This window comes from Streptomyces sp. NPDC017991 (assembly GCF_044328075.1).
GTDB lineage: Bacteria > Actinomycetota > Actinomycetes > Streptomycetales > Streptomycetaceae > Streptomyces.
In genome coordinates, this window is the sequence record NZ_JBIRGP010000026.1 from 1 (window position 1) to 54190 (window position 54190).

The following is a 54190-nucleotide window of genomic DNA, read 5'->3' on the forward strand; positions in this document are numbered from 1 at the left end:
ACTGCCGTCGAGACCATGGCGATGGCGGCCGGGCACTGGTTCCGGACCGCGCAGGGCGACCAGGGTGTCAGCCCCGACGTGTACTTCGTCGCCCCGGATCACCGGACCCAGCGCATCGCGTACCCGGACGCCGACGGCAAGGTCATCATCGACACGACCGGCCTGATGGGCGAAATGCTGTTCGGGCCGGCACCGCATGGCCTCGACCTCAAGGAGTAGGCCCGTCCGGCATGTCGCTACGGACCGAGCTGACGCCGGTAGGCAGGTGTTCCGGCCGGGCGATGACCCTGCGGGGTCGCATCGACGACGACCTGCGGCGCCACCAGTTTCAACCAGTGTGCTTCGGCTCGGCTGCCGGACGCGCAGTGAAGCCGCGTTGTACGAGCAGTGCAGCCGTCGGGTCGAACTACTGTTGGGGCCGTGGCAACAACGTATGACTACCGCGGCGACCTCATCGCAGCGCAGCAGGAACTCACCCAGGTGCGCCGACCTCACTGCCCTGCACAAGCGGCTGCCCTACTCCGCCGAACCGCTGGAACAATTCACCGCGTTCCGTATCGTGAGACGGCCTTTCCACGGTGGCTGGGCCGTGTGAGAATCCCTGCCATGCAGCGCCAGCTCATTATTAGCGGCAGCGTGCCGGCACCGAGTTGACCTGGGGCGACCCCTCCCAGGCGGCCATCGCCCGCACGCAGACCTCTCGCATTTCGCGAGGGGTCTTTTTGTTTGCCATCAGCGACCTGACACAGCGGCCTCACCAGGCCCAGCAGCCCAGGACAGGAAAAACCCGCCATGGCCCATGACGCCTTTCATGTCTTCGACACCACCCTGCGCGACGGAGCACAGTGCGAGGACATCAACCTCACGGTCGCGGACAAACTGGCCATCGCCCGGCACCTCGACGATTTCGGCGTGGGATTCATCGAGGGCGGCTGGCCCGGAGCCAACCCGCGTGACACGGAGTTCTTCTCCCGCGCGCGCCAGGAGCTCACCTTCAAAAACGCACAGCTCGTCGCCTTCGGCGCGACCCGCCGTCCAGGCGGGCAAGCAGCCGATGATCCGCAGGTCAAGGCGCTCCTCGACTCCGGCGCCCCTGTCATCACGCTGGTCGCCAAGTCGCACGACCGACACGTCGAGCTCGCCCTGCGCACGACCCTGGAGGAGAACCTGGAGATGGTCCGCGACACCGTCTCCTTCCTGCGCGAGCAGGGGCGCCGGGTCTTCGTCGACTGCGAGCACTTCTTCGACGGCTACAAGGCCGACCCGAAGTACGCAAACTCGGTGGTCCGGGCCGCATCGGACGCCGGCGCCGAAGTCGTCGTCCTGTGCGACACCAACGGCGGCCACCTCCCGGCCCAGGTGCAGGCCGTCGTCTCCACCGTGCTCGCCGAAACGGGCGCCCGCCTCGGCATCCACGCCCAGGACGACACCGGCTGCGCCATCGCCAACACCCTCGCCGCGGTGGACGCCGGCGCCACCCATGTCCAGTGCACGGCCAACGGCTACGGCGAGCGAGTCGGCAACGCCAACCTCTTCCCGGTCGTCGCGGCACTGGAGCTCAAGTACGGCATGAAGGTACTGCCCGAGGGCAGCCTGCGTCAGATGACCCGCGTCTCGCACGCCGTCGCCGAAATCGTGAACCTTCCACCCTCCACACACCAGCCATACGTCGGCGTCTCCGCCTTCGCCCACAAGGCGGGCCTGCACGCCTCCGCCATCAAGGTCGACCCGGACCTGTACCAGCACATCGTGCCCGATTCGGTCGGCAACACCATGCGAGTGCTCGTTTCCGACATGGCGGGCCGGGCATCGGTGGAGCTGAAGGCCAAGAAACTGGGTTACGACGTGTCCACCGACCACGAGTTGCTGTGGCGGCTCGTGGAGCGGATCAAGGAGCGTGAGCTCCAGGGCTGCACCTACGAAGCGGCTGACGCCTCCTTCGAGCTGTTGCTGCGCGAGGAGATCGAGGGTCGGAAGGACACCTATTTCGAACTCGACTCCTGGCGAGTGATTACCGAAGGCGGAGCCAGCACACCGCGGGGAGCCGAAGCGACAGTGAAACTCCGTGCGCAGGGCAGCAGGAACATCGCCACCGCGGAAGGCAACGGGCCGGTCAACGCCCTCGACCTGGCGTTGCGCCGTGCACTGCAGCCAACGTATCCACAGCTGTCGCAGTTCGAACTGATCGACTACCAGGTCCGCGTTGTCGAAGGGTGCCGGGGCACAGAGGCGAGGATCCGAGTGCTGGTCAGCGTCAGTGACGGGCAGGGCGTGTGGCAGACGGTCGGTGTCGCGCACAACGTCCTCACCGCATCCGCCGAAGCGCTGCAGGACGCGCTCACCTACGGTTTGCTGCGATCTTCGCGCGAGACCGACGGGCAGGGAGCCGCCAACCCTTCACGAGGAGAGCCAGCGCCTGCCCCAGCGGACACAACCTGCACCCTGAATGTAACGCTCAGAGACAGTCGCGGAGCCCTAGGCCGTATCGCTGCCGTGCTTAGCAGCACGCGGGTAACAGCGCTGTCATACACGGTGTCGGACGACACACAGGCCACCGCCATGATCCAGGTGCCACGGGCTGACGCCATGCGCGCCCGCAACAAGCTGAACCGCATGGTGGACGTCCTCACTGTCAACGAGTCGCGTCCCACGCCGCTGTAGCCCCCAGCCCGCAACCGACGCCACGGCCATCCCGCCGTCCGGCGCCGCATCCGTCACCTTCTCCAGCGCCTGCTGCGGCCGGACCGAACCGACTGTCGGCGTACAAGTGAACATGACCCTGGCAAGATTCCCGTGAAACGGGGGTGTGCCTCCGTCTCGCACGCTCCCTCTCCAATTGAAGTGCTCAGTCAGATCCGGGGCTCTGCGTGCGTCGGGCAGCGGCCTCTACAGGTCGAGCTCGTCGAGGTGCTCGATGTCCGTGAACCGGACCTCCTCCAGGGAGCCGGCGTGGCGGCCGCCGTCCTGGAAATACACCTCCTTGAGCGATTCGGCCGCGATCTCCTGGAGGCGGGCGTCGCTGGCACCCCTCTCCTGGGCGTCGAAGAAGCGGACGGCGTAGATCGGGGGCAGGGCGACGGTCAGGTACCGGATGCGGTCCTGGAACGTGGAGCCGATCCGAGCGGTGTACCCCATGCGGGCTCGGGCGTCGATGACGACGCCGCCCGTGGACGCAGCCTTCGCCCCCGCCTTGGCCCGGATCTGCGGCTGCCACCGCTTCTTCACCTCGCGCTCCATACGCGCGGCGAGGTCGGCGCGGGGCTTTTTATTCTGGCCCTCACGTACCGCTCGACGGTGCGCTGGGAGACCCTCAGCATCTGCGCGACTGCTTTGGTGCCGCCCAACTGCTTGACCAGATAACGCATCTGCGGGCCCGCGTTCTTCGGCGCCGGGGGGGTGAACGCCTTCTGCACCGCCTACCGGGCGAGATTGAGCTCCGCCGCGTTGAACCGCTCCCGGACCTCTTCGCCCCACAGGACGTCCTGGGTGCCCTCGTGCTTGACCAGGCCGGGGTTGATGCCGAGCTTGAACCCGCCGGGCAGCGGCTTGCCCTACCGGTAGGGCAGGACGTCCAGCGGGCTCGGTCCGTTCGCGGCGTAGACGACGCAGTCGGACAGGACCGCGATCGGGTACTGCCCAGTGAACGCCGCGTGCTTCACGATCTGGCGGTGCAGATTGATCCGGGTGCGGGAGATGACCGCCACGCGGATGTCCGGCCTCCAGGTGGGGCGGGACAGGGCGCGCCACGGCTCGCCCGGCCGCCAGCCCTCGCCCCGGGGCCGCTCGCGCAGCTTGCCCAAGCCGCCCTTCACCGTCGCCTTGGCCGCCGAGAGGACGATCGCCAGCTCCGGGTCACGGCCCTTGTAGCCGTCCATCGCCGCCAGGAAGTCGGCGGGCGACAGGTCTGCGTCGACGCCGAGGTCGGCCAGGGTGGCGAGGTAGGCGTCGCGCAGCCGGTTGTACCAGCTGTCCCGGTACCGGCCGTTCTCACGCCGCACCCACGCCTCGATCGGCCGCACTTCGTAGCCGAGCTCCTGGGCGTACGCCACGGTGGGCGTCGCGTACCGGGCCGGACCGGTCGGGCGCTCGCCCTTCGGCGTGAACGGGGAGGGCAGCAGGCTGCCGTCCAGCTCCACCCACTCCTTGCCGACCTGCACGCGGGACAGGTCGACGTGGTCGACCAGCCACGAGGCGGGCAGCTTCGCGTCGAACACCGGCGTCTTGACGTGCGTGGGCGCACCGAGGCCGACGACCAGGCCGTTCGCTCCGGCAGCGAAGGCCATGTTCACGTCGATGCCGACCAGGTGCCGCAGGGTGCACTCGGCATCCGTCGTCGGCCGCGCCCAGTCGTACGCCTCCTCGAACAGCTTCTCGCCGGGGCCGCGCACATGGAAGCGCGGCAGCTCCTTGAGAAGCGGGTGCCCGTCCGGGGCCTCGCACGGCACGCAGTCCAGCAGGTCCTTGCCCAGCGAGCCGGGGTTGTGCTCGGAGTGCCGCCTGCCGTCGGCGACCGACTCAGAGGCCCGGGTCGGCGGGTGCAGCGCGGTCATCAACTCCAGGCCGGTCATCGCCGTGGAGCTGGGCGGCGTCATCACCCGCGAGGCGTATACCCCCAGGACGCCGGCGAGTTCCGCCGACGGGAGCTGCCCTGCCTCACCCCGGTGCCGCGTGTCGAGCGCGTTCCACGACGGGATGCACAGCTGCATGCGGGCCCGCTCCGAACCGTTAGCCGGACGGTAGATCCGCGCCCACGGGCCGAAGCCGCGCTTGGTCAGCTTCCAGTCGGCACGGACCAGTTGCTTGATGACCTTGTGGCCCTCCGGCAGGCGCCCGGCGAGCCGCTCCTCATCCGTAAGGGTGGCCGGGAGACCGTAGCGCTCCAGCGCGGCCTCGGTGAGCACGAGCAGCGGATCGGCGTCCTTGCCCGGCCCGGCAAGCTTCCGCTGACCGAGCTTCGCCTCGCGCAGCGCCCAGTCCACCAGCGCCGGGATGCTGTGCGCGGGGCGACGGTCATGATGGCGAACACCGCGCCGCAATTGAGATTCCCGGGGGTACCCTCCAGCGACTCGCCACCTGGGGCAGCTGACACGCTGACGCTGCCGCCAGAACGCATCTGGTGCGGGGGCGTCGCGTGGCGAAAAATTCCGCAAGGCGCGGACGACCGTACAGCCCGCTGTGGCGTTGGTCCCTTTGTGAGGCGTGGGTGAGTCTGGTGACGGGACTTGGTCATTGGCGGGGCTGGGTCCCGGGGCGCAGTTCGACCCGGATGCTTTCGTCGTCGTCGATGACGTAGGTGGGGTCCGTGTCGTGGTTCCAGCCCAGCGGGAGCAGGTAGTAGCGGTGATCGCGCTCGACCAACAGCCTCAGGCCGCTGTAGCGGTACCGGTAGTGAAGGCCTTCGCCCAGGTCTTCCACCTTTAGTCCGAAAGGACCGGTGATACTCAGCTGCTCGGTGCTGTGAATGAGGACGGCGACGCGCTGCTCGATCCGTTCAGCGTCTCGCTCCGCGTCCTGACGGCCAAGCTGACCGGCTGCCAGGGCCACCACCCACATCAGGAACAGCGCCGCGCCGGCCACAGGCAGCACACGCGTCCACGGACGCCCGGGTCTGGTCGTGTCGGCTGCCGCTGCGGCGCTGGTCTGCCCAAGGACCAACCCGCACGCCACCAGCAGGGGAGCGGCCCAGACAAAGGGCTGGATGTAGCGCCACAGCAACATCAGAACGATGCCGGCGGCAACGAAGGCGAGATACGCCCGTGCTACCGCCCGCCCGGCGCGAAGGATGCGATGAATGAGGCCGGCGGGGACACCGAGCATCGGAAGCAGCTCGGGAAGGCGGGGCAGTACAACCGCCAGGGCCAAGGTGATGAGCACGGGGAACGTCACGAGGCGCAGGCTGCGCAGCGCCAGCTCGACGGAGTCGAAGCCAATGGCGGAGCTCTCCAGGTGGAAATACCCGTAGTAGACGCTGCTGTGGACGAAGCCAGCGAAGAGCATCAGCGCCACGATGAACGAGCCCGCGCCGAAAGCGGAATTGGCCAGCTCAACTGGACTGCCGCCCCACACGGCCACCGGCGCCCGGGGGCTCGGCTGGGAGAGTCTGAGGGTCCCACGACGTACTCTGCGGGGTGCTGTAAGGCGCGTGGCCCGTCGCACCGTCCTTTGCCGCACCGCACGGCGTCGGCTGCCGGACGACGGCTCCGGAGGGCCGCCCGCGGGAGCCGGTGTTCCTGTCGAAACCATCAGCTGCGGCCTCAGGACCCATCCGGTTCAGGCAATGGTCCGGAGCCATCCGGTGAGGGGGGACACGACATGGAGGCGGTCAGATCAGGCAGGTCACTGCACGAGGGAGAAGGCGGGGTTGGGGTCTCGGACATAATCGGATACTGGTCGGTTGAGAAGGTGTCAGTTCGCGGAAGAGAAGGTGGAGACACGCTGTCGCCTCCGCCAGAACTGCCGCCGGTTGCTGTCGAATCAGTGAAGGCAGAAGACCCGCCGTTCCCGCCGCTTCCAGGACCAGGGCCGCTATCCCCAGGTTGAGGGCCGGTGTCCCCAGGGGGAGCTGCAGTGCTTCCGCACGCGACAGCGCCCCAGCACAGCGCGGTCGCCGCGACGGCAAGCCCGTACCTGGTCACCACTCGCTGCCGGATCATCATGAATCCCCCAGGTGCCATCGTGGGCACCGTCCTCAGCTTCCCACCAGGAGGCTGGCTTGCCCATGCCCCCAACGAAGACCTATGAGGAAGCTGACCGTCGGTTTAAGGCGGCTCTGCACCCAGAACGTGGCGAGGCCGACCGCCCCGGTGCCCAGGCCGTAGCGGGCGCCGCGCGGCAAGAGGCCGACGGCGGCCCGCCGCCGCGGACGAAGCAGCGGCGGTGCGGCGGCGCCGAGCAGGATACGGATGTGCAGGGGGCGTTCACAGGGGCATTTGGCGGTCCTGTACTGAATGATCGCCATGGCGCGGTCCATATCGGGACTCGGTTCCCCGGTGGTGGTGACGTCCAGGTACTGGCCGTAGATCACGTCGGTGCGCATGGTGTCCATTACCGGGAGCACGGCGGCGAGTTGTCCGAGGTCAAGGCCGGTCGATCGTCGGCGCGATCAACGGCTCACCGACGGCTCACCGACAGTCCCCCGCACGCTGCTGCCCGGCAGGTACGACACCGAAGGCCGCTTTCAGTACGTCGGCCGCACCGCCGCTTTCGCCCGGGCAACGGGTACTGCGGTTGCCGGCCTGCTCGCTCCGGTCCAGCACGGTCATCCGTGGACAGGATGGTCGTTCTCCGCGACGGGCCGGATCGACTGGAGCATGGTGGGCGTCGACTCGACGTCCTGTCGTGCTCACCAGCACGCCGCCGGCGCCCGCAGGAAGGCTCCCCGTACACCGAAAAAAGTTCGACGCCCCGGCAGCACCGCCCCGACGAGGGACTCGGAAGGTCCGGGGGCGGGCTGACAAGCAAGTTCTACCTCGCGAGCGACGGCGACTACAGCCCCTCGCCCTGCTGGTCACTCCCGGCCAGTGGGGCGACGCACTGCAGATGATCCCCGTCCTCGAACGCATCCGCGTGCCCCGCAGCGGGGAGGGACGGCCGCGCACCACGCCGGACCGGCTCAGCGCGGACAAGGCGTATTCGTCCCGCGGCAACCGCCGTTACCTGCGCAGGCGCGGCATCAAACACACCGTTCCCGAGCCGAGAGACCAGAGAGCCAATCGTCGGCGCCGTGGTGGCAGAGGCGGCCTCCCAGTCGGCTTCGACAAGGAGCAGTACAAGCGCCGCAACGAGGACGAGCGGTCGATTAACCGCTTGAAGAGCTTCCGCGCCGTCGCGACCCGCTTCGACAAACGGGCTTACGTCTTCCACGGCACCATCGCGGTAGCCGTAATCCGGCTCTGGCTCCGAGCGTGATGCGTCGCCGACGCCTCAGCCTGGGAAGGGATCTTCCACCGTTGGGATGCACGGGGACAGCAGTGCCTCCGTGTGCTGAGTGACCATCCCTCGGACGAGCCTCAGCACGCGCACCTCGTTCTCGTGACCCGGTTCCTCATCATCGCGAACGTGGAGGAGCCCGTAGGAACCAGGGGCGACCACCGCCACATGCTCGAACAGCTCGTCAACGTTAGGGGAAGAGCGGTGATTGGAAGAGCCGCCGAGGTGGATGAACGGCTCGCCGTTCATCCACCTGAGATCGAGCAAGTACGGGCTGTCCATCCGGGCGATGCGAAGACGAAGCCCATCGACGATCTGCTGCAGGCGGGGCTCATCGTCCTCATCCGCTGCCGTCTCCCCGACCGTGATCCACCCGCGGTACTCAAACATCCCACGATCGTAGTGAGGCGACCTGCTTCACCGTTCCGACCCCAGCATGATCCCCCGAACACGCCTTACGAGTTGGTGCGTGATAGCGGGTGAGTCAGGTCTGCCCGGTCGTGGCCTGTATCCAGGCGGTGGCTGTGCGGTCGGAGACGAGGCCGGCGATGGCCCGGTAGGTGTCGGGCAGGCGGTCTCGGCGGTGGGTCCAGCGCATGAGTTGTTTCCAGCGTTTGTGGTCGGCCAGCGCGTGCTCGACGGTGATCCGGTTCGAGGAATGCTCGTGCCGGTCGTGTTCCCACTGCCTGACTCTGCCGGCCAGCGCTCCGGGCCGTGGCTTTCTGGGTGGGGTGACGGCCTGGCCAGGGTGGTCGCGGCTCAGGCCCAAGTAGCCGTCGTCGAGCAGGATCTCGACCAGGTCGAAGTGGCGAAGGCAGCCGGTGATACCCGCCGCGCGGGCAGCGGTCACGTCGTGCATTCTCCCTGGCCGCAGGCCATCAGCCCACAGCGTGCGACCACGGTGGTCGGCGATGACAGTGGCTTTCATCGTGTTCTGCTTCTTCTTGCCCGAGACGAAGGCGCGCCGCCCGCCACGACCTGCCACCGGTCGGCGGACCTGGACCTCGGTGGCGTCCAGCTGCAGCTCGACGCCCTCGGCCTGGGCATAGGCGAACACATCCTCCAGCGTGCGAAGCCGCAGACCAGGACGGTCGGGAACAGCGAAGCCCCGTTGTGCGAGTAGTCGGCGGACCTCGCCGACAGCACGGGTGACGGTGGAGCGATCGACGCCGTACAGCACACCCAGGACCGCGTGCGGCAAGTCGTGCCGCAGGTGGATGAGCGTGGCTACCAGCCGGTCAACGAAGACCAGCTGATGCCGGGCACCGGCACCCGGTGCACGCCTCCTCGCCCCACCCCTCGCCTGGAACCAACGCCCCTCAAGCCCGACCACCCACGGTCTGGCCAACTCGGCCACCAAAGACGACAGATGAGCTGTCGAGATCCCCGTGAACAACGGATGCGTCAGTACCGAACGGTCAGCCATACCCCTCACCAGCAGAGCATGCCCACCCACTATCACGCACCAACTCGTTAGCCGACCGCGTCACCGCGCTCCGAACCCTACGACGCGCCCCCGTCAGCAGGTCGAACGGTTTTCCGGGCGCAGCGAACGAACCGCATGCCAACTCGGTGCGGCGTACGATCTCCCCGACGCCACGCCCCACAGCGCCGGAGACGACGTCGCCCTGCTGTCCCTGTCCGTCCCCCTCGCCCACGCCACAGACGGTCTCACTGCCATCCCCACCCACCACACCATCGCCCCGCCGGCCAGACGCCGGAGACCTCGACATAGCAACCGTCCCTCGCCTGCGCACCCAGGCACTGGCGCTGATCGAACAAGGCCGCCGGCACCTGATCCTGGACCTCGGGGATGTCACCTTCTGCGACTCGTCCGGCTTCAACGTTCTCGTCGGCATCTTCCGCTGTGCCAAGGCTGACGACGGCACCCTGGTCGTTGCTGCCGTCCCGGACCGCCTTGAGCGGCTGCTGGACCACACCGACCTGAGCGCCCTGCACTCGCCCATCCCGCCGCCACCCACGCCCTCGTCGCTCCACACCCGCAGCCAGGACACGGCCACCGCGTAATTCCTGCGGTAGCCGCTGGGCAAAGGCGGCCACCGCAGCGTCAGAGAGAGGGCACAACCGGCACGTGGACAGCCTCACCAGCACCCTCAGCGCAGACGGCGACGACCTCCTGGGCACCTTCCCCCTCCACCCGACCGAGATCCGTATCGGCTACGCCCGAGTCTGCACCGGCGGCCAGAAGCTCGACCGGCAGATCGACGCCCTCCCCCTCGCCGGGTGTCGACGCATCTTCCCCGAGAAGAAGTCCGGGAAGAACGACCTGCACCCCGAGCTGAAGGCGTGCCACGCCTTCATCCAGAGCGGCGACACCCTCGTCGTCCCTCCTGGACCGCTAGGGGCGCAGCCTCCAGGACCTGGCCAACATGGTCGGCAGCCTGCGCAAACGACAGATCGGCTTCACCACCCCGCACGAGAAGCTCGACACCACCACCCCCGGGGCGTCTGATCTTTCACGCCGCGCTCGCGGAGTTCATCCGCGAGCTGATCGTGCAGGGCACCAACGAGGGCCCGGCCACCGCGCGGACCCGCGTCGGCGGCCGACCCTCCGTCGTCAACGACAAGCTGCTGCGCGCCGCCCGCGACATGTTGCCCAACCCTGAGAACAGCATCGAGACCATCGCGGCCCTGCTCGGCGTCTCCGTCGGGACGCCCTACAACCACATCCCCGACCTCAAAGAACTGCGGACCTCCCGCGTCCCCGCCACCCAGCTCGAAAGGAGCGGCCGGTAATCCCAGTCCCCTACCTCATGAAGGGGGCAGCCCCCGCCCTGGGCACCCGCACCGCCGGGAAGGCCGGACCGTTCGGGCCGTACGGCAGCGACACCGAGCACGACGTCAACGAGCAGGACCAGGCGCACGCCGCGGCTGCCGCACCCACCGAACCACGTACAAGGCTCTGACACTTCTCGCGGCACAGCGACTGACGTTCTGTCGGCGGACGACAGTCGGGCCGCGAGGACTGTCTCTGGCCAAGGTCGCCGAACAGCACTGCCTGTTCGTACCGCGCGTCGACCAGCTCGCGCCGCCTGACTGCGGGCTGGCCGCCAACGCCCCGCGAGCACATGACATGGAGGGAAAGAAGTTCACCGTACGTCCCTCCCTTGCCGTTGGCACAGGAGGTCCGGTCGGGCTGCAAATCAGCTCACGCGGTATTTGTCGAGCACGAACAGGATGCCTGTCATCATGAACTTTCCGCGGCCTCCCAATACCCCGTAGATTTCGACAAAAGCGTCCGCCGAATTGGGTATTGCCGCGATCTTCAGGATGAACGTGCGTCGCGGCCCCTCGATCCGGTGGCTGTACCACGCATTATTCTCGATGTCCGTTCTGGGCAGGGCTGCCTCCACGACTTCCCATTCGGTACCCACGAAGTCATGCTCGGCAAAGTGAGCCAACACCTCACACAAGGGCCGTAGGTTCTGGCCGTGAATTCGCCGTTTGTCCATGGCGCGGGTCCAGCCGATAGGCCGGGCGTGGACACCGTCCCAGACTCCCTCTCTCACCAGCCGGCGCTGACGGCGTCTCTCAAGCAACGCAAACATCGCCATCATTGCACCGTACGCGGCGGCAATGCCCAGCGGCAGCAAGACTTTGCCCTCGGCAGCGAGGATGATAGGTCCCCATACGAGGAGTCCTGTCACGAGCCAGATGACGAGTGGCCGTTTTGCTGCGAACATTTGTTGTCTGGTCGGAGGCTGCTGTCCTCCAAGAGCGCGGTTGACCGCCCAGTAGGCGCGCGCCAGTTTCCCACCCCTGATCGGCATGGCAGGATTCTAATCTGTTCCGATCCGTGGCAGGGCTCCTCCAATTTCATCCAAGTCGTGGGCGCTTCCCCCTTGTTCGTACTCCAGTGGTAGATCACGATCTTGCTGGCCCGGTACCAGGTCTCCGGCTGAACTGATCCCCATCTCGATTGGTCCGGTCTGGTGCGCTCGCTGTCTCAGCTGGGCTGGTCAGCGGGGGGGCTGATGGGGCTGTCCGTGCCGTAGAAGCGGCCCTGTTCACACAGGGCGTCGATCTCGGAATTGGCTTCCTCGCTCAGTTGCTCGTCCAGCGCGACACTGATGACGTGTCGGGCCCGGGACAAGCGCCGGGTGACATCCCAGTCGAGGATGAACTTGCCGATGGTGTGCTCGTCGGCGGTTCCGAATGCCATGCGAGATCTGAGCTGGTTGAGGGAAACCACGAACTCGTTCAGGTCCTGCAGGACTGCGACGACCTCGTTGAGGGGTACGCGAATTTCTCGGGAGGACATGTCCATCGGCCGACTCAACTCCAGAGCTGCTGCTTCGGCCCCGACCGTGATCCCGCTCGTCAGGGCCGGTCCGGGAACAGGTACCACCACCGGTGATCATCGGTGTGCGAAGACGTAAGATCAGACGGTGGCAGCAGGTCACAGCATAGATCCTGCCCGGTGGCAGGAGACGTTCGAGGTCCTGATGGGCCGTAGCGTAGGACGGTTCGTCCGGGTGGAACCACGGCGGCGGGCACGGGCGTTCGTGCTCAGCTTGCTGTCGGACCTGCCACGCAAGAACTGCTGAACGCTCGCCGAGCATGCCGGGGACGCGACCCCGTACGTTCTGCGGCATCTGCTTTCGAGGGCCAAGTGGGACACCGACGCGGTACGCGACGACATCCGTGGCTTCGTCGTCGGGCAACTGCACGACGACGCGGCAGCCTTGGTCGTCGACGAGAGCGGTGACCGCAAGAGGGGCTCCGCCACGGTGGGCGTGCAGCGGCAGTACACCGGCACCGCCGGACGCATCGAGAACAGCCAGGTCGCTGTCCGTCTCGCCTACTCCGCCCCCGCGGTGCCATGTGGCGATCGACCGGGAACTGTATGTCCCACGCTCCTGGACCGAGGACCCGGCCCGCTGCCGGGCCGCCGGAATACCTGGCCCATCGGCTTCACGACGAAACCCGCACTCGCCACCCGCATGATCGGCCGCGCGCTGGACGCCGATGTCCCGGCTTCCTGGGTCGCAGGCGATGAGTTTTACGGAGGCAATCCGCACCACGTACCGCGGACAGGTCTGATCCCGGTACGCCTCCCTGGTTCTGTAGCTGCTGACTGCCACGAGACGCCATCGGGGCCGGAGGCTGGCCGTTTAAAGGCTTGCCCCGTAACGATCATGGAGCCGGTTGGGATCAGAGCCCCACACGAGGGTGACTATGTCCTGATGACAGGATGATTGCCTCGACGATCCCGAGGGGCCACGTTCGTGCACACGCCTGCCGACTACCTCGAACCGGCGCGTACGGAGAACGACAGCGCCGTTCTGCATCGACTCGCGCGTAGTCCGTACCCTTTCGTCTGGCAGGCACTGGCAGCCAATCCCTCCACGCCGCCTGGCACTTTGCTGGAACTGAGCACCGCCCAAGACAATGCCTGGAACGACAACAGGCTGCTTCGCCTGCTGGCGCAGCACCCGAGCGCAGACCGCTCAGTGCTGCGAGCCGTCCGTGACGCCGTGGCAGCGAAGCTCGCCGGGGGCGAACGGCCCTATGCCGCCGTGCTCGCGCTGGCAGAACGGACGGAGCTCGCGGCGGCGGAAGTGCGACAACTCGGGGCTCTTCGCGGAGCTTCTGCGCGTCTGCGTAGTCGGCTGGACCGGCAGCTACAGCTCCGCACCTGATCCTGCGTCCACCGCGGTCGGCTCCATTGGAACGATCCTGATGTGACTGCGGTGATCACGGCGTCGGAGCCGTCCTGGATAGTCCCTTTCACCGGGTCGACCACCACGGCGTCCGGGTTGTCGTCGTGACGGAAGCGGAGCTCGCCGGCCGCTCGGAGGATGTCGGCGACCGGAACGGGTGCTTCCTCGACGCTGCCGTAGCCAGGGCGAGGGTGACAATTGCAGGGTGTACTCGAAGTCCGTGCGGGTGATCGCGGTGATGGTGCCGAGGCTGTTTGGGCCGAAGCCCTTCCTGGCGAGTTTCGCGTCGACAAGGTCGGGGGGTTGCCCGATCGCGGCGGCGACAGCGTTCCAGGCGCACGCCTCGACCTGGGGACCGTCGTCGGACATCGGTTCCACGCCGGTCAGGGACAGGATGTAGCCGATGCTGCTGACGCCCTTGAACCGGAGGGCATCGTTGCCGGGCGAGACGTCGTCGAAGGTTCTCCAGGAGGATGACGGTGGGCCACGGTTGCTGGAAGCGGACCACATTGAGGAGGCCGAGCATCCCCGGGTACGGGAGGCGCTCACATGCTTGCGCACGGCCGACGGCCGTGCACAACTCGGTGTAACCAAATTTGGCTAATACACCCGAGGCGGAGTACGTTGCCCGCAGTAGCCAAATTTGGCTACCCAGGCGGAAGGGGTCCGATGAAGCCGCTACGACTTCTGGTCCTGGGAGCGCTGCGCAGGCGCGGTCGCGCACACGGCTATCAGATCCGCGCGGATCTGGAGTCCTGGGGCGCGCACGAGTGGTCCACCGCCACATCGGGTTCGGTGTATCACGCGCTCAAGAGCATGGCCGGACAGGGCCTGCTGGCGGCGACGTCCGATGCGGATCCCTCGGCCGCCGGGGGCCCGCCAAGAATCGAATACGAGCTGACCGACAAGGGCGAGCAGGAGTACCTCAACCTCCTGCGCCGGGCCTTGGGCGACCGCGAGCCGAGGCTGGACGTCCTGTGTGCTGCGGTGGGCCTGATCGAGGACCTGCCCCGTGCGCAGGCCCTGCAGGTACTGCACACCCGAGCCGACGCGATGTGCGACTGGCGCACCAGCATCACCGCACACCTGCCCGCGGACACGGAGCTGGACACCTGGGGTCCGGTGGGCGAGGTCATCTCGCTGTGGCTGGCGACCGCCGATACCGGCGCCCAGTGGACCCGGCGGCTGATCCACCGCCTGGAAGAGGGCGCATTCAGCATGGCCGGTGAGCCCGGTTCCCCCACCCGCCGCCCCGCACAGCCGGCCGAGTAGCAGCCGCGAGCATCGGCGAAACCTTCCCTTCGAGACGGAGCAATGTCATGGCCCACGAGATAACCGTCCCGCTGCTTCCGTGCGAATCCATCGACGAGATCGTCGAGTTCTACACCATGCTCGGCTTCACCCGGACCTACTACCAGCTCCGCCCGAACCCGTGCGTGGGCCTGCAGCGAGAAGACCTCCAGCTGCAGTTCTTCGGCATGCCAGGCTTCAAGCCCGAGGACTCCTACGGCAGTTGTGTGGTCATCGTGCCCGACACCCAACAGCTCTTCGAGGCATTCGCCGCGGGCATGCGCGCGGTCCACGGCAAGCTCCTGGTCTCCGGGATCCCGCGGATGACCCGCCCGCGGAAACGCAAGAACGCCGACCACCAGTCCGGATTCACGGTCATCGACCCCGGCGGGAACTGGATCCGGATCTTCCCGTCCCCGGGTACCGGCGGCACCGGTGCGCCCGCGGTCGGCAAGCTGGCCAAGGCGCTGGAGAACGCCGTCGTGCTCGGCGACTCCAAGGGCGACAATGAGCAGGCGGCGAAGATCCTGGACGCCACGCTGGCCCGGGAGCAGGATTCCGCACCGGCCGCCGAACTGGTCGAGGCGTTGGCCTACCGCGCTGAACTCGCCATCCGCGCCGACGACACCACTGCCGCGGTCGATGCCCTCACCCGCGCCCGCGCCGTCCCCCTCACCGAAGCCGAACGCAGCGAACTCACCGCGCACTTGGCTGGCCTCGAAGACCTGGAGGCCGTCGTCGGACTCGCGCCCTAGTGCCCTGAGTCAGAATTCGGTTCAAATATCCGGCAAGGCGTTCGAAGATCTCGTCTGCGGTCTTCGTCCTGGGCGCATCGGCAACGGCACCAGCCTCAGCGGAGCCACCCGTGGGCGGAAGACTGCTCAGCGCCGCGGTCGACCAGCTCGGCGGCACGTTCGGCAAGGCGTTGGCGGTTCTCGCGCTCGCCGCCGTTGTGGGAGGCGGCGTGCTCGCCTACCTCACGTAGACGAGCTTTCTCTACAGCGCCATTCCAGCTCTCGCTCCAGTCGCGAAAGTCGGATGCTTCCTCTTCCTGACACTGGTATTCGTCAGATGCCTTGCGGTTCGCCGCGCGTCCGGCGTTGTTCTTCGGGTCAAGAAACGGGTAGCTGGCTTTGTTCATGGTCAGCAGCAGCGTTTGTCTGCCGGTTTGGCCACCCATACTGCCGACGGCGGCGCCCACCACTCTGCGCCTGACCGCACTCGTCCTCGCCGCACACGCCTTCACCGCCGCGGGCAACACCCAGGACATGGAGGTCGTGGCACGCCTGTGCGGACACTCCCCCAACGCAACAGACCAAAGAACTGTTCGACCGACTGGTACCCGTCCACACCCTGACCGCCTGGCAGCACCACCACGACACCGCGACACCGCGACACCGACAACGTGCACTGGCGATACCCGCAACAGCCATCAGCGCGTCAGCCGGACCCCACCCCAGCGGCGTCCCGTCACCGCTCACCAGCCGGTTACGCACCAAGGGCCGCGCGGAGGAGACCACGGCAACTGCGATTTCCGCCCCATCGCGTACTTGCCGGGGTGGTCCTGGCCAGATACACGTGTACGTCGACAAGCGCCTCAACAGCCCCCGGCAATGCGTCAACCAGCCAACCCGCCAATCACCTGCAAGGTTGGCGGCCACACTCTGAAAACTCAGCAACATCCCTAACAGTGGCGGATATCGGATCATGTCCCGCCGACAGGCCGAAGAGGCCGAAGGCAATCGGCAGGCTGCAACGCGCGCGCAAGGGCGGCAGCCCCGTAATCCCGCTGGGGTGCTACCGCCCACGCATCAGCGACCGGATCGTCACCAGACAACCGGGCCGTTCCTGTCGACGAAGCCGCCGGTCGGGCCGTCGGCGCCGATCGAGGACATGCGGACGATGATCTCCGTTCCCTCCTCAAGGGTCTGGGTGCCCTGGTGGCCGTTGAGGTCGGTGGGGGTGAAACCGGGGTCGACGGCGTTGAACCGGATGGTGGGGAACGCCTTGGCGTACTGCGAGGTGACCATGACCAGCGCGGTCTTGGAGGCGTTGTAGTCCAGCGCTGTCGTCTTAGACTCCCCTCGGCTCGGGTCGGTGCACGCCGCCACCGAGCCCAGACTGCTACTTACGTTGACGACGACCGGGGCGTCGCTTGCTGCCAGCAGCGGCAGGAAGGCGTGCGTGACACGCACGACGCCGAAGACGTTCGTGTCGAACGTGGTCATCATGTCGGCCCCGGTGACCTCGCCGATCCGGCCGAACTTGCGGGCGCCCCCGATGGCAGCGTTGTTGACGAGGACGTCGAGACGGCCCGCGTCCGCGCGGAGGAATTCGGCTGCGGACTGCACAGAATCCTCGTCGGTGACATCGAGTTGAACGAAGCGGGCGCCGAGCCGCTTGGCAGCTTCCCCGCCGCGGTGGGCATCGCGTGCCCCGACATAGACGGTGTGCCCGGCCTCGATCAGGCGCCGAGCCGCCTCGAACCCGAGGCCCTTGTTCGCTCCGGTGATCAATGTGGTGGTCATGTGTTCGCTCCGGTGATCGGTGAGTCGGTAACGTCTCCACCGTCGTCGCACCGCAGACGAACAGGCAGTGCCCCCCTCAGCCTGTGGACCGTCAGTACCAGGCTGCCCGGGCGCGGGCGCGTGTTGCTGGGACGGTGAGCGAATCCAGGGAACTGGACGAATCTCTGCATGGCCGGCGGGACCGGATCGAACCCGGCACGGTCGAACTGCCCGCTGGCCGGGTACGTAGAGCCGCCGGACCTCGCCACGAGGAACTGGCCCGGCTTGCCGGCTTGCCGGCCTGTCCGGCCTGTCCGGCCTGGAACAGGGTCGAGGGACCTCCCCGTCGGCGCAGGTCCTGTCCGCGTCGACCCGCGCCCTGCTGCTGTCGGCGCGTATTCCACCGGGGGGGGCCGAGGTGTCCGGCCAGGTCGGCCCCACTACCCGAGTCAGACGCGCTCGTGGCATCTCTACGACCACCTTCAGCCTCAACATCTTGACGCTGACGACCAGCCCATGGCTCCACGGCCTTGCGCTGAAGCCGGCCGACACCACGGAGGCGGGCATCGACGGCCATGCCCTTGTGGACACCATGCCCGCATGTGCCGATAAACCGACGCACTTCGTCATCACAGCGGGTCAGACCGGGCCGCTTGACGGACAGGCCCCGGTCGACCGGCAGCGAACACGTACGGCCGCCGCGGCACGGCATGCCCGACCACCGCGGGCAGGCGGCGTCGATACCCGAGGCATCACTCGGCGAACGCGCTGCCGAGCCACTTGTGCGCCTGCAGGGCCAGCCCGATGTTGGTCGGATCGGAGTCGATACCCCTGCCGAGAAGCCGCTCGATCAGGCGAATCCGATAAAGGACAGTGTTCTTGTGGCAGTTGAGTTCTCGCGATGTCGTGGTCGCACTCTGGTGAGAGCGCAGGTACACGCGAAGGGTTTCTCTCAGCACATCCTCCCGACGAGCGCCGCTCGCAAGTTGCCCGAGCGTCTCACCCATCCAGACTTGCGCGCGTTGAGGTTGTGCCACCAGGAAGGCGAGCGCGGACACGTCGCTGTAGGGGAAGACCGTCGCGACGGTGGAAACTCGGCCGACGTCGTACGCCGCAGCCGCTTGCCGGTGTGACTGGGCGAACCCCGCGATGCCGGAGGCCGGGTCACCAAGGGCCAGTCGAACCCCCTCGCCGACAGACGCGATCGTCCGCCGCACGTCCGGGGCCGACAACTCCCTGACCGGCTGAGGAACCCACGCCCAGACCGTCCTCGAATCCCGGGCGACGACGAACGGGCGTCCACGGCCTTCGAGGCGACCGGCCGCCTCCGCGACCGCCCGCTGCGCTCGCATCAGCTCTTCGCCGTCTGAATCATCCGCATCGACCCACGCGATCAGGGCAAGGTGTTGCTGCCGCAATCGGTAGCCCAGGGCACGCTCACAATCGTCAGCCTCAGTCACCCCGCCGGCGAGGAGGGCCAGCACACGGTCGAGCCGGCCCGATTCCTCCTGGCGGAGCCAGCGCTGCCGTTCGTCCTCGTACTCGGCGGACATCCGCTCGCACATGCGGTCGAGATAGCCGCTCGCGATCTTCGACACCGCGATGCTCTCGCAACCGAGTACCTCGATGTCGTCGGTGAGGGTCACGAGCACCTCACTGCAGATCTGGTACCACCGTGCGCTGCTCAGCTGATACGAGCGGATGATCTCGTGCAGCGGGAAACCACGTCTCGCGAGTTCCCGGACCACCGAGACCGCTCCGACAGGAGCCTCGGCGGAGTCGAGGTCGTCCGGGTGTCCGAGCAGATGCATCAGCGCCTCATGGTGGGCGCGGGTCGACACGTCGATCCGTTCGTGATCAACGCCCTCCACGCGAACTTTCTCGATCTTGTCCTGAGTCACCTGAGTGATCTCGGAGGCGATCTCCGCCGCTCGCACCGACAGATTCCGCACCAGGGCCCGCCGTACGGCGTTCGCGCTCTCCATTGTGTGGACAGCCCCGTTCTTGTTCGAAAAGCACAAAGAAGCTAACCAAGTCTGGGCAATTGCATCTGTTCTCTGAGCTAACCGTACGTGAACGTGGTCACCACGACTAGCGGCGCCGGATCACCGAATCATGCGCAAGGAGTCTCAATGGTGAAGACCCGATTGTCGCGCAGGGGTGCCCACGGGACGGTGGCTCCCCGGTGGCAGAGCACGGTGACGGTCCGGCCGCGTGTGCGGTCCTCGCCCCGGCTCTTGAGGCAGCGGTCCCCTGGTCGGTCCCTGGCGGACGATGCCGCTCCGCGCGGACACATGGAACCGGCCGACGGAGTCTTGAGCGACGAACAACTCCGGCAGCCCTTCCACGTTGCCGGCCGTCCACGGCCGGCACGCCGCCTACGGCCCCGGACGGCCCGTCGACCCAATACTCGGCGCCTACCGGGGCGAGGCGAAAAGTGACGCCCTCGACAGCCACGCCATCGCCGAGACGGCCCGGCATCGGCGGGACTTCGCAGCCATCGGCATCAGCGACCCGAGCACACACCTCGATCAGCGGCCAGGGTGCCCCGGCGAGCGAGGCGACCGCTCCTCCAGAGCCACCGACGACAGAGGACCACAAGCCGCCCCCTGACCTTCGGGACCGCACTCCAACGTAAGGAGAACCATGGACAAGAGGGAAACGGTGACTCGTACGACACTCGCACCACACGTCGACGTGATGGTCGTCGGTGCGGGACTCTCCGGTATCGGAATCGCGTGCCACCTGACGACCAAGCAGCCCGGACGGACATTCGCGATCGTGGACGGCCGAGATGCCATCGGCGGCACCTGGGACCTGTTCCGCTACCCAGGGATCCGTTCGGACTCCGACCTCCACACCTTCGGCTACACGTTCAAGCCGTGGAAGAGCAAGAACTCGATCGCCGACGGACACGAAATCCTGGAGTACATCCAAGAGACGGTGGACGAGTACGACCTCGGCTCACACATCCATCTGGGTCATAAAGCCGTCAGCGCGAACTTCTCGACCGGGTCCGGCCTGTGGACCGTCACGCTGGAGCGTGCGGCCGACGGCGCGCTCGTCGAGGTCACCTGTCACTGGCTGGTGTCCGCCGCCGGCTACTTCGACTACGAGGGCGGCTACACGCCGGAGTTCGCAGGCAGGGACGACTTCTCGGGCCAGATCATCCACCCGCAGACATGGCCCGAGGATCTGGACTACACCGGCAAGAAGGTCGTGGTGATCGGCAGCGGCGCGACCGCCGTCACCCTGATTCCCGCCATGGCCGAGCGCGCCGGGCACGTCACCATGCTGCAGCGTTCCCCCACCTACGTCGTCAAGATTCCCAGGCAGGACCCGATCGCCAAGGTGCTGAACCGATTTCTGCCGCCTGGCCCGGCCCACAGAATCGTCCGCTCGATCAGTGTCAACCGCATCCGCATGATCTACGGGGCCAGCAAGCGCTACCCCGACGCGGTGCGTGGCATCCTCCGCAGGGCCACGATCAAAGCCCTGCCGGCGGAATTCGACGTCGATACCCACTTCAAGCCCGAGTACAACCCGTGGGACCAGCGAATGTGCACGGTGCCCGACGGCGATCTGTTCGAGTCGCTCTCCAGCGGAGCGGCCTCGATCGCGACCGACCGCATCGTCCGCCTGACTCCCAAGGGCATCCTGTTGGAATCGGGGCGGGAGCTTGAGGCCGACATCATCGTCACCGCGACCGGCCTGCGTATGGTCCCCTACGGCAAGATCGGACTGGCCGTCGACGGCGAGAAGGTCGACCTGCACAGCAAGCTCGTCTACAAGGCCTTGATGGTCACTGGTCTCCCGAACTTCGCTTTCGCCTTCGGCTACACAAACTCGTCGTGGACGCTGAAGGTCGATCTCGTCGCCGAATACCTGTGCCGCCTGCTCGCCCACATGGACCGACGCGGCCACACCGTCGCGCTCCCTCTGGACGACGATCCGGCCGTCGTCCGCAGTTCGTTCTCCGCGATGGAGTCCGGGTACTTCCGGCGCTCCGCCCACCTGTTCCCCCAGCAGGGGTCGCACGGCCCGTGGACCATGCCCACAAAGTACGCCGCCGACCGCGCCCGCCTACGTGACGGCGAGGTCGAGGACCCCTGGCTCCATTTCTCTTCCCCCCTCGGCTCGGCAGCGGACATCGAAGTTCAGTCGGTGCAGGCATGAGCGGAACACGAATGATCAACGTCCGAGGCAGGTCGACCCGGCTGCGCATCGACGGTGATCCGTCGACGCCACCCGTCGTGCTCCTGCACGGAATCGGCCGCAGCCTGGAGGACTGGGCGGCCGTGACGGTCCGGCTGGCCCCGGACTTCCGGGTGATCGGGCTGGACCTCCCCGGGTTCGGGTTCTCCGCCCGCCGGCCGGAGCGCGCCACGCTGAAATCGTTCGCGCTGGGTGTGAGGGAAACCTTGGACGCCCTCGGCGAACACAGGCCGGTCCATCTGCTCGGCAACTCTCTCGGAGGAGCGGTGGCCCTGCAGTTCCAGGCGATGGTCCCGGAGCGGGTCGCCAGCCTGGCACTGGCCGACGCGGCCGGCTTCGGCTCAGAGGTCGCACCGATGCTGCGGCTCATCGCCACTCCGGTGATCGGGCGTCTCCTGACGATGCGTACGACCGCGCTGAGCGCGAAAATGACGGAACGATCCCTGTACGCGAACGCGGCCTTCGCGACACCCACACGTATCGCGCACGCTCTCGCGATCTCCGAGCAGCCGGATCCGGGCGACGTAGCACGCGAGACCGTACAAGCCCTGGCCACCATCCGGGGAATCCGCCAGCAGTGGCGCGAGGAGCTGTTCGAGTCCGTGGCACAGCACCCTCGTCCCACCCTGGTGATGTGGGGCGGCATGGACCGCGTGCTGCCGGCCAAGCAGCTCGACACCGTGCGCCGGCTCGTCCCCCACGCGCAGACCCATCTGTTCGCCGGCGTGGGACACGCACCCCAGATCGAGTGCCCCGACGCACTCGCCGAGGTGGTACGCGACTTCATCGCCACCGTGCCACCGCCGTCCGGCGCGCGCACCAGCAAGAGTACGAGGAGCTGACCATGTCCACGTACAACATGGCCGCCCTCCTTGAGGACACGACACGCCGGCACCCCGACCGCATCGCGATCGTGTCCGGGGACGTCCGGCATACCTTCGCGGACGTCGACGCGACCGCCAGTCAGGTGGCGAACCTGTTGACATCCCAGGGCCTCGGACCAGGGCACACCGTCGCGCTGATGTGCCCGAACCTGCCGGAGTTCACCGCGATCTATTACGGCATCCTCAAGGCCGGTGCCACCGTGGTGCCGCTGAACGTCCTGCTCAAGTCACGCGAGGTCGCCTACCACCTGGCCGACTCCGGCGCGACGGCGCTGTTCGCCTTCCAGGGATCCCCAGAACTGCCGATCGCCGACGAGGCGCGAGCCGGCTTCGAATCGACGCCCGCGACGCAGCACTTCTTCGTCATCACGGCTGGCACAACCGGCTCCCCGACCCTCAAAGACACCGAGCACTTCGAGCAGGCGCTGTCGGGCCGGCCGACAACGTTCGACGCAGTGCCCACCGACGAGGAGGACACCGCCGTCATTCTGTACACCTCCGGCACGACGGGCCAGGCCAAGGGCGCCGAACTCCGCCACCGGAACATGCGCGACAACGTCATGGCGTGCCGCGAGGTCTTCCGCCTGGCACCGGACAAGCCGGATACCTACCTCAGCGTCCTGCCACTCTTTCACTCGTTCGGCCAGACGGTGATCCAAAACTGTGCCATCGCCTTCGGCGGAACGATCGTCATGATGCGCCGCTTCGAGGCCCGGGCCGCCCTCGGGCTCTTGCTGAGCCACTCGATCTCGGTCTTCGCAGGTGTGCCCACCATGTACTGGGGCCTGCTGAAGGCTCTCGACGACAGCTTCGACGCGGATTTGCTCACCCAGAACCTCCGCGTCGCGCTGGCGGGCGGCTCCGCCCTGCCGGTCGAGATACACCGGGAGTTCGCGTAGCGGTTCGGCGTGACGATCCTTGAGGGGTACGGCCTGTCGGAGACGAGTCCGGTCGCCAGCTTCTCCCGGCTCGGTGAGCAGCCCCGTGCCGGTTCGGTCGGTGTCCCGATTCCGGGAGTGGAGATGGACCTCCTGGACCCGGCGACGCGGCAACCGCTCAAGCGGACTTCCGAGGAGATCGGTGAGATAGCCATCAGGGGCCACAACGTGTTCAAGGGATATCTGAATCGGCCGGACGCCACGCAGGACGTTCTCGACGACGAGGGCTGGTTCCGCTCCGGCGACCTCGGCCGACGCGATGCCGACGGTTGGTACTACATCGTCGACCGCGCCAAGGAACTGATCATCCGAGGCGGTTTCAACGTGTACCCGCGCGAGATCGAGGAGGTTCTCCTCACCCATCCGGCCATCTCGCTGGCAGCCGTCATCGGTGTCCCCCACACCAGTCACGGCGAGGAGGTGAAGGCGGTCGTCGTCCTCAGGCCGGGTGCCACCGCGTCGGCCCAGGAGATCGTCGCGTGGAGCAGGAACGAGATGGCGTCCTACAAGTACCCCCGCCTCGTCGAAATCGTCGATGCGCTCCCCATGACGGCGACCGGAAAGATCCTCAAGCGGAACCTGTCGTGAAGTGCCCCGGCACCGGGACGCGCGCGGTGCCGGAGCTTCACGTACTGAGTAGTCGCTCGACAACAATGATCAGGAGTTGGCATGCTCGAAATCAACAAGGTCAGCGTTCTCGGAGCCGGAGTGCTCGGCACCCAGATCGCCTTCCAGACCGCGTACAGCGGCCTTCCCGTAGTCGTGTACGACGTCTCGGACGAAGCGCTCGCCAAGTCCGAGGCACACATGACCGAGCTGGCCCAGCTGTACAAGCAGGACGGTGTCGTCGGCGCCGATGACGGCCGGACCGATGCCGCCTTCACCCGGCTGAGTTTTACGACCGACCTGGCCGGTGCGGCCTCCGAGGCGGATCTCGTGATCGAGGCCGTGCCGGAGCTGCTCGACGTCAAGCGCCGCCTTTACACCGATCTCGCGAAGGCGGCACCGGGGCACACGATCTTCGCGACCAACTCGTCCACCCTGCTCCCCAGCGACCTCAAGGAATTCACCGGCCGACCCGACCGCTTCCTGGCGATCCACTACGCCAACCTCATCTGGAAGAGGAACCTCGTCGAGATCATGGGGACCGCAGACACCGATCCGGCCGTCGTCGCGGCCGCCGTCTCCTTCGCCGAAACCACCGGGATGATCCCGATCGAGATCAAGAAGGAACAGGCCGGCTACATCCTCAACTCGCTCGGCGTCCCCTTCCTCTTCGCCGCCGGCAAGCTGTGGGCCAGCGGTGTCGCTGATCCGAAGACCATCGACCGCGCCTGGAAGATCGGGTCACTCGCACCGCAGGGGCCGTTCGAAGCACTCGACATCATCGGTCTCACCACCACCTACAACATCGCCTCGAACTCCGAGGACCCGGGCGTTCGTGAGTTCGCCGCGGCACTGAAGGAGCAGTACATAGACGAGGGCAAGCTGGGCACGATGACGGGAGAGGGCTTCTACAAGTACTGAGCCATACACCGTGCCGAGTGTCCCGGCGCCGCACCTCCTTACCAGAGCCCAGGGCGGCCGGGCAGTCCCTGCCCAGAGCAAGGCGAAGGGTGGGGCCACCGCCGCCGAGCAGTACCGCGAGCGCCGTGCCCAGCGCGGCACGTCCGTGGGCGACATCCAGCAGGAAGTTGCCCGGCTCGTGCACGGCCCGCGGCTTGCGGTGCGAGGACAAGCGCTGCGAACGACTCGGGGTCGTCGGCGATCCGCATGTCACCGTGCGCGACGCGGAAGTTCGGGTTCGCGCTGTCGAAAACGATCACTCGGGCGTCGCCGTTACCGGACATCGAGGCAGCGAACTGGTCCAGTCGTCATGAGGGCGGCGTCGAGCAGGTTGAGCAGGGCGGCGATGACGGCGTACGCCACACCGCCGGAGCCGGAGCGGGTGGTGGCCGGGCCGGGTGCGGGCGGAATGCGGCTGGTGCCGGATCGGGCCGAGGGCATGATGGCGGAGGTCCTGCCCCCTGAATACCGCCGGATCATGGAGATCGTGGCCGGTGCGGGTGGGCCGGTGGTGGCCAAGGACGTCGCGATCGCGCCGGCTGGGGCACAACACCGGCGAAGGGGGGACCGGTCCGCCGGCAGCTGCGCAAGCTCGCCGACCGGGGCTGGATCTCTCGGACCGGCGCGGGCCGTCATCTCCCGTGCCGACCGGCCAGGACGGCGGCGGACCGGCCGATCCCGGCCGTAACAGGAGATCCCCCCGCAGGAGTTGGCGCATGGGTGAAGACCCGACGCCCCGCCGACGGCTCTCAGGAAGCTGTCCATCAGGTTCGCCTCCCGCTGTCGAAGCGGACCATCGATCTCGTCGCCGGCCTGATACGCGGACGGCGCAAGGAGCTGGGATTCCGCTGGCACAAGCTCGCGCCGGGCGGCCGGGCGGCCGGGCGGCCAAGTGGTCGTCGTGCTCGCCGTATTCGCCACGACCAACGCCTTGCCGACACGGCCGGCGGCAACCCCGTCGCCGCTTTCACGTGCGTCGCTGCGTGAAGGAACCGATCGAGCTCCTGGCTGGGCGGGCCCCGCGTCCGAACCGGGCACTGAAGGAGATCGCCCGCAGCGGCGGAGTCGTGGTCCTGCTGGACAGCACCCTCGTCCGCACCCACCGCCGCAGCGGGTTGACACCCTGCCTCCCGAGGCACATCATCTGTGCAACTCCGCCCGGCCTCTTCGCCATTGCATTTTTCGCACTACGCACGTGACTTCGAGCGACACGGATTTGAATCGTTTCACACATCGCGATCCGTAAGAACCCACACCTTTTCAGGAGGTCTCTGATGCATCGTCGCCTTTCGATGAGCAGACCCGCGGGCCAGCATCATCTGCTTGGCCTCGCTGTCATCGCGGCCACCCTGTTCGGCGCGGGCCCCACGGCATCCACCGGCGCTGTGCCGACATCAGGCACGGAGACCTCAGGGAGTATCCGCGCGGCAGTCGACCCTCTGAACTACTCGCCGACCTCGCGCACCCTGAAGCCGGTCAGCATCTACCGGACGTCCGGCGGCGTCGCGAACCCTCAGAACGTGCTGAGCGGGCAGCCGACACGGCTCTCCGGCTCACAATCGGCTGTCACTCTCGACTTCGGCAAAGAGGTCGGCGGCGTGACAACGTTATCTTTCGGAAGCGTGAGCGGCAGCAACCAACGAATCGGCCTGGCTTTCAGCGAGTCGTCCCTGTACGCAGGCACCAACAGCGACCGCAGCAGTGGCCGCGACGGCGAGGACGGGGCTCTCTACGCCACGGCCTCCGCCAACGGCACCTACACGGTGCCCACCGCTCAACTCCGGGGCGGGTTCCGCTATCTGACGGTCTTCCTCGACACCTCGGGCTGGGTAGATGTCAAGGGCGTGAGCCTCGGCTTCACGGCGGCGCCCGGAAAGTCGAACCCTGCCGACTACGCCAACTACTTCCACTCCAGCGACGAAGTGCTCAACCGCATCTGGTACGCCGGGGCATATACGGTGCAGCTCAACACGATCGCCTCCAACCAGGGCCGCGCCTGGCCCCCGCCGGCCTCGGCCTGGGACAACGGCGCCACTGTCGGCGTAGGGGAATCCGTCCTGGTCGACGGCGCCAAACGCGACCGTACGGTGTGGCCCGGTGACCTGGGCATCGCCGTACCTACGCAGTACGCGTACTCGGGCGATCTCACCTCGACCCGCAACGCGCTCACTACGATGTACAACGCGCAGTCGGCGGGAGGTGAAATACCGTGGTCGGGGCCACCGTTCAACCTCACCGGCTCGGACACGTACCACACCTGGACGTTGCTGGGCACGTCGACGTACTACACCTACACCGCCGACCGGGCATGGCTCAACTCCGAATGGGCCAACTACAAGCGTGGCATGGCCTTCATCATCAACAAGATCGACGGCAACGATCTGCTCAACGTGACCCGCACCCAGGACTGGGCCCGGGTCGGTCAGGGCGGAGAGAACATCTCCGCCAACGCGCTGCTGTACGCCGCACTCAGGGGCGGCACTGCCCTGGCCACGGCCCAGGGCGAAAGTACGCTCGCCGCGAGCTGGACAGACAAGGCGGACGCGATCAAGGCCGCGGCCAACTCCCGCCTGTGGGACTCCTCAAAAGGCATGTACAAAGACAACCCCGCCAGCGGCCTGTACCCACAGGACGGCAACTCCCTAGCCGTCTGGTACGGGTTGGCTGATTCCGCGACCAAGGTGAGAAGCGTCATCGCGGGCCTCGGGAAGAATTGGGGTGCCTACGGCGCCACGACCCCCGAATGGGGCGGCAATGTCTCGCCCTTCGCGGGCGGGATGGAACTCAACGCCCGCTTCACCGCCAACGACGACCACTCGGCTCTGAACCAGATCCGCCGCACCTGGGGCCACATGCTCGACAGTGACATCGGCACGAGGAGCACGTTCTGGGAAGGCATCAAGGCCGACGGTGGCCCGGCCTACGGCGGTTCGTTCATGAGTCTGGCCCACGGCTGGTCCTCCGCGCCCACCTCCACGCTCACCTTCGACGTGCTCGGCACCGCACCGGAATCCGCCGGCGGCACCTACCGCTTCGTGCCGCACCCCGGCGACCTGACCAGCGCCGAGGGCCGCATCACCATGCCCCAGGGCGCCATCGACGCCTCCTGGTCCCGTGATCCAGCAGCCGGTACCTACTCGGCGCGCCTGACCAGCCCGTCCAGCACCACTGGTCGTATCGGCGTCCCGAAGTTCGGCGGCGGCAACGTCTCGGTGTCCGTGAACGGAACCGTCGTGTGGCGCAACGGATCCTTCACACCCGCCTCCGGCGTCACCGGCGCGAGCCAGGACGACGCTTACGTCTACCTCACCGGCGTCGCCGCGGGCACCTACACCGTGACCGCCACCGGCCTGGGCAATCCGGTCACGCCCGCCGACCCGGCCACCGACCATGTGCTGCGCGCGGGCTACACCCGGTGCGCGGGCGAAGGCGCCACCTGCTCCTTCAGCGGCACCCGCTCGGTGGCCTACGGCGCCGGGACGTACACGTACAAGACCGTGACCGGCGGTACCGCCTGCACCGGCGAATCCTTCGGCGGCGACCCGGCAGCGAATCTCGTCAAATCCTGCTACGTCGCCGACGCCAGCGGCCCGCCGGGATATACCGTCTGTGCGGCCGAGGGCGGCACCTGCGCCGTGCCCGGTTACAACCGTGACGTCGCCTACGGGGCGGGTGGCAACTACGTGCACCAGGTCGCCAACGGTTCCGTCGCGTGTTCCAACGCCCACTTCGGTGATCCCATCGACGGCGCCGCCAAGGCCTGCTACCTGCCGTCCGCCGGGGCTCCGGCCGGAGGTTGGACCAAGTGCGCGGACCAAAACGGCCTGTGCACGGCCGCCGCCGGACAACCGCTGTTGTACGGCGCCTTCGGCGCGTTCGCGAGCATCACCGCGACCGGCGACACTCCTTGTACTGACGCAAAGTTCGGCGACCCCATCTCCGGTGAGTCGAAAGCCTGCTACACGGCCACCGGCGGTCCGTCGGGCTACGCCACCAACTGCTCGGACGAAGCCGGGACATGCGCCTTCAGCGGGCAACGGACGGTCGCTTACGGAGCTCGGGGCGCCTTCGTCTACAGAACGTTCACCGGCGGCACAGGCTGCACGGCTGGGGCGTTCGGTGGCAAGGACCCACTGCCAGGCGTACGAAAGGGCTGCTACCTCACCCCCTGAGCGGTACGACGAGGCTTCCGGCCGTCCGTTCCGGCGGGCGGCCTGCCACGATCCTTTTCGATGCCCCCGCTGTCCGGCGGGCTCGCCTGCGCCGAGGTAGGCGCGGGCCGTGGCCCGGGGTTCAACTCGCCCGATCTGGCCCGCGATCCGGTCCATGACCTGGTCGAACATCGCCCGCCGACGGGCAGGATCCACGTCATGCCGTGCGGCCACCGCATGATCTTCAGGAGTCTACACAACCCCCAATGGTCACGCGGTGGCCGTACCCGTTCCTCACCGGGTCCGCGACAAGATCGCGAACCCGGACTGAAGTATCAGGAGTGGTCGAACAGAGTGGCTACGCTTTGCGGTGCCTCCCGGCCGAAGAAGATTTCCAGGTTCTTCGCCGAGCGGCCGGCGACGTCGCTGCTACGCAGGAACAGCCGCTCTTCGTAGGCGGTGAGTGCGACCTCGATGTCACGTTGCTCGACCAGCTTGCTCGCCAGGTCAGCGCCGTCGTACATGGCGAGGTTCGCCCCCTCGCCGGCGAAGGGCGACATCAGGTGCGCGGCGTCGCCGACGAGCGTCACGCCGGACACCCTGTCCCATGTGAGGCCCACGGGCAGGGCATAGATGGGTCGGAGCCACGGTTCCGCGTCGCTCTGGGTCACGAAGGCGGTAAGCAGCGGCGACCAGCCATCGAACTCGTCGGCAAGTCGACGCAGGCCCGCGGACGGGTCGCCGAAGTCGATCGACCTCATCCACCCCTCGGGCTTGTTCAGCGCCACGTATCCGCGCACATGCCCGTCGGCGTAGCGATGGGCGATGATGCCTTTGCCCGGCGCGACCGCCATCAGCGTGCCGCCGCCGATAGCGGCCACGCTCGCCCGGCAGTCCTGGCCACCCGGGGCGAGGGCGATCTCGATGAAGCAGGTTCCGCTGTAGAGAGGCTTGGCGGGGGTGAGCAGCGGACGCACCTTCGACCAGGCACCGTCCGCGCCGATGACGATGTCCGCGCGCGTGGCGGAACCTTCCGCGAAGGTGAGGTCGTAGCCACCCTCCACGCGGTGCCGGACCGAGGCGAGCTTGTGACCCCACCTGATCGTTCCGGGCGCCAGCGAGTCGATGAGCAGGCGCCTGAGTTCGCCACGATCCACCTCTGGACGGGCCGAACCGGGGTCCGCAGGCATGTCGAACAGGATCGTGCCGTGGCGGTCGACCACGCGCTTGGCGTCCTCGCCCGGGCGGACCAGAGTGCGGAACTCGTCGTAGAGGCCGGCTGCGCGAAGCGCGACCTGTCCGGTCTCTACGTGAATGTCGAGCAGGCCGCCCTGCGCACGGGTCGCCGCCGAGGCCTCACCCTCGTAAATCGTCGCGGCGACACCGTGAGCCTGGAGCACCCGGGCGAGCGTCAGTCCGCCCAGTCCCGCTCCGACAATGGCGATGGTCTTCTGCATGCTGCGCTCCTCTGTCGCGCCGACACGCGTCGGCGATGGTCAGCGCCAAGAGCGGACGGGACGTCCGATCTCGGCAAGGAGACGCTCACCGATCAGAACCATCTGCATCGATGTACGAGCGATGTCCGGCGGGTGGGCCCGCGGAGCATCGTTTTTCGCGACCTTGTGACTATAACTCGGCATCAGGTGAGGCACTGGTCCAACTGGCGTCGGCGCCACCAGGCAGCAGCCCGACGCGGCCACTACCGACGACGAGCCGCCGACGAACCCACTGGATAGATCACGAAACCGCACTGGAGTACTAGGTCCTGGTCAACGGCCGCAAAGCGTCGGACTCCCCCCGTGAAGATCACCGACAGCGTGCTGCAGTAAAAGTTGCGTCTCCTTCGACAGCAAGGCGAGCAGCCGACGATGCCGGGAGGGAGGGAAGAGAAGGTCGCCACGACGAAAGCGACGTAGACGACGCCGGCCAAGGAGGCCATGTGCGTTGAATCGGCGACCCAGGTCCGGTTCAGGGTCGGCAGGGGCTGTGCATTTTCGCGTAGCTGTCAGCTCGTTTTGAGTGTCCCGCCATCGATGACGAGATTGGCGCCGACGATGTTGCTGGCTTTGCCGGAGACAAGGAAGGTCACGAGCGCCGCGACCTCTTCCGGCTCGGTGAGCCGACGCGAGGTGATTTCGAACTGGTTGGGGAGGGCGGCCAGCAGTTCCTCGTGTGACAGGCCCCGCGCGGCTGCGAGCCGTGCGCCCACCAGGTTGGCGCCGCGCCATGTCCCGGTACCGACGACTCCGGGTGACACCGTGTTGACACGGACTCCGCGCGCGCCGAATTCTTCGCTGATTCGCTTACCGAAGGCGTTGAGCGCGGCCTTGGATTCGCTGTAACCGACAGGCCCGGTTGCTGGGAGCTGTGCATTGACCGAGGAGATGTTCACTATTGCACCGCGGCGATCGAGGATGCTTGGCAGGGCCGCGCGGGTCGTCCAGACGGCGCTGAACAGGTTGACGTCGAGGGCGTGACGCCACTGATCGTCGGTAGTGCCGAGGAACCCGCCCAACGCCAGCTGGTCGATGTCCCCGCCGCCTACGTTGTTGATCAGAATGTCAATGCCGCCGAGTTCGTCAAGTGCCGTGTTCACCAGCGCTGTTGCGCCTTCAGGAGAGCTCAGATCCACGGAAACGGTGGCATGAGCAGTCTTTTCGAGTTCGCTTGTGATCGTGCGGGCGGCTCCTACTACGCGTACACCTTCGGCAGACAAGGCTTCCGCGATGGCCAAGCCGATGCCTCGGCTCGCCCCGGTAACGACCGCGGTCTTGCCGGCCAGATCGAGATCCATCCGTATCTCCTTCTTGAACGATAGGTCAAAAATGTGGGCATGCGGAAAGCCTTCGGCGCGGCCGGCCGGTCAGAGGGTTCCCAGCGCGACGTCGATGATTCGATACAGCGTACGAACGTCGTTGGTCTTGGCCCGGATCCGCAGGCCAACGCTGGTGTTGAACAGGAATTCAGCCGCCGCTCGGGCATCGACATCGGGGCCGATGTCCCCGTCACGTCGGCCTTGGTCGATGCGGTCGGCCAGAACAGCGACCATGCGTTCTTCGATAGCGTGAATCGCTCGCGTGATCCGTTGGTCGCGGCCACCGAATTCCGCGGCGGTGTTCACCGCCATGCAACCCCGCCGAACCGGCTGGGCGACATCGGCATCAACAGTTTGACGCAGGTACGCACCGATTCGCTCCCGGGCGGTTCCGGGCCGAAACAGGACCTCTTCCGCGTGTTCGACGCCCACCTGTCCATAACGGGCCAGGGCGCGGTCGAACAATTGCCGCTTACTGCCGAACGTATTGTAGAGACTTCCCTTGCCCACACCTGCGGCTTTTGCCAGCTGTGCCGGAGAAGTGTTGGCGTATCCCTGAGTCCAGAACTCCTGCATCGCCTGCTCCACCACCGTGTCGACTTCGAATTCCAGTGGTCTGCCCATACCGGGAACACTACTTGTTCTTGACTTACAGGTCAATAAATATGCTGCAGCGGCCATGGAAGGTGGTCGTAGCGCGCGTCAGCACGGCCAGGGCGCGTGAGGTGGACTGCCGCCGACTCCAGGTCGCCGTCCGACATCGAGGTATCGCGCGGGCGGCGGCAAGCGCACGTACGCGGCCGTGGCCGTGGCCGCCGAGCTCGGGATCACGGCACGATCGGTGTCCCCGTGCGCAGCGCGGCGGCCGCGACGAGCTGCTGTCCGTCTCCCGGCTCCCCCGCTGGATCGACTCCGGCTCCCCGGTTGGCCCCGCAGCCGAAAGATGGAGAACCGGCCCAGGGCGGTTGAGCTGCCGACAAGGCCGAGCGAGCCGCGCCGGGTTCGAAGTCCGCGGAGCCCCACTTGGCGAGGGCGTTCGGTGAACCATGTCTCGCGGTCGGTCAGAGACAAGATCGGCAACGCGCCCCCGGCCGCTTCTCGTCCAGCGGCTACGCCAGCTCCCGTCGCCGGTACAGGGTCCCGCGCAAGGTCACATGCCAGCTGCTGAGCTGCACCGTCCCTCGCGGCTGCGCCGGATCGGCAGAGCGGACAGTTCTTCCGGACCGGGGCCGGATCTGGAAGGGTTCCTGCTGATCAGGCGACTGGGGAACGGTGTTCTCCCCCGTACGGCCGGTGAACCCGCCGACGGGCCGGCCGGGCCCCGATCGTTCAGATCGGGAAGTGCGCGTGGCCCACGGCCTGCGCGGTGACCCAGCGCGTGTCGGTGAAGGCTTCGGCGCCCGCCTGCCCGCCGAAACGGCCGTAGCCGGAATTCTTCACGCCGCCGAAGGGGGCCTGCGGTTCGTCCGCGACGGACTGGTCGTTGACATGGACGATGCCGGTGCGCAGACGGCCCGCGACCTTCAGGCCCGTCGCCAGGTCCTCGGTGATGACGCCGGCGGTCAGACCGTACGGGGTGTCGTTGGCCAGGGCCACGGCCTCGTCGGCACTGTCGACCACATGGACCACGGTCGCCGGGCCGAAGACCTCGTCGTAGTAGATCTTCATGTCCTTGGTGACCCCGGTCAGCACCACCGGGCGGATCAGCGTGCCCGGCTCCTCGATCTCGCCGCTGCCCGCGGCGAGTTCGGCGCCCCGGGTGACCGCGTCCGCGACGAGCGCCGAGACCCGGCGGGCGGCGGCCGTGTTGACGACCGGGCCGACCGCCGTACCGGGGTCGCTCGGATCGCCGTACGGCAGTGCCTTCACGCGGGCGGCGAACTTGGCCGTGAACTCGCCGACGATCCCACGGTGGACGATGACCCGGTCCACGCACATGCAGATCTGTCCCGCGTTCATGAAGGAGCCGAAGACCGCGGCGTCCACCGCGTAGTCGACGTCCGCGTCCTCCAGCACCAACAGGGCGTTCTTGCCGCCGAGTTCAAGCACGGCGGGCTTGAGGTGCTGGGCGGCCTGGACGCCGATGGCGCGGCCGACCTCCGTGGAACCAGTGAAGTTGACCATCCGCACCCGGGGGTCGGCGATCAGCGCGGAGACCACCTCGGCGGCGTCGGCGCGGTCGTTGGTGACGACGTTGAGGACGCCGGCGGGCAGTCCGGCCTCGTGCAGGATGTCCGAGATCAGCAGACCGCAGGCGATCGGCGCGTCCTCGCTGGGCTTCATCACCACGGTGTTGCCCATCGCGATCGGCATGGCCACAGCGCGGACACCGAGGATGAGCGGCGCGTTCCACGGCGAGATCGCGGCGATCACGCCCTTGGGCACCCGCACCTGCGCGGAGTAGACGCCGTCGGCGTTGGTGGCGAGCGTCTGCCCGGTCGGGCGGGTGACCTCGGCTGCGGCCTCCAGCAGGATGTCGGCGGCCAGGTGGGCGTTGAAGCCGGCCCAGGACGCGACGCCGCCGACCTCCGCGGCCATCAGCCGTACGACCTCCTCGGTGCGCTCGGCCATCAACTGCGCGGCACGCAGGAAGATGCGGCGGCGTTCGGCCGGTTTGGTCGCCGCCCACGCCTCGAACGCGTCGTCCGCGGCGTCCACGGCACGGCGTACGTCGTCGGGGGTGCCCGCGGCGACCTCCGCGCAGACGGCGCCGGTCCAGGGGTTGATGTCGGATGCGGTGCGGCCGGAGGAGGCGGGAGCCTCGTGGCCGTTGATGATCAGTCCTCGGGAGGTGGACACAGGTGCTCCTGGGGGTTGGTGGGGAAGTGAGGGCTCAGGCCTCGGCGGACGCGGGCGAGAGGGCGGTATCCCTACGGCGGCGCCAGGCACGGTGGGCGAGGCCAACGAGGGCCGGGGCGACCACCGGCGTGATCATGTAGTTCCAGAAGTGCTCGTACGTACCGGAGAGCAGCGCCGGGCCGAAGACTCGCGCCGGGTTGACGCTCGCGCCGGTCACGGTGCCCAGGGTCGCGATGATCACTCCCACGCCGATGCCGATGACCGCCGGGATGAAGGCCTCCAGGGCGGGTTTGGTCATCACCAGCGTTACCGCGACGAACACCGCGGCGAGCGCGGCACCCTCGATGAGGAAGAGTTCGACCGCGCCGGTCCCGGGAGCGGGGTGCACGGCCGCGTATCCGATCCGGCGCACGGCCTCGCCCCACACCAGAGCGGCCAGCGCGGTACCGGCCACGGATCCGGCGAGCTGCGCGGCGACGTACGGGAGAACCGCGCGGCCCGGGAACAGACCGCTCGACCACAGGAAGACGGTGACACCGGGGTGGAGGTGGCCGCCGGACCTGCGGCCGAGCGGCGAGTACATCAGGCCGGCGATCAACGCGGCGACCGCGGTCCCCGCTACGGCGAACAAGGCGTCCGGATTGCCGATGGCCAGCGGCGAACCGGACACGGCCAGCCAGCGGACCAGGCTCACCACGGCGAAGAGAAGCACCGTGGCCAGAACGAATTCGTAGACGCTGTGCCGGACGAGATCCGCACGGCTCTGGGCGGAAGTACTCATGAGAGTCCTCAAGGCAGGGGCTGGGGAGAGGAGGCCCGGTGTGGTGCGTCCCGCAGCACACCGGACTTGAGATTTTTTCGCTGAGTGAACTTAAATTCATTTAGCGAGCGGTGTGAGTCTGCGCGACCGTCGTGGCGACTGTCAATGGCCGGTAGCGTTCTCTCCGAACGGGGGCACGACGGTTGTGGCGATACGGCCTCATGAGCCGGGGAGCAGACGTACGGGAGGAGAGAGGCCATGGCGTCGGGCGTTTCAGTGGCGGCAGCGAAGGCATCGGCATCGGTGAACCCTTCGCCGACAGGCTCCGAGGCGGAAGCCACCAGCCCGCTGGAGCGTGGCCTGGCCGTATTGCGGATCATGGCCGCGGACCCCCACTCGACCCGCCCCGGCGACCTCGCCCGAGCGACCGGCCTGGCGCGTTCCGCCGTCGACCGGATCACCGCGACCCTGACCCACCTCGACTACCTGCGAGCCGAGGGACGCGAACTCGTGCTCGCGCCACGCCTGATGGAGTTCGGCAACGCCTACCTGGACGCGAGCGGCCTGTCCAGCGCGCTACGGCCGAGTCTGGAGCGGCTGACCCGCACCCTTGACGAGTCGGTCTCGGCGATCGTCCTCGACGGCTGCGACGCACGCATCGTCGGCAAAGCCGTCCCGCCCGGCAGGATGATTCCCCTCGGCTTCCGCGTCGGCGACCTGCTGCCCGCCGAGCGTTGCGCGGCCGGTGCCGTACTCGCGACCGGATGGCAGCCCGGCCTGTACGACGTGTGGCGGGCACGCCGTGCCGCCGACCCTCTCGACGAAACGTTCCCGGCCGTCCCGACGCGCCCGGACGCTCCTCATGCCGAGCGGACGGAGGCCGACTTCGCCGCCTGGACCGCGGCGGCCGAAGCGAAGGGCTGGGCACTGGACGACCAGTTGGTCGCCCCGGGCCTGGTCGCGGTGGCGGTCCCCGTACGCGACCCTGACGGCCGACCCGTGTGCGCGATCAGCGTGCTCGCGCACACCAGCCGCCACAGCGGCGACGAACTGCGCGAGCACGCGCTGACCGCGCTGACGGAGGCGGCCCGGAACATCGCGGACGAGTTGTACGGCACCTCAGCCGCAACCATCGCGCCACCCGCCGCACCCGCCTACACCGACGCCAAGCCGCAACTGGGCCCGTCCTTCCTCCAGGCGCTGGCCAGGGGCCTCGCCGTCCTCACCCCGCTCGGTCGACAGCGTGGCGGACTCACCCTCGCAGAGGCCGCTGAGGCCGCCGGGCTCTCGTACCCCAGCACCCGCCGCAATCTGCTGACTCTGCGCCAGCTCGGATACGTGGAACAGCGCGGCCGTCGTTTCCTGCCGGCCCCGCGCGTCCTGGAACTCGGATACGCGCGCCTGTCCACCCTCACCCTCGCCGACATCGCCCAGCCCCATCTCGCCGAACTGACCGGGCAGGTAAGGGAATCGGCCTCGCTTGCGGTCCTCGACGGTACCGAGGTCCGCTACGTAGCTCGCGTGGCGACCGAGCAGATCACCAGCGCCCGGATCGCCCTCGGCACCCGGCTGCCCGCGTACGCCACCTCCATGGGCCGGGTCCTGCTCGCGGACCTGCCCAAGGCGCAACGGTTGGATCGCATCGGTGCCCTGCGACCCCAGGCACTGACTCCGCGCACGCTCACCTCGCCCGACGCGCTCGCCGCCGCCCTGGACCAGGCCGCCGGTGAGGGATACGCCCTGGTCGAGCAGGAGTTGGAGGCAGGGCTGCGCTCGCTTGCCGTACCGGTCCGAGACCGGAGCGGGCGGGCCGTCGGAGCCGTGAACGTCGCCCTGCACGCCGGTCCGGAACCGCCCGAGCACACCCGGGACACCGTGCTCCCCGCGCTGCGCGTCTGCGCCGCCCGCATCGAATCCGACCTGGCCGTCGCGTCCGCCAACGCTCCCGCGCGGACGGGCTGACCACCCAACCTGTGGGAGATCAACCCGAACAAGAGGTCGAGCCGCCGGAGTCGATCAGGCGCGGGCGGAGGGCAGGGCACGGGCAGGGGAGAGTCCCAGAGATCGGGCGAGATCGCGCAGGTCATCGGCGCACAGCCGGGCCGTGTCGCGCGCCCGGGGGCCGAGGACACCAGCCGCTTCCAGCGCGACCAGGCCGTGCAGTCGGCCCCAGACACGCAGGGTGACGGCGAGGGCGGCGGGCGGCAGCTCGGGGTACGCCGCCCGGGCCCAGGGGACGAACCCGGCGTCGAAGTCCTCCCAGGCGTAGTCCTCGGCGTCCTGGGGTGCGTCGCTGAGCGGCCACGCCGCGGCGACGAGTCCGAGGAGCCCCAGGCACAGGCGGTGCTCGGCCTCGGCCGCGGACTGGAAGGAGGGGGATGCGGGGTGCCCGGCGGGCGTCTCGCCGTACAGCAGCCGGAACTCGTGCGGATGGGCGAGGGCCCACTCCCGGTACGCCAGCCCGTGGGCGACCAGGCGGCCGGCTGCGTCCTCCACGGGAAGGGCGTCGCGTGCCCGCTCCAGCGCTTCGGCCAGGGCGGTGTAGGCATCGGCAGCGAGCGCGCCGAGCAGATCATCCCGCGTGTCGTAGTAGGTGTACAGCGCCGCCGGCGTCATGCCCATCTCGCGGGCGATGGCACGCAGCGACAGCATGCCGGCCCCGTCCTCGGCGAGGAACCGGGAGGCAATGGTCTTGATCTCCTGGAGCGTCGAGGCGCGGAGCCTCTCGCGCCGGGTCAGCGGGGGCGGAACATCCATACAGCTCAGGATACACATGATCGAAAACTGAACACCGTTTGCTTACTAAACGGCGTTCGTTTACGTTCGACGGCGCACCCCTCCGGGTGGCGGCCCCGCACCTGCGGTCGGCGCGCCCCGGCCCGAAAGGAAGAAATCCCATGGACATCCGCGGTTACGAGACCGGCCCGATCGCGGCGGAGGCCGCCTTCACCTCCGACTTCGAGATTCCGGGCGACCTGCCCGTCCAGAAGCTGGTCGACATGCTCGAAATCGAGCGACGCAGCATGGACATCCGGCCCGGTATGCGGCACAAGTACACGCCGCTGCGCTTCGACTCCGCTGCGGGCACACCGCAGATCGGCGGCCGCTACCTCTTCGACACCTGGGAAAACGTCCTCGACTACGACGACTTCACCAGCAAGGAGCTGGAGTTCGAAAAGGGCGTGAAGTTCTGGGACCGCCCATTCTTCCTGGGTGTGGACCGGCACATCTGGCGCGTCACCGGCGCCCACGACTTCACCCCGCTGGCCACCACGCATCACGTCAACCGCTTCGAGCGCTGGACGTACGACGGCGACGCCGCGGATGCCGCCCGGCTGCTGGAGGAGGCCTGGCCCGCGCTGCGCAATGACGCCAGGGTCGCGGGAGTAGCGAGCGTTTGGCTGCTGCACCAGCCCTTCGAGAAGCAGATCGGTGTACTGACCGTGGCCGCACGTGCCTCAGCGGAGACCCCCGGGGAGGCGGCTGCTCACTCCCTCGACGCTCTGGCGCGTATACCGTCCCCGGGCCAGTTGCTGCCGGATGCGCTGGGCGCGGTCCAGGTGTTCGACCGGACCAGCCTCATCCTGGGCATGTGGCTGCCCGAGTCCCGCATGCTCGGCGGAGCCCCCTCCGCCTATCCCTCGGCGCCGGTCCACCCGCTTCCGACAGTCCCGCCCCAGGAACCCTTCGGCGCCTGATCAGGCACCTCGGCCCAGCCGGTCTCCCACCGAGGGGCCGGCTACCGAGGGGAGAACTTCGACTTCCTGATGCAGCTCGATCCGCACTCCACCTTGCGCGTCGACGACGCGCGGCGCCACCCCGCCACCTTGCCCATTGCGTCACCGTAAGGCGTTCACCGTGCTTGTCTGACGCGGGCCGTCTCTGCCCTGTGCGACGCAGCCTCGATCAGTCCGAGCCTGCCCGCGAGCGTGGTCACGAAGGCGTCGACCTGTTCCTTGGCGCGGCCCTCCAGCGTCACTGGCTCAGCGAAGTCCAGGCACTCCTCACCGACTGCCTCGTGGCGAAGCCGGCCGATCCTCTTCGAGGTCGCGTGCCAGCAGGGGACAGTGCTGCCGGTCATGTCCGGTGACGGGGCTGGAACTGGGTGGACCGGGCCGTGAGTTTGCTCAGCAGGTCGATGAGCGTGTGCTGTTCCTGTTCGCTGAGCGAGCCGCTCCATTCCTGTTCGCGCTTGTTGTGGGCCTGGAAGGCAGCTGTGATCGCTTCCAACCCGGCCTGGGTGAGGGTGAGTTCGACGGCACGCCCGTCGTAGAGGGCGCGCTTCTTGCTGACCAGGCCGTCACGTTCCAGCGTGGAGACGAGAGCCGATACAGCCGCGCGGCTCATCCCGGACAGTTCGGCGACCTTCTTCGCCTCGACCGGACCTGAGAGCCAGATGGCGAACAGGACGCGGAAGCCCGGCCATGACCAGCCACGTGGCCGGTGCACGGACGACTCCAGGTCGTACACGAGCATGTTCGCCGCCCGGTGGAGAGTGAGGACCAATCGCATGGCGAGCGGGTCGACATCGGGCACCTCGCGGGTGACCCGGTCGACGGCATGGTCGATGAACGACCAGAAGTGCAACTGCTCGGCATCGGCGGATTCCTGGGGCATGCGGTGAGTCTAGATCTGCCGGCAGGCGAGTCGGCTGCGCGCCGGACGCGTGGAAGGTCGGGGGGGCACCGGAAAGTCCGAGCCAGGGGGTTCCCAACGGTTGTCGCGTGGAGTACGGTCCCAATTAATCAAAGCTTTGATTATAAGTATTGATCCACAAACAGTGCGATAAGACCCTTTGGCGTCCCGCTGGGTTCCGACACGGACATCCAGCCTCGACGCCCGACAAGGGAGAACCCATGTCCGAAGCCCTGGCCCCGCCCAGCCCCGGCGCCCTGCGGGCCTGTATGTCCCGTTTCACCACCGGCGTCACTGTCGTGACGTACGACAGCGACGACGGCACCCGAGGAGTCACGATGAACTCCTTCACCTCGGTGTCGACCCAGCCCCCGCTGGTGCTGATCAGCGTCGCCCGGCGTGCCCGCTGTCACGACCAGCTGCTCGGCCGACCGTTCTGTGTGAACGTCCTCGGAGCCGAACAGGAAGCACTGGCCATGCGTTTCGCCGGCGTGTCCGACGCCGCCGAGCCCCGGTGGGCGACCCGCACCGAAGTCCCACGCCTGGCACACCCCCTCGCCTGGATGCAGTGCGCCCCCTGGCAGTCCTACGACGGCGGCGACCACACCCTCCTCCTGGGCCGGGTGACCGACCTCGCCCATCGCGACGGCGACGCCCTCACCTACGCCTGGAGCCGCTTCGGCACGGCGGCCGAGGCCGTCGACGGCATTGAACACCTCATCTGAGGCCCCTTCCCCTGATTCAGGAGCACCTCCATGGCCGCACGCACCGGCAAGGAATACCTCGAACGACTCGCCGCCTCCCGTCCCACCGTCCATATCGAGGGCGAGACCGTCAACGGCGCGATCCAGGACCATCCGGCCTTCCGCAACGTCGTACGCACCTACGCCGAGCTGTACGACCTCCAGCACTCCGCGGAACACAAGGACGTCCTGACCTACACCTCCCCCACCTCCGGCGAACCGGTCGCCACCTCCTTCCTCACCCCCACGACCCCGGACGACCTGACCAAGCGACGCCAGGCGTACAAGGTGTGGGCCGACCACAGCAACGGCATGCTCGGCCGTACCGGCGACTACATGAACAGCTCCCTGATGGCACTCGCCTCGGCCGCCGACTGGTTCGCCCAGGCGAACCCGGCCTTCGGCGAGAACATCCGCCGCTACTACGAGAAGGTCCGCGAAGAGGACCTCCTGTGCACGCACACACTGATCCCTCCGCAGGTCAACCGGTCCGTGGACGGCACCCAGCAGGCCGGGGGCAAGCTGGCGGCGCGGATCGTGAAGGAGGACGACAACGGCATCGTCGTCCACGGCGCGCGCATGCTCGCCACCATCGCGCCGTTCGCCGACGAGATGCTCGTCCTGCCCTCCACCGTGCTGCGCGCCACGCCCGAGGACAGGCCGTACTCGTACGCTTTCGCCGTCCCCAACGACACTCCCGGCCTGCGCTACATCGCCCGTGAGTCCCTCGACCACGACCGCGCCCGCCACGACCACCCGCTCGCCTCCCGCTTCGAGGAGTCCGACTGCGTGGTCGTCTTCGACAACGTCCACGTGCCCTACGAGCGGTGCTTCGCCCTCGGCGACCCCGACCTGTGCAACGGCTTCTACACACGGACGTCGTCCGTGGTGCACATGACCCACCAGGTCGTCACCCGCACCACCGCGAAGACCGAGTACATCCTCGGTCTGGTGTCCCTGCTGACCGAGGCGATCGGCATCGAGCAGTTCACGCACGTGCAGGAGGACATCGCGGAGATCATCAGCACCCTGGAGATGCTCCGTGCCTTCCTGCGCGCCGCCGAGGCCGACGCCACGCTCAACGAGTACGGCGTCCTCACCCCGGCCTTCGCCCCGCTCAACGCCGCCCGCAACCTCTACCCCAAGCTCTACCAGCGCTTCCCGCAGATCCTGCGCAAGCTCGGCGCCTCCGGTCTCATGGCCACCCCGACCGAGCTGGACGTCACCGGCCCGGCGGCCGCGGACATCGAGGCGTATCTCCAGTCCGCGACCCTGACCGGCCCCGAGCGCGTGAAGCTGTTCCGGCTGGTGTGGGACACCTGCATCTCGGCGTTCGCCAGCCGCCAGGCGCTGTACGAGTACTACTTCTTCGGTGATCCGGTGCGCATGGCCGGCGCGTACGTGAAGTCCTACGACCGCGAGCCCCACAAGGCCAAGGTGCGGGCGTTCCTGGAGCGTTCCTGATGACGCATCCGCTCGGGAACCCGCCGTCGAAGATCATCGCTGTGCACCTCAACTACCCCAGCCGGGCCCGGGAACGCGGCCAAGTACCCGCCCAGCCGTCGTACTTCCTCAAGCCGCCGTCCTCGCTGGCCGGCACGAAGGAGGCGATCGTGCGGCCGGCAGGCTGCGAACTCCTGGGCTTCGAGGGCGAGATCGCGCTCGTCATCGGCTCGCGGGCGCGGCACGTGGCACCGGAGGACGCCTGGTCGTACGTCCGCTGGATCACCGCGGCCAACGACGCCGGCGTGTACGACCTGCGCCATGCCGACCGGGGGTCCAACCTGCGCTCCAAGGGCGCCGACGGATTCACGCCGATCGGTCCGCGCCTGCTGGACGCGCGCCAGGTCGACCCGGCCGGGCTGCGGCTGCGGACCTGGGTGAACGGCGGCCTGGTCCAGGACGACACCACCGACACCCTGCTGTTCCCCTTCGGGCAGCTGGTCGCCGACCTGTCGCGGCTGGTCACCCTGGAACCGGGGGACGTCATCCTCACCGGCACGCCGGCCGGTGCCTCGGTCGTCCGGCCCGGGGATCTCGTCGAGGTGGAGGTCACCGCGGGTGAGCTGTCCACCGGACGGCTGCGCAACCCCATCTCCGAGGGCGGCCCTCTCGCGCCGTACGGGGCGATGCCCAGGGCCGATCCGGCGGACCGGGAGGCCGCCTACGGGGCCGCCCACGAGCCGGAGCCGTTGCTCGCTCCGCGGCTGGCGGACGGACTGCGCTCGGTCGCCGTGGCGACGCTGAGCGCCCAGCTGCGCTCACGCGGCCTGCCGCACATGTCGGTCGACGGCGTACGGCCGGTGGGCCAGGCCGGCGTGACGATGGTGGGTGTCGCCCACACCCTGCGCTATCTGCCGCTGCGCGAGGACCTGTTCGAGAAGTACGGCACCGGCCTGAACGCCCAGAAGCGAGCGGTCGAGCAGGTGCGTCCCGGACACGTCCTGGTCATGGACGCGCGTCGGGACCCGACCGCGGGCACCCTCGGCGACATCCTGGCGCTGCGCGCGCACCGCCGGGGCGCCGCCGGGGTCGTCACCGACGGCGCAGTCCGTGACAGCTCCACCCTGGCCGGCCTCTCTCTGCCCGTCTACGCGGCCGGCGCCCACCCCTCCGTCCTCGGCCGGCGCCATGTCCCCTGGGACACGGGTGTGCCGATCGCCTGCGGCGGAGCCCTCGTCCAGCCCGGTGACCTGATCGTCGGAGACGCGGACGGCGTGGTCGTCGTTCCGCCCGATCTCGCCGACGACCTGATCGCCGACTGCCGGGAGCAGGAGCGGCAGGAGCGCTTCATCACCGAGCGGGTGGCGTCGGGCGAGAGCGTCGATGGTCTGTATCCGCTGGGCCCCGCCTGGAGGACCGCCTACGGCACCTGGTGCAAGGGAGAGACACAGTGAAGTTTCGCAGCGACCCGTCGTCCGTCCACGGGTCCATCGCCCCGCTCATCACACCGTTCACCGCGGCCGGCGCCGTCGATCACGACAGCCTGCGCGGCCTGATCCGCTTCCAGATCGACTCCGGCTCGCACGGAATCTCGCTCGGCGGCTCGACCGGCGAACCCAGCGCGCAGAGCACCACCGAGCGGATCGCGGCCATGCGCACGGCCACCGAGGAGATCGCCGACCGGGTGCCGTTCCTGCCCGGCACCGGCTCCCACAAGCTCGACGAGACCATCGAAATGACCACCGCCGCCCGCGAGTTGGGTGCGGACGCGGCACTCGTCATCACCCCGTACTACGCGCGCCCCACCCAGGAGGCGCTGTACCAGTGGTACGCGACGGTGGCCCGAGAGGTTCCGGACCTGCCGATCGTCGCCTACAACGTGCCCTCACGCACGGCCGTCGACCTCGCGCCGGAGACGGTGAAGCGGCTGTTCACCGACCTCGACAACTTCGTCGGGGTCAAGGAGACGACGAAAGACTTCGAGCACTTCTCACGCGTCCTGCACGCCTGCGGCCGCTCACTGCTGGTGTGGTCCGGCATCGAGCTGCTCTGCCTGCCGCTGCTGGCGCTCGGCGGCACCGGATTCGTGTCGGCCGTCGCCAACCTCGCGCCGCACGCGGTGGCGCGGATGTACGAGCTGTGGGAGGCGGGCGACTTCGAGGCCGCCCGTGACCTGCACTACCGCCTGCACCCACTGGTCGACGCGCTGTTCGTCGAGACCAACCCGGCACCGGTGAAGTGGGTGCTCGCCCGACAGGGCCGTATCGTCTCGGAGTTCGTACGACCGCCGCTGGTGCCGCCGACCGACGCCGGTGTGGCGCGCATCCGGGCACTGCTCGCCGAGGGCGGCGACCTCACCGCACAGATCGGAAGCGACAAGTGACCCCCGAACGCCTTCCCTCTCTCATCCGGCACTGGATCGGCGGCGAACTCGTCGAGGCAGACGACGGCCGCACCTTCGACGTGTTCGACCCGGTCTCCAACACCGCCTACGCCGTGGCCGCGCGCGGTTCCGCGACCGACGTCGACCGGGCGGTGGCCGCGGCGCGCGGCGCGGCCCACGAGTGGGCGGGCCTGTCCGGCCGGGCCCGCGCGACCATCCTCAACCGCGTCGCCGACGCCGTCGAGGCGCGGCACGAGGATCTCGCCGCCTTCGAGACGTACGACACCGGGCTGCCGATCACCCAGGCCAGGGGCCAGGCCCGGCGCGCGGCGGAGAACTTCCGCTATTTCGCGGACGTCGCCGTCGCGCTCGGCGAGGAGGCGTTCCGGCAGGGCGCAGAGCAGTTCTCCTACGTCGTGCGGCAGCCGGTCGGCGTGGCCGGACTGATCACTCCGTGGAACACACCGTTCATGCTGGAGAGCTGGAAGCTGGCGCCGGCGCTGGCCTCCGGCTGCACGCTGGTCCTCAAACCCGCGGAGTGGACTCCCCTGTCCGCGTCGCTGTGGCCGGAGATCTTCGCCGAGGCCGGGGTCCCGGCCGGTGCCGTGAACATCGTGCACGGCATCGGCGCCGAGGCCGGACAGGCGCTCGTCGACCACCCGGACGTACCGCTGATCTCCTTCACCGGCTCCACCGATACGGGCCGTCACATCGTCCGTTCCAGCGCGCAGCACCTCAAGACCACGTCGATGGAGCTGGGTGGCAAGTCGCCGGTCGTCGTCTTCGCCGACGCCGATATCGAAGCCGCGCTGGATTCGGTCGTGTTCGGGGTGTTCTCGCTCAACGGCGAGCGCTGCACCGCCGGTTCTCGCGTGCTCGTCGAGCGGCCGCTGTACGAGGAGTTCACCCGCCGCCTCGCCCAGCGGGCCGCCGACGTCCGGGTCGGCCCGCCGTCCGAAGCGGCGACCGAGGTGGGCGCGCTGGTTCATACCGAGCACTACCGGCGCGTGCTCAACTACATCGAGACCGGCAGGAAGGAAGCCCGGCTGATGGCCGGCGGCGAGCGGCCGGCGCACCTGCCCGACGGCAACTACCTCCAGCCGACCGTCTTCGCCGACGTCGAGCGGGACGCCCGCATCTTCCAGGAGGAGATCTTCGGGCCGGTCGTCGCCGTCGCGCCCTTCGACGACGAGGCCGAGGCGATCGAGCTGGCCAACGCCACCCAGTTCGGCCTCGCCGCCTACATCTGGACCTCCAGCATCCAGCGCGGCCACCGCGTCGCGCATGCCGTCGAGTCCGGCATGGTCTGGATCAACTCCCACAACGTCCGTGATCTGCGCACCCCCTTCGGCGGCGTCAAGGCCTCCGGCATCGGCCGCGAGGGCGGAGCGCACAGCATCGACTTCTACACCGAATCAAAGATCGTTCACGTCGCCCTCAGTGATGTCCACACGCCCCGCTTCGGAGCCGCCCGATGACCACGCACCCTCATCCCGACGCCCCCGACGTCATTCGTTCCGCCTACGCACAGCTCGCCGTCACCGACCTCGGCGCCGCCCGCTGGTTCTGGGTCGACATGCTCGGTTTCCACGTCCAGCACGAAGACTCCGACGTCCTCCACCTGCGCGGCACCGATGAGCTGACCCACCACTCCCTTGTCCTGCGCAGGGGCGAGCGCGCGGCCCTTGACCACCTCGCCTACCGCGTCCGCACCCCCGACGACGTCGACAAGGCGGAGAAGTACTTCCGCGGTCTCGGACGCCCGGTCAAGCGACTGAAGAAGGGGCAGGGCACGTACGGCGTCGGCGACGCCGTACGCGTCGTCGACCCGCTCGGCTTCCCGGTGGAGTTCTTCCACGAGATCGAGCGCGCCGAGCGGCTCATCCAGCGCTACGACCTCCGCCACGGCGCCGAGATCGCCCGCCTGGACCACTTCAACATCTGCACCCCCGACATCCCGGCCGCCTACGCCCACTACCGTTCCCTCGGCTTCGGCTGCTCGGAGACCATCGAGGGCGACGAGCACGAGCTGTACGCGGCCTGGATGTTCCGCAAGCAGACCGTCCACGACGTGGCCTTCACCGGTGGCGCCGGGCCACGCCTGCACCACCTGGGTGTGGCCACCCACGAGTCGCACCAGGTCCTGCGCGCAGCCGACATCTTCGGCTCGCTGCACAAGGAGCACCACATCGAGCGCGGACCCGGCCGGCACGGCGTTTCCAACGCCTTCTACCTGTACCTGCGCGACCCCGACGGACACCGCGTGGAGATCTACACCTCCGATTACTACACCGGAGACCCCGACCACGAGACGTACCGCTGGAACGTCAGGGACGACCGGCGCCGTGACTTCTGGGGCAACGCCGTGATCGAATCCTGGTACAAGGAGGCCACGCCGGTCGGCGGCCTCGACGGACGGCCGCAGCCCGTCTCCGAAAGCGTGCTGGACGAATCGGCCGTGCGGATCGGCGCGGACGGCCTCGGCTGAGCCGACCGGGACCGGAACCACAGGGGAGAGCGCCATGCTGTCGGTGACGACACCGCGGGACGAGACCGAGGCCGGCCGCTTCGAGTTCTGGCGGGAGACCGTCCGCCACGGCTTCGTGCCGCTGGAGGCCCTGCCCGGCAGGGCCTCCGACTTCCACGCGAGCCTGCACACCTCGCACGTCGGTGCGCTCCAGGTGTCCGTGGTGGCCGCCGGTCCGCACAGCGTCGCCCACACCCTGCGGCACATCGCGGGCGATCAGCCCGACTTCGTCAAGGTCAGCCTGCAACTGACGGGTCACTGCCGACTGGCCCAGGCGGACCGCCGGACCGTCCTGGGCCCGGGTGACCTGGCCCTCTACGACACGCGCCACCCCTACACGCTCGACTTCGACGCGGCCTACCGCATGCTCGTACTGATGTTCCCGCGTGCCCTGCTACGGATGACGGAGCACGACCTGGCGCGGGTGAACGCCACGTCCCTCGCCTGCCACGAAGGACTCGGACCGGTGGTCCAGCCCTTCCTGCGCGGTCTCGCCGAACAGGTACAGGAGCTGGAGCGGCCGGGCGCGCAGCGGCTCGCCGACAGCGCGGTCGACCTGATCGGTGTGCTGCTCACCCAGCACGGCCACACCTACGGCCCGGACGACGACGGGCGTGACGCGCTGCGGCAGCGCATCTTCCTCTACATGGAGCAGCGGCTCGCCGATCCCGCGCTGGGGCCGGACCGGATCGCCGCGGCCCACCACATCTCGCGCCGCTACCTGTACAAGGTGCTCGGCGATCAGGGGCACACCGTCTCCGGCTGGATCCGCGAGCGACGCCTGGCGCAGTGCCGCCGTGACCTCGCCGACCCCGCACTGGCCCACCTGCCCGTCGCCACCATCGGCGGCCGCTGGGGCATGCCCGACCCCGCGCACTTCTCTCACGCCTTCAAGGCCAGGTACGGAGTCAGTCCCCGTGAGGCCCGGGGCGGTACGCCGGACGCATAGTCCCCCGCCGCCGGGCCCGGACGCACCGAGGCCCGCGCACCCGCACCTCGCGGGTCATTCCCCGGGCGCGCGCTCCTCGGCGGCTGCCAGCGGGTCGTAGCCGTCCTGCGCGAACAGCCGTTGCAGCTGCGGTCGGCGCACACCGACGTTGCCGCCGTCGAACAGCGGGTAGGCGAGGACGTCCTGGAGGAGCCCGGCCAGCGGACGGGCCGTGGTGTATGCCTCGGCGCCGACCGCGCGCATCCCGTCGTACACCACTTGGACGGCGGTCTCGGAGGCGAATACCTTGGTGGCGAGGGAGAGCTCGGTGCCTCGGCCGCTCGTGGTGTCGAAGTAGTCGCAGGCCTTCCAGGTCAGGTAGCGGCACGCCTCCAGGCGGGCCTTCATGTCGGCCAGGAGGGTGCCCACGTTCTGGTGCTCGATGACGGGAACGGTGCCGCCGCGCCGCTCGGTGCGGGCGAAGTCGAGGACCGACTCGAAGGCCGAGCGCATGATGCCGACCGAGAAGGCGCCCACCAGACCGGCGGTCGCGCTGAACGCGGCCTCCAGGATGCCGATGCCGTCGCCGGGCCTGCCGAGGAGGTCTGCGGCGGGGACGCGTACCTCGTCGAAGCGGACGCGCGACACCAGTGCGCCACGGTGGCCGATGGTCTCCATCGAGTTCAGGACGGTCAGGCCCCGCTCCGGGCGGCGTACCAGGAAGACGGCGAGGGATTCCTGTGGCGGTGCGTCCAGGTCGGTGCGGGCTGCGACTGTGAACAGGTCGGCGCCCTGGCCGTCCCAGCCGGAGGCGTGCGGAATGAATTGCTTCTCGCCGCTGATCACCCACGTGTCGCCGTCCCGGCGTGCCACCGTGCCGATCCCGGTGCCGGGGTGGGCGGACTGGAAGTTCGCGGAGCCGCCCGGTTCGCTGAAGGCGAGTGCGGCCAGCGGCTCACCGTCGTCGGTGACGAACGGCGGCAGCAGCCGCTGCTGCTGCTCGGGGCTACCGAACATGAGCAGCGGCATCAGCCCGAGGCCGGTGGAGAACAGCGACAGCGGCACGTCCGCATCGACCGCCCACAGTTCCTCAGCCACCAGTGCCAGGTCCAGCAGCGTGGTCATCGTGCCGCCGAAGGCCGGCGGAATCTGCTTGCGCAGCAGTCCGGCGCGGACGAGTTCGCGGTAGACCGGCCGGGTCGCGGCGAACCGTTCCTCGGGCGTGTGGAGCCCCGCCATCGTCTCCCGGACCCCGCCGAGCACCTCCCCGGCGACCTTCCGCGCATGACGCTGTAGCTCCCGTTGCTCAGGACTGAGGGTGAAATCGATGGCCATCGTCACTGCCTTCCTCAAAGCGGGTGAATCGGCTGGGTGCGGACATTGTGCTGCGCGAAGGGTGTGCGGTGGTTGTCTGCCGAGGCACCGGCGCTTGTCGCAGTGTGCACACATCTGGTGGCGCCGTCACCTCGGACGACACCTCGGACGACGGCTCCGCCGGCCACCTGCCGGGCCACCCGCGCGGCGCCAGTCGTGCTCGCCTACGCAAGACGTCGTGCATGACGGGACAAGCCGCGCCGGCCAGCCTGGGCGAGGCTCCCTCCAGGACACGCAAGTGCCGAGGACAGCCACCTGGCGACGGAAAGCGCTGCGCCGACTCCGTCCCGGACGTCCCGACCTGAGGAGCACAGTGATGGGCCAGACCCTTTTCATCGGCGGCACCTGGAAACCGGCCGCGTCGGGCGCCGATTTCGCCACCATCGACCCGGCGACCGGCGAGCCCCACGCCCGCTGTGCCGACGCCGGACGGGCGGACGCCGACGACGCGGTCGCTGCCGCCCGTTCGGCTCTCACCGACCCCGCCTGGGCCGGGCTCGCGCCCGCCGAGCGGGCCCGCATCCTGTGGCGCGTGGGTGATCTGATCGACGAACACGCCGAGGAACTGGCCCAGTTGGAGACCCTCGATCAGGGCCAACCGATCGGTGTTTCGCGGACGGTGAGCGTCAGGGGCGCGGCTGAGCACTTCCGCTACTACGCGGGCTGGGTCACCAAGCTCTACGGCGAGACAGCGCCTGTGTCCTTCCCGAACGTGCTCCAGTACACGCGGCGGGAGCCGGTCGGAGTATGCGCGCTCATCACCCCCTGGAACTTCCCCCTGCTGATCGCCAGTTGGAAGCTCGCACCCGCGCTGGCCTGCGGCAACACGGTCATCGTCAAGCCGGCCGAACAGACTCCGATGACGACGATCCGGCTCGTGCAGTTGTGCCAAGAGGCCGGCGTCCCGGCCGGTGTCGTGAACCTGCTGACCGGAGGTCCGGAGGCGGGTCGCGCACTGGTCGAGCACCCGGACGTCGACAAGGTCTCCTTCACCGGTTCCACGGAGACAGGCAGGGGGATCGTGCGCGCCGCGGCGGGGAACCTCAAGCGGGTCTCGCTGGAACTGGGTGGCAAGGCGCCGAGCATTGTGCTGCCCGACGCCGACCTCGACGCGGCCGTTGCGGGCTGTCTGCAGGGCTCGCTGCTCAACAGTGGCCAGGTGTGCGCCGCGTACACCCGCTTCCTCGTGCACCACTCGATCGCCGACGAGTTCGCCGAACGCTGCGCCAGGGCCGCCCACCAGATGCGGCTCGGGCCGGGCGGCGCTCCGGAGACGGAGCTCGGACCGCTGGTGACCTCCGACCACCTCGCACATGTCGAAGCCCTCGTCCGCAGCGGCGTCGAGGAAGGCGCCACGCTCGTCACGGGCGGCACCCGTGACAAGGATCTGCCCGGTTACTTCTTCCGGCCCACCGTCTTCACCGGGGTGCGGGACGACATGCGTATCGCCCGTGAGGAGATCTTCGGCCCTGTGCTGTCCGTCCTGTCCTACGAGGACGAGGCCGAGGCCGTCGCCCGTGCCAACGACACCGCGTACGGTCTCGCCGCCGCCGTCTGGACCCGCGACGTAGCCGCCGCCCACCGGGTCGCCGGTGCCCTCCGGGCCGGAACGGTCTTCATCAACATGCCCAACCCGGTGGACGCCTCCGCTCCCTGGGGCGGCTACGGCGCAAGTGGCTGGGGGCGTGAGATGGGCAGCGGCGCCATCGACCTGTACAGCGAGATCAAGAGCGTCTGGACCTCGCTGGTATAGCCACAGCCGGTAGAGCCGGCAACGTGTGACACGGAGACCGCCCCGGCCTCGTAGGACCGGGTCCAGGTCTTTCTTTTCGCCGAGCTGAACGCGGTCATTCGGGCGCCGGAACAGCCGCCATTGCGCGAACGGTTGCCACTGCGACATACAGCGGAGCTGACAAGACGCTTACCCACGTGGGGCCGGTCAGCGGCTACCTGGTCGTGGTCAGCGCCGATGTCACCGGGAATTGCACCGTGGGCGTCGACCTTCCCTCATGCGGTGGGTGTACGGCATCAGGTGATTCTCGGGAACACAGGAAGGCTCGTCACGGTATCTCCGTGACGAGCCTTCCAAAAAGCGCCTCCACCCATCGGCGGGCCAGGCGCTCATGTTGATGCCTTCCTCCATTGTGGGCGGTGGGTCAGCGGATGCGGAACCTGAGAAGTGGTCGAGTACGGACCGTGGCCTGGACGTCCGCTTCCACGCGGCCCTCGCCGGGCCCTGGCCCAGCGGGCCGTCGCGCTCAGGGAAAGGCGGGTGTGACGTCCATGTGGACCCGGTAGTCGCGGACCAGGTCCCCTTCCATCCAGATCACGGTCACACACGGCAGGACGAGGGCCGTGCCGTCGGGGGCGGCGGTCCAGATCGTGAATCGACAGAACAACTGGTTTTCCCCCTCCGCCACTTGGTCGACGACGTGCCGTACCCATGGAAGGGCGTCCGCGACCTCGGCGGTCGCCGCCACGACGGCGTCCCGGCCGACCAGCGTCTCGTTGTTGGCGAACGTGTAGGTCGCGTCCTCGGCGAACCAGGAGCCGAACGACTCCGCCTCGCCCGCGTCGACGGCGGCGCACATGGCGTGCACCATGCGCACCCGGTCCGAGGCCGCGTCGTGGATCTCGGTGGTCATCGGCCGCTCACTTCCTCAGTGACAGGCCGTGGCGTTCCATCACCTGGGCGACCAGGCGCATGTCCCTGGGGCCGGGAGGCAGCTCGCTGAGCTCCTGGTAGTACTTCTCCAGACCCGGCGGCGAGACCACGGCGACGATGCGGGCCTCCTCCGCGAAGGGATTGTGGAACATGTGCGGCACGCCCCGCGGCATGAGCAGCGAGTCGCCCTGGTCGAGAACGTACTCCTCGCCGTCCAGCTCGATCGCGACCCGTCCCTGGGCACAGATGAACAGTTCGTCCTCACGACTGTGGATGTGCGTCGGCGGTCCTCCGAGAAGGGGAGGAACCACGTATTCGAACAGCGAATAGGCCCCCTGGGTGTCAGCTCCGGTCAACCGGGTGAAGATGCCCAGCCCGATCGCGCCGACGTCGGTTCCTTCACCGGAGCGGACGGCGTGGTGTTTCCGCTCGAACGGTGTGTTCGTGTCCATGGAGACTCCTCTTCGCGTTCTCAACGGGGTGCCTGAATGTGAGCCGGCGTCCCGTCTTCGTGACTGTCCGTCGTGGGCGGTCCTTCGGCCCGCAACGGGGCTGTGTGTGCGGAGAGACGCTTCAGCAGTTCCGGCGTGACTCCTCGGTATGCGGCGGGGTTCACCGGATTCAGCCAGTGCACGGCCCGGGTGAACCGACCGATCTGAAGGCCCAGGTCGGCCAGTACCTCATCGGCGTGATGCATCGAGAAAGGAATGATCTTGGTCCCCCGGCAGTGGTGCATGTCGGTCGCCTCGTCCATGAAGGCGATCTGCGCGATGACGTCGGCGCGTCTGGCCGAAGTCATGGGGAGGTCCAGAGCGCCCGCGAGATCGGCGGCGATCCACACTGCTGCCAGTTCGGCGTTGAGAGGGCTGAAGAGCGACGAGTTGTAGCCGTTGAAGTAGAGGCCGGGCACGTCGATCGGCTGGATCTGCCGGTACAGCATGAAGGTGCCGCGCTCGTCGAAGATCCGCTCCTGCACCGCCTCGTCGAGGAAGGGGACGCCCTGGGTGAAACCTGTCGCGCAGACGATCAGGTCGGCCGGTAGGACGGTGCCGTCACTCAGACCGGCTACCGGTCGTCCGTCAGCTGCCCCCAGCCAGGCGATGGTCGTGTCCCGCCGCACTCGGATCGCACCGTCGGCGACCGCTTCGAAGAAGCCCTCTGTGACCAGGCCGATCGCTCCCTTGACGATCTCCTCCATACTTCCCTGGGGAACCAGGCCGTGCCGGGAGAGACGGTGCTGGCGCACCGCAACCCTCCCCAGGGCGTTCAGCAGTCCCCGTCGCAGTCTGTCGCCCGGGCCGTGCAGGAACTTCTCGACGCCTCGCAGCCGGCGATAGCGGAACAGTGCTTCTCCCATCCGGGTCAGCAGCAGCATCTTGAAGTTGAGAAGGCCGGCGATCCGGCGGGGTATCTTCCAGAGCAGTTGGCGGGCGATGACATCGGTGGAACGGGCCACGCGGCTGATGGGCACGGTGACGTCACACGCCGACTTCCCGTAGCCCACGACCAGAGCGTGCCGGTCGCGAGCGGCTTCCTCGTCGTGGAAGTCCGAGCCCGCGATCACCTGTCCGCCGGCGGCTTCGAAGTCCTCGCGCCCCGGGAAGGCGGGGATCGACGGTTCACAGAACACCCCGTTCGCCACCACCACCCGGTCGTAGTGGGCCGTCGTGCCGGGCACGTCTTCGGCCTCTTCACCGGCCGGACAGGTGGTTACCGTCCATCCGGGTCCCGACGGCGCCACCGACACGACGGAGGTTCCCAGCCGAAGGTGCGGAACGAGCCCGAACTCATCGGCGTAGGACTGCACATACTGCTGTACCTGCGCACCTGTGGGCCACTCCGGGTAGTCCTTCGGCATAGGAAAGTCGGAGAACTCGTACTGGGTCTTGGGGCTCTGCGTGGTGACGCCGGGATAACGACGAGAACGGCTCCACACACCGCCGACGTCGGGTGT

Annotated in this window: 47 protein-coding genes and 5 pseudogenes; 28 read left to right on the top strand and 24 right to left on the bottom strand. The window is 68.2% G+C overall.

Annotated features, from left to right (window positions below; all coding sequences use genetic code 11):
* Both ACH4DZ_RS42815 and cimA read left to right on the top strand, forming a co-directional pair.
* A partial coding sequence (locus tag ACH4DZ_RS42815) for a hypothetical protein (RefSeq protein ID WP_398294967.1) occupies positions 1–219 on the top strand: 219 nt, incomplete at its 5' end.
* Positions 220–792: 573 nt separating this feature from the next.
* Positions 793–2370: pseudogene (gene cimA, locus ACH4DZ_RS42820) on the top strand (citramalate synthase); the annotation flags it as partial.
* Positions 2371–2886: 516 nt separating this feature from the next.
* On the opposite strand, the pseudogene tpg reads toward cimA, so the two are convergent.
* The 4 genes and pseudogenes from tpg to ACH4DZ_RS42840 form a co-directional block, all read right to left on the bottom strand.
* Positions 2887–3413: pseudogene (gene tpg / locus ACH4DZ_RS42825) on the bottom strand (telomere-protecting terminal protein Tpg).
* Positions 3414–3416: 3 nt separating this feature from the next.
* A pseudogene (gene tap, locus ACH4DZ_RS42830) lies at positions 3417–5003 on the bottom strand (telomere-associated protein Tap); the annotation flags it as partial.
* 223 nt (positions 5004–5226) lie between these two features.
* Positions 5227–6072: a hypothetical protein gene (locus ACH4DZ_RS42835; protein WP_398294969.1), complete on the bottom strand. Its 846-nt coding sequence runs from the start codon at positions 6070–6072 to the stop codon at positions 5227–5229.
* 616 nt (positions 6073–6688) lie between these two features.
* The gene (locus tag ACH4DZ_RS42840; protein ID WP_398295051.1) at positions 6689–7045 is read right to left on the bottom strand and encodes a hypothetical protein; all 357 of its coding nucleotides are present in this window, start codon (positions 7043–7045) and stop codon (positions 6689–6691) included.
* Between the two features lie 241 nt (positions 7046–7286).
* On the opposite strand from ACH4DZ_RS42840, the pseudogene ACH4DZ_RS42845 reads away from it, so the two are divergent.
* Positions 7287–7908: pseudogene (locus ACH4DZ_RS42845) on the top strand (IS5 family transposase); the annotation flags it as partial.
* 15 nt (positions 7909–7923) lie between these two features.
* Here the strand turns inward: ACH4DZ_RS42845 and ACH4DZ_RS42850 are convergent.
* Positions 7924–8319, bottom strand: a complete 396-nt coding sequence (locus ACH4DZ_RS42850; protein ID WP_398294971.1) for an Imm7 family immunity protein — start codon at positions 8317–8319, stop codon at positions 7924–7926.
* A gap of 94 nt (positions 8320–8413) precedes the next feature.
* Positions 8414–9355: a transposase family protein gene (locus ACH4DZ_RS42855; protein ID WP_398294973.1), complete on the bottom strand. Its 942-nt coding sequence runs from the start codon at positions 9353–9355 to the stop codon at positions 8414–8416.
* A 146-nt stretch (positions 9356–9501) separates the two neighbouring features.
* Between ACH4DZ_RS42855 and ACH4DZ_RS42860 the strand changes: the two genes are divergently transcribed.
* The 4 genes from ACH4DZ_RS42860 (at position 9502) to ACH4DZ_RS42875 (ending at position 10856) form a co-directional block, all read left to right on the top strand.
* Complete coding sequence (locus tag ACH4DZ_RS42860) at positions 9502–9957, top strand: STAS domain-containing protein (RefSeq protein ID WP_398294975.1); 456 nt, start codon at positions 9502–9504, stop codon at positions 9955–9957.
* Between the two features lie 64 nt (positions 9958–10021).
* Positions 10022–10402 (top strand): recombinase family protein, encoded by a 381-nt coding sequence (locus ACH4DZ_RS42865; RefSeq protein WP_398294977.1) that lies wholly within the window; start codon positions 10022–10024, stop codon positions 10400–10402.
* Between the two features lie 41 nt (positions 10403–10443).
* On the top strand, positions 10444–10686 hold the full coding sequence (locus ACH4DZ_RS42870; RefSeq protein WP_398294979.1) for a hypothetical protein: 243 nt from the start codon (positions 10444–10446) through the stop codon (positions 10684–10686).
* Between the two features lie 17 nt (positions 10687–10703).
* Positions 10704–10856, top strand: coding sequence for a hypothetical protein (locus tag ACH4DZ_RS42875; protein WP_398294981.1), 153 nt, complete (start codon positions 10704–10706; stop codon positions 10854–10856).
* Positions 10857–11093: 237 nt separating this feature from the next.
* Here ACH4DZ_RS42875 and ACH4DZ_RS42880 read toward each other — a convergent pair whose 3' ends face one another.
* Positions 11094–11720 carry a hypothetical protein gene (locus tag ACH4DZ_RS42880; protein ID WP_398294983.1) on the bottom strand — a complete coding sequence of 209 codons (627 nt, stop codon included), beginning with the start codon at positions 11718–11720 and terminating at the stop codon, positions 11094–11096.
* Positions 11721–11896: 176 nt separating this feature from the next.
* The gene (locus ACH4DZ_RS42885) at positions 11897–12217 is read right to left on the bottom strand and encodes a hypothetical protein (RefSeq protein WP_398294984.1); all 321 of its coding nucleotides are present in this window, start codon (positions 12215–12217) and stop codon (positions 11897–11899) included.
* A gap of 328 nt (positions 12218–12545) precedes the next feature.
* Between ACH4DZ_RS42885 and ACH4DZ_RS42890 the strand changes: the two genes are divergently transcribed.
* The 4 genes from ACH4DZ_RS42890 (at position 12546) to ACH4DZ_RS42905 (ending at position 15658) form a co-directional block, all read left to right on the top strand.
* Complete coding sequence (locus ACH4DZ_RS42890) at positions 12546–13148, top strand: transposase (RefSeq protein ID WP_398295048.1); 603 nt, start codon at positions 12546–12548, stop codon at positions 13146–13148.
* 30 nt (positions 13149–13178) lie between these two features.
* The gene (locus tag ACH4DZ_RS42895) at positions 13179–13592 is read left to right on the top strand and encodes a hypothetical protein (protein ID WP_398294986.1); all 414 of its coding nucleotides are present in this window, start codon (positions 13179–13181) and stop codon (positions 13590–13592) included.
* 690 nt (positions 13593–14282) lie between these two features.
* Complete coding sequence (locus ACH4DZ_RS42900; RefSeq protein WP_398294988.1) at positions 14283–14885, top strand: PadR family transcriptional regulator; 603 nt, start codon at positions 14283–14285, stop codon at positions 14883–14885.
* Positions 14886–14932: 47 nt separating this feature from the next.
* A complete protein-coding gene (locus ACH4DZ_RS42905) occupies positions 14933–15658 on the top strand; it encodes a VOC family protein (RefSeq protein WP_398294990.1) in 726 nt (241 codons plus the stop codon).
* A 95-nt stretch (positions 15659–15753) separates the two neighbouring features.
* On the opposite strand, the gene ACH4DZ_RS42910 is transcribed toward ACH4DZ_RS42905, so the two are convergent.
* The 3 genes from ACH4DZ_RS42910 to ACH4DZ_RS42920 all read right to left on the bottom strand — a co-directional run bounded on the left by ACH4DZ_RS42910 (position 15754) and on the right by ACH4DZ_RS42920 (position 19395).
* A complete protein-coding gene (locus ACH4DZ_RS42910; protein ID WP_398294992.1) occupies positions 15754–16083 on the bottom strand; it encodes a hypothetical protein in 330 nt (109 codons plus the stop codon).
* Between the two features lie 646 nt (positions 16084–16729).
* A complete protein-coding gene (locus ACH4DZ_RS42915; protein WP_398294994.1) occupies positions 16730–17431 on the bottom strand; it encodes an SDR family NAD(P)-dependent oxidoreductase in 702 nt (233 codons plus the stop codon).
* 731 nt (positions 17432–18162) lie between these two features.
* On the bottom strand, positions 18163–19395 hold the full coding sequence (locus ACH4DZ_RS42920; RefSeq protein WP_398294995.1) for a PucR family transcriptional regulator: 1233 nt from the start codon (positions 19393–19395) through the stop codon (positions 18163–18165).
* 661 nt (positions 19396–20056) lie between these two features.
* On the opposite strand from ACH4DZ_RS42920, the gene ACH4DZ_RS42925 reads away from it, so the two are divergent.
* The 5 genes and pseudogenes from ACH4DZ_RS42925 (at position 20057) to ACH4DZ_RS42945 (ending at position 24974) form a co-directional block, all read left to right on the top strand.
* Complete coding sequence (locus ACH4DZ_RS42925) at positions 20057–21586, top strand: flavin-containing monooxygenase (protein WP_398294997.1); 1530 nt, start codon at positions 20057–20059, stop codon at positions 21584–21586.
* Positions 21583–22467 carry an alpha/beta fold hydrolase gene (locus ACH4DZ_RS42930; protein WP_398294999.1) on the top strand — a complete coding sequence of 295 codons (885 nt, stop codon included), beginning with the start codon at positions 21583–21585 and terminating at the stop codon, positions 22465–22467. Before ACH4DZ_RS42925 ends, ACH4DZ_RS42930 begins: the two co-directional genes overlap by 4 nt.
* A gap of 17 nt (positions 22468–22484) precedes the next feature.
* A pseudogene (locus ACH4DZ_RS42935) lies at positions 22485–23621 on the top strand (AMP-binding protein); the annotation flags it as partial.
* Positions 23622–23771: 150 nt separating this feature from the next.
* On the top strand, positions 23772–24035 hold the full coding sequence (locus ACH4DZ_RS42940; protein WP_398295050.1) for a hypothetical protein: 264 nt from the start codon (positions 23772–23774) through the stop codon (positions 24033–24035).
* Positions 24036–24116: 81 nt separating this feature from the next.
* Positions 24117–24974 (top strand): 3-hydroxyacyl-CoA dehydrogenase, encoded by an 858-nt coding sequence (locus ACH4DZ_RS42945; protein WP_398295001.1) that lies wholly within the window; start codon positions 24117–24119, stop codon positions 24972–24974.
* Positions 24975–25286: 312 nt separating this feature from the next.
* Here ACH4DZ_RS42945 and ACH4DZ_RS42950 read toward each other — a convergent pair whose 3' ends face one another.
* Entirely contained in the window at positions 25287–25454 is a 168-nt protein-coding gene (locus ACH4DZ_RS42950) for a hypothetical protein (protein WP_398295003.1), read from the bottom strand.
* Positions 25455–25733: 279 nt separating this feature from the next.
* Here ACH4DZ_RS42950 and ACH4DZ_RS42955 point away from each other — a divergent pair, with 279 nt between their 5' ends.
* Positions 25734–26000 carry a hypothetical protein gene (locus tag ACH4DZ_RS42955; protein WP_398295005.1) on the top strand — a complete coding sequence of 89 codons (267 nt, stop codon included), beginning with the start codon at positions 25734–25736 and terminating at the stop codon, positions 25998–26000.
* Between the two features lie 635 nt (positions 26001–26635).
* On the top strand, positions 26636–29185 hold the full coding sequence (locus ACH4DZ_RS42960) for an MGH1-like glycoside hydrolase domain-containing protein (RefSeq protein WP_398295007.1): 2550 nt from the start codon (positions 26636–26638) through the stop codon (positions 29183–29185).
* 314 nt (positions 29186–29499) lie between these two features.
* Here the strand turns inward: ACH4DZ_RS42960 and ACH4DZ_RS42965 are convergent, their stop codons facing one another.
* The 5 genes from ACH4DZ_RS42965 to ACH4DZ_RS42985 all read right to left on the bottom strand — a co-directional run bounded on the left by ACH4DZ_RS42965 (position 29500) and on the right by ACH4DZ_RS42985 (position 35559).
* Positions 29500–30621 (bottom strand): FAD-dependent oxidoreductase, encoded by a 1122-nt coding sequence (locus tag ACH4DZ_RS42965; RefSeq protein WP_398295009.1) that lies wholly within the window; start codon positions 30619–30621, stop codon positions 29500–29502.
* Positions 30622–31169: 548 nt separating this feature from the next.
* Positions 31170–31958: an SDR family NAD(P)-dependent oxidoreductase gene (locus ACH4DZ_RS42970; protein ID WP_398295010.1), complete on the bottom strand. Its 789-nt coding sequence runs from the start codon at positions 31956–31958 to the stop codon at positions 31170–31172.
* A gap of 69 nt (positions 31959–32027) precedes the next feature.
* On the bottom strand, positions 32028–32603 hold the full coding sequence (locus tag ACH4DZ_RS42975; RefSeq protein WP_398295011.1) for a TetR/AcrR family transcriptional regulator: 576 nt from the start codon (positions 32601–32603) through the stop codon (positions 32028–32030).
* A gap of 705 nt (positions 32604–33308) precedes the next feature.
* Complete coding sequence (locus ACH4DZ_RS42980) at positions 33309–34778, bottom strand: aldehyde dehydrogenase family protein (protein ID WP_398295012.1); 1470 nt, start codon at positions 34776–34778, stop codon at positions 33309–33311.
* A 34-nt stretch (positions 34779–34812) separates the two neighbouring features.
* On the bottom strand, positions 34813–35559 hold the full coding sequence (locus ACH4DZ_RS42985) for an aquaporin (RefSeq protein ID WP_398295014.1): 747 nt from the start codon (positions 35557–35559) through the stop codon (positions 34813–34815).
* Positions 35560–35796: 237 nt separating this feature from the next.
* Between ACH4DZ_RS42985 and ACH4DZ_RS42990 the strand changes: the two genes are divergently transcribed.
* Positions 35797–37500 (top strand): IclR family transcriptional regulator C-terminal domain-containing protein, encoded by a 1704-nt coding sequence (locus ACH4DZ_RS42990; protein ID WP_398295016.1) that lies wholly within the window; start codon positions 35797–35799, stop codon positions 37498–37500.
* Positions 37501–37554: 54 nt separating this feature from the next.
* On the opposite strand, the gene ACH4DZ_RS42995 is transcribed toward ACH4DZ_RS42990, so the two are convergent.
* Positions 37555–38295 carry a TetR/AcrR family transcriptional regulator gene (locus ACH4DZ_RS42995; RefSeq protein WP_398295018.1) on the bottom strand — a complete coding sequence of 247 codons (741 nt, stop codon included), beginning with the start codon at positions 38293–38295 and terminating at the stop codon, positions 37555–37557.
* Positions 38296–38435: 140 nt separating this feature from the next.
* Between ACH4DZ_RS42995 and ACH4DZ_RS43000 the strand changes: the two genes are divergently transcribed.
* Complete coding sequence (locus tag ACH4DZ_RS43000) at positions 38436–39236, top strand: hypothetical protein (protein ID WP_398295020.1); 801 nt, start codon at positions 38436–38438, stop codon at positions 39234–39236.
* Positions 39237–39391: 155 nt separating this feature from the next.
* On the opposite strand, the gene ACH4DZ_RS43005 is transcribed toward ACH4DZ_RS43000, so the two are convergent.
* Both ACH4DZ_RS43005 and ACH4DZ_RS43010 read right to left on the bottom strand, forming a co-directional pair.
* On the bottom strand, positions 39392–39619 hold the full coding sequence (locus tag ACH4DZ_RS43005; RefSeq protein ID WP_398295022.1) for a hypothetical protein: 228 nt from the start codon (positions 39617–39619) through the stop codon (positions 39392–39394).
* On the bottom strand, positions 39616–40155 hold the full coding sequence (locus ACH4DZ_RS43010) for a MarR family winged helix-turn-helix transcriptional regulator (protein WP_398295024.1): 540 nt from the start codon (positions 40153–40155) through the stop codon (positions 39616–39618). Before ACH4DZ_RS43010 ends, ACH4DZ_RS43005 begins: the two co-directional genes overlap by 4 nt.
* A 239-nt stretch (positions 40156–40394) precedes the next feature.
* Between ACH4DZ_RS43010 and ACH4DZ_RS43015 the strand changes: the two genes are divergently transcribed.
* Genes ACH4DZ_RS43015 through ACH4DZ_RS43045 form a run of 7 tightly spaced genes read left to right on the top strand, consistent with a single transcriptional unit; the run spans position 40395 to position 48218 of the window.
* Positions 40395–40898: a flavin reductase family protein gene (locus ACH4DZ_RS43015; RefSeq protein ID WP_398295026.1), complete on the top strand. Its 504-nt coding sequence runs from the start codon at positions 40395–40397 to the stop codon at positions 40896–40898.
* A 30-nt stretch (positions 40899–40928) separates the two neighbouring features.
* Positions 40929–42380: a 4-hydroxyphenylacetate 3-monooxygenase, oxygenase component gene (hpaB, locus tag ACH4DZ_RS43020; protein ID WP_398295028.1), complete on the top strand. Its 1452-nt coding sequence runs from the start codon at positions 40929–40931 to the stop codon at positions 42378–42380.
* Positions 42380–43813 carry a fumarylacetoacetate hydrolase family protein gene (locus ACH4DZ_RS43025; protein ID WP_398295030.1) on the top strand — a complete coding sequence of 478 codons (1434 nt, stop codon included), beginning with the start codon at positions 42380–42382 and terminating at the stop codon, positions 43811–43813. Before hpaB ends, ACH4DZ_RS43025 begins: the two co-directional genes overlap by 1 nt.
* Positions 43810–44742 carry a 4-hydroxy-tetrahydrodipicolinate synthase gene (gene dapA, locus ACH4DZ_RS43030; protein WP_398295032.1) on the top strand — a complete coding sequence of 311 codons (933 nt, stop codon included), beginning with the start codon at positions 43810–43812 and terminating at the stop codon, positions 44740–44742. The genes ACH4DZ_RS43025 and dapA overlap by 4 nt, the downstream gene beginning before the upstream one ends.
* Complete coding sequence (gene hpaE, locus ACH4DZ_RS43035) at positions 44739–46220, top strand: 5-carboxymethyl-2-hydroxymuconate semialdehyde dehydrogenase (RefSeq protein ID WP_398295034.1); 1482 nt, start codon at positions 44739–44741, stop codon at positions 46218–46220. Before dapA ends, hpaE begins: the two co-directional genes overlap by 4 nt.
* Positions 46217–47230: a 3,4-dihydroxyphenylacetate 2,3-dioxygenase gene (gene hpaD / locus ACH4DZ_RS43040; protein ID WP_398295036.1), complete on the top strand. Its 1014-nt coding sequence runs from the start codon at positions 46217–46219 to the stop codon at positions 47228–47230. Before hpaE ends, hpaD begins: the two co-directional genes overlap by 4 nt.
* Positions 47231–47264: 34 nt before the next feature.
* Entirely contained in the window at positions 47265–48218 is a 954-nt protein-coding gene (locus tag ACH4DZ_RS43045) for a helix-turn-helix domain-containing protein (protein ID WP_398295038.1), read from the top strand.
* Between the two features lie 54 nt (positions 48219–48272).
* Here ACH4DZ_RS43045 and ACH4DZ_RS43050 read toward each other — a convergent pair whose 3' ends face one another.
* The gene (locus ACH4DZ_RS43050; protein WP_398295040.1) at positions 48273–49532 is read right to left on the bottom strand and encodes an acyl-CoA dehydrogenase family protein; all 1260 of its coding nucleotides are present in this window, start codon (positions 49530–49532) and stop codon (positions 48273–48275) included.
* A gap of 355 nt (positions 49533–49887) precedes the next feature.
* Here ACH4DZ_RS43050 and ACH4DZ_RS43055 point away from each other — a divergent pair, with 355 nt between their 5' ends.
* Positions 49888–51324, top strand: coding sequence for an aldehyde dehydrogenase family protein (locus tag ACH4DZ_RS43055; RefSeq protein WP_398295041.1), 1437 nt, complete (start codon positions 49888–49890; stop codon positions 51322–51324).
* Between the two features lie 505 nt (positions 51325–51829).
* Here ACH4DZ_RS43055 and ACH4DZ_RS43060 read toward each other — a convergent pair.
* The 3 genes from ACH4DZ_RS43060 to ACH4DZ_RS43070 all read right to left on the bottom strand — a co-directional run.
* Complete coding sequence (locus ACH4DZ_RS43060; RefSeq protein WP_398295043.1) at positions 51830–52216, bottom strand: nuclear transport factor 2 family protein; 387 nt, start codon at positions 52214–52216, stop codon at positions 51830–51832.
* Positions 52217–52223: 7 nt separating this feature from the next.
* Positions 52224–52688: a cupin domain-containing protein gene (locus ACH4DZ_RS43065; protein WP_398295045.1), complete on the bottom strand. Its 465-nt coding sequence runs from the start codon at positions 52686–52688 to the stop codon at positions 52224–52226.
* A 20-nt stretch (positions 52689–52708) separates the two neighbouring features.
* Positions 52709–54190 (bottom strand): flavin-containing monooxygenase (locus tag ACH4DZ_RS43070; RefSeq protein WP_398295046.1); only part of this gene is annotated, 1482 nt, incomplete at its 5' end.

What these genes read in the sequence shown, in the direction of transcription:
- ACH4DZ_RS42840 (WP_398295051.1), bottom strand. Translation starts at nt 7,045, where the DNA reads ATGGACACCATGCGCACCGACGTGATCTACGGCCAGTACCTGGACGTC.
- ACH4DZ_RS42850 (WP_398294971.1), bottom strand. Translation starts at nt 8,319, where the DNA reads ATGTTTGAGTACCGCGGGTGGATCACGGTCGGGGAGACGGCAGCGGAT.
- ACH4DZ_RS42855 (WP_398294973.1), bottom strand. Translation starts at nt 9,355, where the DNA reads ATGGCTGACCGTTCGGTACTGACGCATCCGTTGTTCACGGGGATCTCG.
- ACH4DZ_RS42875 (WP_398294981.1), top strand. Translation starts at nt 10,704, where the DNA reads ATGAAGGGGGCAGCCCCCGCCCTGGGCACCCGCACCGCCGGGAAGGCC.
- ACH4DZ_RS42880 (WP_398294983.1), bottom strand. Translation starts at nt 11,720, where the DNA reads ATGCCGATCAGGGGTGGGAAACTGGCGCGCGCCTACTGGGCGGTCAAC.
- ACH4DZ_RS42885 (WP_398294984.1), bottom strand. Translation starts at nt 12,217, where the DNA reads ATGGACATGTCCTCCCGAGAAATTCGCGTACCCCTCAACGAGGTCGTC.
- ACH4DZ_RS42900 (WP_398294988.1), top strand. Translation starts at nt 14,283, where the DNA reads ATGAAGCCGCTACGACTTCTGGTCCTGGGAGCGCTGCGCAGGCGCGGT.
- ACH4DZ_RS42905 (WP_398294990.1), top strand. Translation starts at nt 14,933, where the DNA reads ATGGCCCACGAGATAACCGTCCCGCTGCTTCCGTGCGAATCCATCGAC.
- ACH4DZ_RS42910 (WP_398294992.1), bottom strand. Translation starts at nt 16,083, where the DNA reads ATGGGTGGCCAAACCGGCAGACAAACGCTGCTGCTGACCATGAACAAA.
- ACH4DZ_RS42915 (WP_398294994.1), bottom strand. Translation starts at nt 17,431, where the DNA reads ATGACCACCACATTGATCACCGGAGCGAACAAGGGCCTCGGGTTCGAG.
- ACH4DZ_RS42920 (WP_398294995.1), bottom strand. Translation starts at nt 19,395, where the DNA reads ATGGAGAGCGCGAACGCCGTACGGCGGGCCCTGGTGCGGAATCTGTCG.
- ACH4DZ_RS42925 (WP_398294997.1), top strand. Translation starts at nt 20,057, where the DNA reads ATGGACAAGAGGGAAACGGTGACTCGTACGACACTCGCACCACACGTC.
- ACH4DZ_RS42930 (WP_398294999.1), top strand. Translation starts at nt 21,583, where the DNA reads ATGAGCGGAACACGAATGATCAACGTCCGAGGCAGGTCGACCCGGCTG.
- ACH4DZ_RS42945 (WP_398295001.1), top strand. Translation starts at nt 24,117, where the DNA reads ATGCTCGAAATCAACAAGGTCAGCGTTCTCGGAGCCGGAGTGCTCGGC.
- ACH4DZ_RS42950 (WP_398295003.1), bottom strand. Translation starts at nt 25,454, where the DNA reads ATGCCCTCGGCCCGATCCGGCACCAGCCGCATTCCGCCCGCACCCGGC.
- ACH4DZ_RS42965 (WP_398295009.1), bottom strand. Translation starts at nt 30,621, where the DNA reads ATGCAGAAGACCATCGCCATTGTCGGAGCGGGACTGGGCGGACTGACG.
- ACH4DZ_RS42970 (WP_398295010.1), bottom strand. Translation starts at nt 31,958, where the DNA reads ATGGATCTCGATCTGGCCGGCAAGACCGCGGTCGTTACCGGGGCGAGC.
- ACH4DZ_RS42975 (WP_398295011.1), bottom strand. Translation starts at nt 32,603, where the DNA reads ATGGGCAGACCACTGGAATTCGAAGTCGACACGGTGGTGGAGCAGGCG.
- ACH4DZ_RS42985 (WP_398295014.1), bottom strand. Translation starts at nt 35,559, where the DNA reads ATGAGTACTTCCGCCCAGAGCCGTGCGGATCTCGTCCGGCACAGCGTC.
- ACH4DZ_RS42990 (WP_398295016.1), top strand. Translation starts at nt 35,797, where the DNA reads ATGGCGTCGGGCGTTTCAGTGGCGGCAGCGAAGGCATCGGCATCGGTG.
- ACH4DZ_RS42995 (WP_398295018.1), bottom strand. Translation starts at nt 38,295, where the DNA reads ATGGATGTTCCGCCCCCGCTGACCCGGCGCGAGAGGCTCCGCGCCTCG.
- ACH4DZ_RS43000 (WP_398295020.1), top strand. Translation starts at nt 38,436, where the DNA reads ATGGACATCCGCGGTTACGAGACCGGCCCGATCGCGGCGGAGGCCGCC.
- ACH4DZ_RS43005 (WP_398295022.1), bottom strand. Translation starts at nt 39,619, where the DNA reads ATGACCGGCAGCACTGTCCCCTGCTGGCACGCGACCTCGAAGAGGATC.
- ACH4DZ_RS43010 (WP_398295024.1), bottom strand. Translation starts at nt 40,155, where the DNA reads ATGCCCCAGGAATCCGCCGATGCCGAGCAGTTGCACTTCTGGTCGTTC.
- ACH4DZ_RS43015 (WP_398295026.1), top strand. Translation starts at nt 40,395, where the DNA reads ATGTCCGAAGCCCTGGCCCCGCCCAGCCCCGGCGCCCTGCGGGCCTGT.
- hpaB (WP_398295028.1), top strand. Translation starts at nt 40,929, where the DNA reads ATGGCCGCACGCACCGGCAAGGAATACCTCGAACGACTCGCCGCCTCC.
- ACH4DZ_RS43025 (WP_398295030.1), top strand. Translation starts at nt 42,380, where the DNA reads ATGACGCATCCGCTCGGGAACCCGCCGTCGAAGATCATCGCTGTGCAC.
- hpaD (WP_398295036.1), top strand. Translation starts at nt 46,217, where the DNA reads ATGACCACGCACCCTCATCCCGACGCCCCCGACGTCATTCGTTCCGCC.
- ACH4DZ_RS43045 (WP_398295038.1), top strand. Translation starts at nt 47,265, where the DNA reads ATGCTGTCGGTGACGACACCGCGGGACGAGACCGAGGCCGGCCGCTTC.
- ACH4DZ_RS43050 (WP_398295040.1), bottom strand. Translation starts at nt 49,532, where the DNA reads ATGGCCATCGATTTCACCCTCAGTCCTGAGCAACGGGAGCTACAGCGT.
- ACH4DZ_RS43055 (WP_398295041.1), top strand. Translation starts at nt 49,888, where the DNA reads ATGGGCCAGACCCTTTTCATCGGCGGCACCTGGAAACCGGCCGCGTCG.
- ACH4DZ_RS43060 (WP_398295043.1), bottom strand. Translation starts at nt 52,216, where the DNA reads ATGACCACCGAGATCCACGACGCGGCCTCGGACCGGGTGCGCATGGTG.
- ACH4DZ_RS43065 (WP_398295045.1), bottom strand. Translation starts at nt 52,688, where the DNA reads ATGGACACGAACACACCGTTCGAGCGGAAACACCACGCCGTCCGCTCC.